This window comes from Acetoanaerobium pronyense, assembly GCF_017874355.1.
Classification (GTDB): Bacteria; Bacillota; Clostridia; order Peptostreptococcales; family Filifactoraceae; genus Acetoanaerobium; species Acetoanaerobium pronyense.
Genome location: NZ_JAGGLI010000003.1, coordinates 57,672 through 115,342, shown reverse-complemented (window position 1 = coordinate 115,342; position 57,671 = coordinate 57,672). Strand labels below are relative to the sequence as shown.

Here is a 57,671-nt window from a genome sequence, read left to right as displayed (position 1 = left end):
TATAGAAAAATATACAGATGAAGTAGAAAAATCATCACTTTATGGATATAAGTTTGCAATGACAAGTATTCATATAGATAATTTCAAAAAAGTAAATTTAGACCTTGGATATGAAAAAGCTGATGAAATGCTAAAAAAACTGTCCATATTAATAAGAAAAAACCTTGACTATAAAAAAGATTTAGCATTTAGGACAAGCAGTGCTGATTTTGTGATTTTGTCTTCCCCATCAACTGACGGACAGGCCAGGGAAAGATTTACAGAAATAAAATCTGAATTTGAGAAAGAAACAGGTCTCACATTAACAATGAAGGTAGTAGATTCAGATACTACAGTGGATGGAATTTCAAAGAGTGAGTTTATGTGGATGGATATTACAAAATAATATTAAAATTACAATCTAAATAAAACTATTTACAGTCTAAAAAGACTAAAAGATTTTTTCTTTTAGTCTTTTTTTATGAAATATGAGGAAAAATCCTATTTAGATGGTTTAAAATATCAAAGATTTTATAGAGCTGCCTCCATTTTCTATGTCTATTAAGCGTATCTCTCTATTTTCTATAATTGCTACAGAATGGACATCATCTCTTGGAATAGAAGGGCTTCCGGGATTTAAAACTATGATTTCATCCAGCATTTTTAAATACTTTATATGTGTATGACCATATATGAATATATCGCATCCGAATTCCTTTGCATCTTCTAAAATTTTGTCAATAGATTTTGTATACCCATGGGCAGCCATTATTTTAAGTCCTTCAATTTCTAAAAATAAATAAGGATCCATAATTTCATGTTTTATGAGTTCAATATCAAAATAGCTATCACAATTTCCCCTTACAAACACTATATTTTCCATAGAGTTTATAAGCTGAGCTACTGCATTAGAGTCATAATGATTATCTGAATTGTGTTTGGGATTATGATATAAAATATCTCCAGCATGAATTATTTTGTCACAGTCCTTTAGATAGCTTAATGCTTTTTCAAAGTAATGAATATTTCCATGAGTGTCGCTTATTACTCCAATTTTCATAAATCCCTCCCCCTTTATAAGAATTTTTCTGTAACCTTACTCCAAAATTCATAATCACCAAGTCTTAAAAGTTTGATTTTTATTGTGGAGGTCTGAAGATAGATATCGACTATTTGATTGTATTTATGCTCTGTACCGTCTGTGACTACAAGTATGGAGTCCTCAAATCTATATTCCGGACTCACTTTTATGATTGCATTGCTTGGAAGTATCATACTTGAAGTGAAGGATCTATATGCATTAGTGTTTATTGGAGAAAGTGGAGTAACCTGAATCAATCTTAATACAGGGTCTACTATGCTTCCCCCAGCAGAGTAATTATAGGCAGTAGAACCCGTAGATGTAGAAATAATAATACCATCTCCACTAAAGCACTCTATAAATTTACTGTTTACGCTTATATTAAGATGTATAGTTCTGCTTTTATCACCCTTTATTACAAATTCATTTATTGACTGGAGCTCTATGCAGCTTGTTCGTGTGCATATAGAAGCTTCAATAGGGCTGATTTCCTGAACTGTATATTTTCCATCGATATATGCATCGATGAAGTTATCTATTTGGTGAGGCATTATTTCTTGAAAAAATCCTAGATGGCCAGTATTTATTCCTATTATTGGAATTTCTGGAAAACTAAAGTCGTGAATAGTTTTTAAAAAAGAGCCATCTCCTCCTATAGCTATAATAAGCTCCGCATCTTGATTGTAAGTTTCTAGGACTTCAAAGTCGAATTTTTCCAATTTTTGTCTAACAGCCTCTGCTGTTCTGACAGAACGATCGTATTGGTTATATGTGATGATGATTTTTCGTTTCAATGTCATCGCTCCAATCTTTTGCTTTAGGATTATTATATCATATATGGTTTAGTTTGACTTTATTGCCTTAGACTATTATAATGTTTTGGAATTAAATAGAAAAAAGAGGTGTAAAATGTGGCTTAGAAATATGCAGAGTTATAAAAGCCTTATTTGGCAGCACAATGGGGACGAAAAGACATTAAAAAAAGTTTTATTAGAAGATATGAATATTTCTGTAAGACTTCTTTATACTTTAAAAAAAGAGAATAGAGTATTATTAAATGAAAAGACAAAAAAATTTCATGATATAGTAAATAATCAAGATATAATAAAGGTAGAGCTTCCTAAGGAGAAAAATGATTATGAGGCTTTTGAGAAAGAAATTAAGATAATATATGAAAATGATGACTTAATAGTTGTAGAAAAAGAGCCATATATGGTAGTTCATCCTACAAAAGGCCATCCTGATAAAACCTTGGCAAATGCTCTTGTTTATACCTTTCATAAAAAAGGAATACTAGGGAAAATAAGATTTGTAAACAGGCTTGATAGAGATACATCTGGAATATTGATTGTAGCAAAAAACAGCTACTGCCATAGCGTAATGACTAAAGATGATAAGATGTGGGAAATGGATAAGACCTATACTGCAGTAGTTGAAGGTGAGATTGGGGATTCTGAGGGTACTATAGATATGCCGATTCTTAAGGATGAAGACGGAATAAAAAGAATCGTCCATGAGGATGGGCAAAGAGCAATAACTCATTATAAGGTGGCTAAAAGGCTAAAAGGGGCTACACTTTTAGAGGTAAGTTTGGAAACTGGAAGGACACATCAGATAAGAGTTCATTTTTCCCATATGGGACACCCCCTCCTTGGAGATGAACTTTACGGAGGGAGTATGAAAGATATTAAAAGGCAGGCCCTTCATTGTAGCTCCTTAGGCTTTTATTCCCCTAGGGAGTCTGAAAAAATAATAGTAAGGTCAGAGCTACCTCATGATATTAAAAATCTAATAGAAACCCTTTCGGTTTAAAAAAGATTAGAGGGAAAATTTAGATTAAAGCTGAGTCTCTACATATTCAACTATGTCTCTAAGACTTACGAAATTTTCAACCTGCTCGTCAGGGATTTCTATGGAAAATTCATCTTCTATTGCCATGATAATCTCTACAGCATCTAAAGAATCTGCTTCAAGGTCCTCGGTTATTGTAGTATCAAGAGATATTTTTTCTTCATCTAGACCAAGGTGATCAGCTATTATAAATCTTACTTTTTCATAAACCATTAAGTTACCTCCTAAGTTCGCTTTGATGGAATCTTCGAAGATAGTTTAATATAGATTTTAGGATTTTGCAACAAAAAGAAAATAAAATTAAGGAGAATTGAATTTGAGATATAGAAAATCAAAAAATTATAAAGAGAAAATGCTGGGATTTTATGATAGTCTCTTTGTTGATTCTGAAAAGATAAAACCTGGAAACTGGAATAATTTATTTAAAAATAATAATCCCATAATGATTGAGGTTGGATGCGGCAAGGGAGGGTTTCTTATTGAACTTGCCAAAAGAAACAAAAATATAAATTATATTGGAATTGAAAAGGTAGAGCCATTAGTCCTTGAAGCATTAGATGAAATCAAAAGAGAGGGTTTGCAAAACATACTATTTACAAGCTTTGATGCAAATCATATAGAATCTCAATTTGAAAAAAATGAAATATCAAGGGTCTATCTCAACTTTTCAGATCCATGGCCTAAAAAAAGACATTCTAAAAGGAGACTCACAAGTATAAATTTTTTGAAAAAGTATAGAGAAATTTTAGATTCTGAGAAAGAGATTATTTTCAAAAGTGATAATTCAGGATTATTTGAGTTTACGTTAACAGAGCTTAGTGCAGCTAAAGCTCTTATTACATCTGTGGATATAAATCTTCATTCCAAGGAAAAGGACGAGAAAGATGAAAAATATATTCTTACAGAATATGAAAAAAGATTCCTTGCTCAAGGAATGCCTATATATAGGGTAACGGCTCATCTATAAAAATATTAAATACTATTAAAACATAACAATGCTTGATATTTAAAGCACTAGGCATTATTATATGTATATGAATATTTTGAAAATAATGATAAGGAGGGGTGATTGTGACTGTAACTATAAAAGACGTAGCAAAAATGGCTGGGGTATCAATATCTACAGTATCAAGAGTAATAAACAATTCTAAGCCGGTAAGCAGTGATATAAGAGACAGGGTGCTTAAGGTCATTAAAGAAACAGGTTATGTTCCAAACCCTGTAGCTAGAAGTCTTGTAATGAAAAAGAGCCAGATAATAGGGGTTATAGTTCCAGATATATCCAATCTTTTGATAGGAGAGCTCCTTAATGGAATCGAAGAGATAGGTAGAATGTATGACTACGATATACTTCTTTGTAATACATATGGAGAAATAGAAGAAGAGCTAAAGTATATTAATCTTTTAAAATCCAAATCTGTAGCTGGAATAGTATTTGTAACGGGAAAAATTGATGAGAAAACTGTAAATGCTATAGAAGAAGGAAATGTTCCTGCTGTTTATATCGGGAAAAATGCAAAGGATTTTGATATATATTCTGTAAGTATAGACCATGAAAAGGCTTCTTATGAAATGACCAAGTATCTTATAGAAAAAGGAAATAAAAAAATCGCATTTTTTAGAGCATCAATAGAAGACAATATAGAGGACTCTGAAAGATATAAAGGCTATAAAAAAGCCCTTGAAGACTCAAATATAGAATTAGACAAATCTATTGTCCTACAAGGAGATGAAACCAGCGACTCGGGATATATGTTGGCTAAAGATCTTATAGAAAAAGAAAACATACCTGAGGCTGTATTTGCATCTAGTGATGAAGTTGCTATAGGGGCAATGAATGCATTTATAGACAATTCTATTAAGGTCCCTGAAGAGGTAAAAATAGCTGGATATGACGACATTAAAATTGCATCTATGGTTAGACCTTCACTGACTACTATAAAGACGCCTATTTACGATATAGGGGCAGTTTCAGCAAGAATGATTATAAAGATGATTAATAAGGAGCAGCTTGATTCCAAGCATATAATTCTTCCCTATACTCTGATGAATCGTCAAAGTACAAATTAACATACAAAATAATAATATCTAAGGAGATGAAAAACTTGACTATAAACACAGTATATATCACGCCAAATGGGATTAAGATTGAAGATGTAGTAAAAGTTGCAAGGGAAGGATATAAGGTAGCTCTCTCAAAAGAGAGCTCCGAGGCTATAAATAAAGCAAGAGAATTAGTGGATAGATATGTAAAAGAGGAAAGAGTTGTATATGGTCTTACAACTGGATTTGGAAAGTTTTCAGATGTAGCAATAAACAAAGATGAGACGGGTCTTCTTCAAAGAAACCTTATTATCAGCCATGCTTGTGGAGTAGGCAAACCTTTGCCTGAAGAAACAGTTAGAGCCTTGATGCTACTTAGAGTAAATGCACTTTCAAGAGGATACTCAGGAATCAGACTCTCTACAGTAAATGTACTTATAGAAATGCTAAACAAAGGAGTTCATCCATACATACCTGAACAAGGCTCACTAGGAGCCAGTGGAGATCTTGCTCCTCTTTCACATATGGTTCTTACTATGCTTGGAGAAGGTGAAGCATATTATGAAGGAGAACTTTTATCTTCAAAGGAAGCAATGGAAAAAGCTGGAATTTCCACTATAGAGCTTACATCAAAGGAAGGTCTGGCTCTTATAAATGGAACTCAAGTAATGACTGCGATAGGGGCTCTTGGGGTATATGATGCTGTAAATCTTATGAAAGCTGCTGATATCTGTGCTGCTCTTACAATGGAAGCTCTTGAAGGTATAGTGGATGCATATGACCATAAGGTACACGAGGTAAGAGGACATAAAGGTCAGATAAACACGGCTAAAAATGTGCTTAATCTTTTAGAAGGGTCTCAAAGAGTTACAAGACAGGGCGAAAAGAGAGTGCAAGATGCATACGCATTAAGATGTACTCCTCAGATACACGGTGCAAGTAAGGATGCTATAGAGTATGTAAAGAGCAAAATTGAAATTGAAATAAATGCAGTTACTGATAATCCAATCATATTCCCAGAACAAGATGAAGTAATTTCAGGAGGAAACTTCCACGGACAGCCTATGGCTCTTGTAATGGACTTTATGGCTATAGCAGTATCTGAAATTGCAAATATTTCAGAACGAAGACTTGAAAGACTTGTAAACCCGGCTCTATCCAACGGGCTTCCAGCTTTCTTATCTGAAAAGGGAGGGCTGAATTCAGGATTTATGATAGTGCAGTACTCTGCTGCATCTCTTGTTTCAGAAAACAAGGTTCTTTCACATCCTGCTTCTGTAGATTCAATACCTTCTTCTGCTAATCAAGAAGATCATGTGTCTATGGGAACTATAGGAGCTAGAAAAGCATCAAAAATAATAGAGCATGCTCAAAATGTACTTGGAATGGAAATGATGGGAGCTTGCCAAGGTATAGATCTTAGAGAAAAGGCTCAACTCGGAAAAGGGACAGAGCTTGCATATAAATCACTAAGAGCAGAAGTAGCTATGCTTAAAGAAGATAGAGTAATGTATAAAGATATAAATAAATGTGTAGATATAATTAAAAAAGCTAAGATTATTAATGATATAGAGGACGCTATAGGAAATCTTACCCTTTAAAAAATATGAAATTTATTGTATAATAAATTAAGTAACCTGAGATGTGCGTTTATTGCTCTTAAATTCAACCGACATGTAGCATAAGGGAGCTTTTGTTCTATTAATGAAAAAATGCCTGAAGAGGGACTTTTGAGTTAGTAGGCTGGGCACCCACCTGATTGAATAATCGGGTCTGAATTTAACGCAGTGACGGCATCTTGGGTTTTCTTATTTTCTAACGCTTACAGAACTTTTTATACATATTTAGACACCCACTAATTCGGTTTTAATATCGGAGAGGTGGGTGTCTTTTTTGTGGCTAAAGAGCTGAAAATAGATCAATCAGCAATTAAAAATTTAACTTTCAAAATATTGGCAGAGGACTTCATAAAAAAAGGTAGAGTCAAAGGGTATGCAGATGCCACTATACAAAAGTATACAGAGATATTTCATTATTTTACAAAGTTTTATGATGAGGATAATCCAGTTTCCAAAATTGGAGAAAAAACAATCGATGAGTACATTCTATTTGAGAGGTCAAGGGGAATTAAAGATTCGACCATAAACATAAGACTTGCATCACTTAATACTCTTTTTAGATTTGGATATGCAAGAGGACAAATGTAAAAAGTATATGTATTAAGGATTAAAACTGATGATGTAGTCAAAGAAACTTACACAAAAGAAGAATTAGATATATTACTAAAAAAGCCAAATATTAAAGTTTGTACATTTGCTCAGTATCGTACTTGGGTTATTATTAATTTTTTTATGGCAACAGGGTGCAGAGCATCAACTCTTAGAAATATAAAAATTGAAGATATAGATATGAAAAATAAAGAAATAATATTCAAACACGCCAAAAATAGAAGGCAGCATATTATCCCATTAGCTGATATATTACAAGACGTTTTAAAAGAATATTTAATAATAAGAGATGGTATGCCTCATGATTGGTTATTTTGCTCCAGAACAGGTGAAAAAATAACTAAGAATTGCCTCACGAATAGTATCATAACTTATAACAGGAGACTTGGAGTAGAGAGAACAGGCATACACACATTTAGACATACATTTGCTAAGTTTTGGATTTTGAATAATGGAGATGTGTTTAGACTTCAGAAGATACTAGGTCATAAAAACTTTGAGATGACACGTATGTATGTAAATATGTTTGGACAGGATCTCAAATATAAATTTGATGAATACAATCCACTTTCATCATTTGAGCGTAAAACAAGTGTATCCATGAATAAATTTAGAAACAAATAATTAAATTTTCACAACTTAATAACTTGCAAAAAAAGACTATATTCGAATAGGCTTATTAAAGTGCGTCAAAAATCAAATGTACTTGAAAGTCAAAAATCAGTGTTTTCAAGGGGTTTATTTTGTCCCTATTTTCAAATTTAAAAGGGAGTTAGGATCGTTCTCTTAAATTTATTAATAATGGAGGTGTAATTATGACTAATTCAAAAAATACTTCATTAAAGATGGACTTTTTGAAAAGCAAAAACATTAAAATTACATCATCTCAAGATGCTTTAAAAGATGTAAAACCTATCGAGTGGAGTCAATCTGTTATAAATGGCTCTAACAAAGTTCTTGTGGAATGTAAATTTATGACAATTTAGACTAGTGTAGCGATAAGAGGTATGTTATTCTCTTATTGGAGGTGTAAAATGCCAATTAATATTGATTTACATAAAACACAACGATATTTGGATTGGATGAAAAACAAATTATTTATTGACTCGAATGCAATGAAAGCAAAGGGTAGAATTGTGAAACGTGGTGAAGTGTATAGGTGTAATCTAGGTATGGGTGTAGGTAGTGAAGAATGCAAAGAACGCCCGTGTGTAATTCTACAATATGATGCTGGGAATACAAGGTCGCCGAATACAATAGTTGCTCCTATTACACATTCTATTTCAACTTTACCTATAGTTGTACCTATCGCAAATCAAACTAATGCAGCAGGAGATTTGATTCTTGATGGTAACGTTTTGCTTGGGAATATAGTTTGTGTTAGCAAAGCTAGATTGGGGGATTATATCACCACTCTCCCAACAAATGAAATGAAAGCTGTAGATGAGGCATTAGCTATTTCTTTAGACGTGAAAAGACACTATGATAAACTAATGAACATTCACAACGACAAGTTAGATTATATTGAAAAACTCAATAATAAAGTGGAAGAACTTAAGTCTGAAATTGAAGTTAAAAATTCTGAGTTAATCAAATATGAAGAATTAGCTCGAAAGTTTGGGTTTGCAGATATTGAGTCAATCGAACGGTTTATAAGTGAAAAAATATCTTAGAAATTATTTACAAATAATAGGATTAGTGATACTATTGAGATACAAAGATGTTGCTCACGAGTGGGGTAGCGGTATAATACTTCAAAAATAGGGACTACGAGTGAGTCCCTAGTATCTTTTTTGTGTAACTATGAGTTTTATGGGTATATAATTGATACAAAGATACTATGAGATGAACGCTCATAGTGGTATAAAATCAAATGCGGGAGACTACGGGTGAGTCTCCCAATATTTCGCAACCATAAATTTAACAAAAACTTATATATTTTTACCATTTAGAACGGGCTACTTTAGTCTGTTCTTTTTGTTGCTCATTTTTAAATACCAAATTACTAATAAACCAAAACAACCTACCCATTAAAATAGGTATTTTAATCAGATTTAGAGGGTTGAACACGTTGCAATCACTAGCTTTAATCTCTCTATTTTTGATTTTTGGGAGTTATTTTTGAAAAGTATCGGGCTAAGTGGTGTTTTTGAAGAGATTTATTAAAAATTTCAACACTTTAAAGATTTGTGAATTTAACTATTGTTAAATCTCTTTTTTTTCTGATATTCTATTAGAAAAAGGGGGATTAATTTTGTGGAGATATAAAGAAAATAATGATGTAAACAGGTTATATGAGAGGGTAAAAAAAACTAAAAATACAGAAGAAAAGATAAGAATAATAAAAAAACATATTAATAAGTTAAAAGACTATGATAAATTTGAATACGATTTAAATTATAGGATTGATAACATTATTCTTGTGGAGCCATTTAGCATAATTTTATCTGTGATATTAGTTGCAGTAGGAACATTTGTATTAAGTAGCTTAGATATAAAATCTAAACCAATGTTTGAGTTTTTTGAAATTGCTCTGTATTTTCCATTAGGTGTTTTAATTATATTAGCACCTATATATTCATATTCTCTGGAAGAGAAATCAATTCTTTTGAACATTAAAAATATATTTGAAAAAGAAAGAGTTATTAAATAAAAAATAGAAAAATTAAATAATTATTAAAATTTTGAAGAGAGTTAACTGAATTACAGTTGCTCTCTTTTTTAATTTAAAATGAGGTGGTAAAAGTGGGTGAAAGTGCAATAGTAAAAGCTATATCAACAGGCATCTCAGCTACAGCAATATACTTGATTGGAGGGATTGACATACTAATACAGACCCTTCTTATAATTACATCACAGGGATAGCTAAGGGTGCTAAAAATGGAGAATTAAACTCTATGAGAGGCTATCAGGGCATTTGAAAAAATGTGGTGTGATGATTGGTGTTATTGTAGCAGTACAACTAGATAAATTACTTGGGAGTGATATGTTCAGAACGACAACTATCACTTTTTTTGTGCTTAATGAAGGAATTAGCATAGTTGAAAATTTAACTGTGGTTGGGGTTGAGTTACCTCAGCCACTAGTTAAATTTATGAAGAGTTGGAAAGAACAAGAGAATGACAGGGAGGTGTAAGTATGAGAAGAATAGATAAAATAATACTACATCATTCTTTAACCAAAGACCAAAAAGTTGTTGACTTTCATGCCATTAGAAATTATCACATTAACACCAATAAGTGGAGAGATATAGGATATCACTATGTTGTTGAGTTAGTTGGAGATAACTATGTAATTTTTAATGGTAGAGGCGAACATGAAGCAGGAGTGCATACAGCAGGACAAAATGCAAATAGTATAGGGATATGTTTGGTAGGTAATTTTGATGTTACAGTACCACCAGATGCTCAGATAGATAAGCTGGTTGAGTTAATCAAAGATATATACTCAAGATGTGGAATCCTACCTATACATGGGCACAACGAGTATTCTACAAAATCATGTCCCGGAAGATTATTCCCTATGGAAAAAGTTAAGGATCTAGCTAGTGGGAAATCTCAATCCACTCAGATTTTAAATCAGGTTGGTATAGTTAATGCCAGTCCTCATCTTAATGTTAGAGAGGGTGCTGGGGTTAATTTCCAAAAAATAGGGGAATTACCAAATGGTACTGAGGTTAAGGTTGTTGGACAAAAAGATAATTGGTTAGAAATTGAATATGGAACTGCATTTGTACATAGAGATTTTGTTAAGCTAAATGATAAAAAAGATGAGGTAATTGATATGAAGAAGTTTGAGTATGAAGTACAGGGAATTACTCATATTGGTCTTATGTCAATAAAACGGACAACACAAATGTAATATATTCTAGAATCTATTAACTTGCATGCTTTTTTTCATAATCATATGGCGAAGCCATATGGCAGTGACTATGAATTCTTGTAGTGTTGTAAAAGGCTTCTATATATTCAAAAATCAGACTATGAGCATGGTTGAGGTTCTTTATGACGAACCTGTTCAGATACTCTCTTTTTATCAGAGCATGAAATGATTCGATTACAGCATTGTCCCAAGGCATAGCTTTCTTGGAATAGCTTCTGATGAATTTACCTGCCGGCGTAGCATCCATATATGCTTTGGACACATACTGGACGCCTCTATCCCTATGAATTAGTATCGGAGCATCTGAATATCTTGAAGATTTTGCTTTATTTACAGCTGCCAATACGCTCTCGCTTGAAAGTGAATCCGAAAGATTCCATCCTACAACTTTGCGAGAAAACAGATCCATTATTGTTGTCAAATAAACGAATCCATCCAATGTCCACACATAAGTTATATCCGTTACCCAAACTGTATTTGGAGATTTAGGCGAGAACTTTCTGTCTAGGATATTTTTAAGCTTGATATCAAAATCCGGATCGATAGTAGTTCTTTTATATGGACTTACCCAGATGGCTTTTATTCCTAATTCACGCATATAGTTTCCAACCGTTTTTTCTGCGATTATATGCCCTTTGCTTCGAAGTATGGATGTGATCTTAGGAGCTCCATAGATTTGTTTTGATTCGTTGTAAATCTTTATGATTTCTTGTTTTATCCTCTGTTTTCTAATCTTTTGACTTGAATCTTGTCTTTTCATATAGTCATAGTATCCGGAGGATGATACGCCTAGTATTTTAAGCACACTATTAACTGAAATACGGCGTTCTTTAGATAATTTAGCAACTTCAATATATATTGCTTCAGTTAATCTTTGTTTAGTATGCCTATGGCCTTTTTTAGGATTTCAAGTGCATCTTCTTTATCTCTTAGTTCCTTTTTAAGCTTTGCAATTTCTTTTTCGGAATCCGACGAATAGTTACCAGAGCCTCTGTGATTCACAATATTATCATTGTTTTTTGCATTTTGGATTCAGTTGTTAAGACTCGAAGCACTTATTTTTAGATCCGCGGCAGCGGCTTTCATAGATTTACCGGATGAATGGTAATAGCTGACTGCATCTTGTTTGAATTCTGCGCTATGCTTTGTATTTTTTGTTCCCATATTATCTCTCCTTATCTGATAAAATCATTATATCAAATTCAAGGATATATCATGTTTAGCTTCTCCGTTATTTATTCTAACAGCATTTATGGGATATAAGCGGTCTGAAAATAAGATTTACATATGTGTAAGACCAGATAGCAGCCATGATAGGATAATTCAATCATGTAAAAATTTAGGATTGGATTTTGCGATTAGTTTGGATGGTGGAGGAAGTTCATCTATCAAAGTTGATGGAAGTGTCAAGGTTAGTGGAGATGGTAGACCAGTAAATAATTATTTGTATGTTAAGTGATATAAATCTCCTACATATTGAAAATGAGTATATAAAAAGTTAGGGAAGTTTTCCTTGTGTATTATCCGTTCCTCATGGTGAAGAACGCATAATACATTAAATTCCCTATAAATAGTGTGACTATTTCCTCTTTTACTTGGTACAATAGTAGTGGGAGTTTGAATTAAAACACTAAGGGGGATTTTATATGAAGAAATTATTAATTTTATTGGTTTTTACTACTATATTTTTATTTGGATGTTCAGAGTCAGCTTCCAAAGTAGAAGACGACATTATCTTGGAGGATGACAATTTGGCTTTAAGTGTTTTATTCAGAAATGTTGAAGTAGAAAATGATACAGTTATTAATCGGCTAACCTTCAAGGGAAATGTAGTTAATAGAAACTTTAAAGACATAGAGGGCTATGGATTACTCACCACTTATGGCAAAGATGGCAGAGCCTTAGAAACTATTTTCTTTGAATTACCTGAATTAGATAGAAGTAGCTTTGGAAACTTTGAAGTTTATGCGAAAAACGAAGATGTTGAAGATTATGAACTTGAAATTTTTGAAGTTTCGGAACGCAAAAAGAACCAAAGAATTCCAAGTTTGGAAAACGTAAATCAGAGTATAGAGTTTAGTGACGATATAACGGTAAGTAGTTCAGTTGGAAGTTTATATACTGTAATGGGTCGGTATACTAATAAAAATAGCACACCTGTTTCTGGGATGGCTAGAATAACCTTTTTTGATTCAGATGGCAGAATAATAGACTCTTCACCTTTTTTACTGAGCAGAATAGAACCAAATCAAACCAAAACTTTCAGCACTCATGGGATGGAAATAGAAGGATATAAAACCTACGAAATACAAATTGACTCGATAAGAGAAGAAAACTAAATATAAAACAAACTTAAGAATCGCTTCGGCGGTTCTTTTTTATTGCAAAAAATTAAGAGGAAGGGAAATATCCTTACTTGTACATTATTAGCTTAAAATAATATATCAAATAAATCAATTCTAAGACGATTTAATTTTATTTAGGATATATGAATCAACGAAGAAATAAATCGACTTAAAAACTAAATATATGACAACTCACATATTTAAAAGTGAGTAATTGCAATGGTTTGATGTTACTTATGAAAATTAAAAATTATAACTTGCAAAAAAACTATTGAGTAAACTCTGGTATAAGTGTATAGTTAATATAACAAAAACAATTAAATACCTCGCCTAGTTGATGAGCTGGTAACTCAATCAATTAGGATAACCAAAAGTGTAACAGGCACTAGTGATTACTTTATACGAGGTATCTTTATAGATACCATTATAAGAGTAAATTCTAACTCTGTCTATACACTTAGGCAGGGTTTTTTTAGTTTTTGATTAATATTATTAACATCGTTAGTGGGTAATAAAAAGCACTAATAGCGGTTAATGAAAACCAAAGAATGTGTTAAACACTGGGGTGTAAGGACTAAGGCTGGGCACCCACCTGATTGAATAATCGGGTCTGAATTTAACGCGGTGACGGCATCTTGGGTTTTCTTATTTTCTAAAACTCAATTTAAACCTGGGCCACCAATTAGTAAATCACTAATTAGGTGGTTTTTTGCTTTTATAAAACAGAGTTTTAATCTTGTAATTATAAAAAAACAATTGACAATATAAATACAAAAATGATATTATTCAAATATGAAATTGCAAAATGTAAAAAAATAAAAAAACGGAGGTGCATTTATCATGAACAAATTATTAACTGAAATCAAGATAAAAGAACAACAAGGGGCTTTTTACAATCAAAGAAAGTGTGGATATATAACTTGCATTCATTGCATAAATGAAAGATGCACATCTGACAAATGCGATATGTTTGAAAGAGAGTATGTACAAGAAGGATAATAAAAGCTTATTTAAAATAGTCTGCCGGCCTCATTTAAAAATGATGTCGGCTTTTAATTTTTAATATGATAAAGACCCTTGATTCACTATATGATATAATCTCATTAAAATATGAGTTATTTTAATAATTTCAATGTGGACTGGAGTGATCAAAGTGGAAAAGTTTAATATGAAACTTGATGAAAAAGGTACTCCAAAATACATACAACTTTATAGAAATATAAAATCTATAATAGAATCTCAAAGACTCAAGCCATCTGAAAAACTCCCTCCCCTTAGAGACATAAGCTCTTATTTGAGCATAAATATATCTACAGCTGTAAAAGCTTATGAATTACTTGAAAAGGAAAAATATATCTATAAAAAAGCTGGCAGCGGGTGTTATGTATACCCTCACTCAAAGGAAGACGATAGCCTTGAAAAATACATAAGATTTGATTTGGCAAATCCAAAATCCACTATATTTCCAATAGAAAAGTTTAAAAAGGCTGTAGAAATAGCTATGCAAAATGAAGGAAGCAGTCTATTTGATTATCAAGAGGGATTGGGATATGAGCCATTAAGAGAATGTATATGTAGTTATATTGAAAAAGAGGGGATAAATTCTGAAAAAGATAAAATACAAATAATCTCTGGTGCTCAGCAGGGAATAAATATAATAGTTAATTCAATGCTAAGCTATGGAGATGTAATATTTATAGAAGAGCCAAGTTATCCAGGTGCAATTGAAGTTTTTAAAGAGCATGGAATTAAGGTTGTGGGAATTCCTCTTCTTGATGATGGGATAGATATTGGTCTTCTTAAAATAAAAGCTGAAAAATTTAGACCTTCATTTATATATACAATGCCTAATTATCATAATCCTACAGGAATAAGCTATACTGAAAAAAAGAAAAAAGATTTGATAAAGATAGCAAAAGAATATGATTTTATGATAATAGAAGATGATTATATGAGTGATTTTGATTTTTCTAAAAAAAATCATATACCAATTAGAGCTTATGATTTAGATGATAGGGTAATATATTTAAAAAGTTTTTCAAAAATACTAATGCCAGGTCTCAGGATAGGCTTTATGGAAATGCCTCAATTTGTACGAAATATAGCTAGTAAGGTAAAGTATAATATGGATATATCTACTTCTAGCTTTACTCAATTAGCTCTTTATTATTATATGAAATATTACAACTGGGATGAACATTTAAGATTAGTTGAGCATATCTACAAAAATAGATTTGACAAAGCTCTTTATTTTATAGAAAATAATTTTAGAGGATTAGTAAACTGGAGGACACCTTGTGGAGGGATAAACTTCTTTTTTTCAATGCCTAAGGATTTTAGTTCTATAGAATTAAAAGAGTTTTTAGAGAAAAAAAATATAAAAATACTTGAAGGTACACTCTTTTATAGTACTATTAAATCTGAAAATGAATTTAGGATTAGCATAGCTCATATGGAAGAAGAAGAAATTGCACACAATCTAGAGCTATTAAAAAAGTCTCTTGAAGATTTTCTATCGGATGAAAAAAATAAAATGAAATACAAAATACCAAATTTATCGTAATATATTAAAGGAGAGAAAAATGCTAGAAAAGGAATTAACTCAAAGAATTAATGAGCTTTCAAGAAAATCAAAATCAGAAGGCTTAACAGAAATAGAAAAGAAAGAGCAGGATAAGCTTAGAAAAGAATATGTATCAAGATTTAGAAATAGTCTTAAATCGCATCTAGACTCAATAAAAATAGAGAAAAAACAATAATGGAGGGAAATTTATGGCTGAGAAAAAATATGTTATCTTCAAATTAGGAGAAGAGGAATACGGAATAGATATAATGAAAGTAAAAGAAGTCACAGAGTACAAGGAGACAGTTAAAGTTCCAAATACTCCTGATTTTGTAGAAGGGATAATTAATCTCAGAGGAGATGTTACTCCAATTATAAGCCTTAAAAGAAGATTTGGTTTAAATCACGATACGGCTTTAGAGACTACAAGGGTAATTGTTGTAAACCTTGAAGATAGACTCGTAGGGTTCATAGTAGATGATGCATCTCAGGTACTTTCCCTTGATGATAATCAGATTGATTCTGCTCCTGAAATAGTAACTGGAATAGGGAAAAAATATATTGAAGGTATAGGGAAAGTGGAAGATAGAATGATAATCATGCTTGATCTTCTGCAGGTTTTAGATGAAGATGAGAAGAAAGAACTAATGGACGTAAACAATTAAGAGGGCCCTAAGGCTCTTTTTTTGTAAATTCCACCTTTAAAGCTTATTAAATATGGAAAAATGGCCATTTAGTATTTATAATATAGAAGGAGCAGGATTGCAGGATGTCACAAGATATTTCAACTCCAAAGGACCTTGATCAAGTTATAAATAATGTGATCTTGTCTATACAAAATGGGCAAGAAGAGATTTTTAATATTTCTGAAAATGTAATTAAAGAAACTGAGTCTATAAAAAGAGAAATAGAAAGCTTCAAAGAAAGAGTTAATTTGATAATTAAAGAGGTCGAAGAGCTTGAGATTCTTGAAAGAAAAAGTAGAAATCATCTTTTTATAGTCAGTAAAAATTTTGATAACAGTAATGAAAAAATCATAAGAGAAGCTTATGAAAAAGCAAGGGATATACAGGTCAAGCTTATAGTAAAAAGAGAGGAGGAAAAATCTCTTATAAAGCAAAGAAATGACCTAGAGCTTAGGCTTAAAAAAAATATAGAGATAGTAGAGAGAGCCCAAAGTCTAATGTCTAAAATGAAATCGGTAATGGATTTTCTTTTATCTGATTTGGCTGATATAAGTAAGACTATAAGTGATTTAGAAGGTAAGGCTCAAATAGGAATGAAAATTATAAAAGCCCAAGAAGAGGAAAGAAGAAGAATAGCGAGAGATATTCATGATGGACCTGCACAAAGTATCGCATTTCTTGTAATAAAGACAGAAATAGCTGAAAGACTAATAAAGAAAAATCCAGAAGTGATTTCAGAAGAACTTGAAGAAATAAAATCTCAATTAAGAGCTGTTTTAAAAGAAATAAGAACGGTGATGTATGATTTAAGACCAACATCTTTAGATGAGCTTGGGCTGATACCTACCATCCAAAGAATTGCTGAAGATTTGACTATAGATAAAGATTTAGATATTGAGGTCACGGTACTTTCTGAAAAAAAGATTAAAAACCATCTAATAAGACTTACATGTTATAGAATAATCCAAGAGGGAATAAATAATATAATAAAGCATTCAAAGGCTTCAAAAGCTTCTATTAAGTTAGATATAACTCAAACAAAGATAAATGGGGTCATATCTGATGAAGGCGAGGGATTTGATATAAATGAATATAAATCTCGTGAAAATGTTTCTTTTGGACTATCATCAATGAAGGAAAGAGCAGAAATGGTTAACGGCAAGGTCAAAATAGATTCCATAAAAGGAAGAGGAACTAAAATAATTTTTAGTATACCTAATAAGGAGGAAGAGTATGAGTAGTAAAATTAAAGTTATGATAGTGGACGATCACGCCCTTATGAGAGAAGGTCTTACTAAATTATTAGAAATGGAAAATAAAATTGATGTATTATATGGAGCTTCAGACGGACTTGATGCTATAAAATATTTGGAAAATTCAAATGGGATTGATGTGATTTTACTGGATATAAATATGCCTAAATTAAATGGTATTGAAACCCTAAAAAAAGTAAAGCAGATAAACCCTGCAATAAAGGTTATAATGCTTACAGTTTATGATGATAGAGAATATCTTATAGAAACTTTAAACCTAGGGTCAAACGGATATGTGCTGAAAGACTCAGAAACAGATTCATTAATAAAAGCTATAGAATCTGTTTATGACGGAGGAAGCTACATACACCCTAGTCTAGCAGGAGAACTTTTCAGGGAAATAAACAGACAAAGAGGAGGAAAAGATTCTAAGGATGGAGCTGATTCCCTAACAAAGAGGGAGCATGAGGTACTTCTTTTGATTGCAGAAGGAATGAGCAATAAGGATATTTCAGAACATCTTGTAATAAGTGAAAAAACAGTCAAAAATCACGTTTCTAGCGTTCTTAGAAAACTTGATCTTCAAGATAGAACCCAGGCTGCTATATTTGCTATAAAGCATAAACTTACAACACCTTAAAAATTGTAAATCCTTTTGATATTTTATAGTCTTACTATAATTATTAAAAGGATTTTTTGATTTTAATTTTTATTAAAAGGGTATTAGGTAATTTAAATATTAGAGTTTTATGAAAATGAGAACTTTTAGATAGAGCAGAAAAATAATCTTAAACCTCTACACTAAAAATCAGCAGTTAAAAAGTATTTTTAATCTGAGATTGGGGGAATTTGCATGGGTAAAAAAGTTATAATTGTAGGAGCAGGACCAGGAGGCTTAGCATCTTCAATGATGCTTTCAAGTAAAGGTTTTGATGTTGATGTTTACGAGAAGCAAAGCTACATAGGAGGTAGGACATCCTCATTTAATCTAAAGGAAAATTTCAAATTTGATTTGGGGCCAACGTTTTTGATGATGGATTTTATTTTAGAGGAGCTCTTTGAAGAATGTGGTCTTAAAATTAAAGATTACCTTGATTTAGTGGAGGTAGACCCCATGTATAGATTGGTTCTTCCTTCTGGAAAAGAATTTTTTCCAAGCCGGAATCCTATAAAAATGAAAAAAGAGATAGAGGAAAACTTTAAAGGGGCATACAAATCTTACTTGAAATTTATGGAAAGGGAAAAAGATAAGCTGGATCATCTGCTTCCATGTCTTCAAGTTCCATACGATTCATATGCAGACCTTACAAAACCTAGATTTATAAAAGCAATCCCATACCTAGATGTCAATGTGAGCGTATATGACGTCCTAAAGAGATATTTTGATGATGAAGAGTTGGCGCTTTCATTTACATTTCAAGCAAAATACCTAGGGATGTCTCCATGGACATGTCCTGGAGGTTTTTCTATCATACCTTATATAGAGCATAAATATGGAATTCATCATACTACAGGTGGTCTTAATCAAATAACTAAAGCCTTTGCAAAGGCATCTGAGTCTATGGGAACAAAAATTCATCTTTCCAAAGAGGTAAAAGAAGTAGTTGTAAGGGATGGAAAAGCCAGAGGAGTCCTTCTTGCAGATGGAAGGTTTATGGAAAGTGATTACGTGATTATAAATGCGGATTTTGCACATGCAATGACAAACATAATAAAAGATCAAGACAATAAAAAATATACAAAAGATAAGATGGACAATAAAAAATATTCCTGTTCAACATATATGATTTATTTAGCATTAGACAAGGTTTATGACCAGTTTCCTCATCATAATATTATTTTTGCAAAAGATTACAAAAAAAATCTCACTGAAATTTCAGATTCTATGGTATTGTCAGAAGATCCTTCGGTTTATGTCCAAAATCCATCAGTTACAGACAGTACTCTTGCTCCTGAAGGAATGTCCGCTTTGTATATACTTGTTCCGGTTCCAAACAATAAATCAGAAATAATATGGGAAGATATAAAGGATAGTTTTAAAGAGAAAATCCTTGATATAATAGAGGACAAGGGTGGATTTGTAAATCTTAGGGAACACATACTTGAAGAAAAGGTAATCACCCCTCATGACTGGGAAAATGAAAAAGATGTATATAGTGGAGCTACTTTTAATTTAAGCCATTCCGTTGATCAGCTTCTTGTGTTTAGACCTCATAACAAGCATGAACAATTTGATAGATGCTATATAGTAGGAGGAGGTACTCATCCTGGAAGTGGTCTTCCAACTATATTTGAATCTGCTAGAATATCTTCAAGAATGATAATCGGAAAAGAAAAAATAAAGCCTAATAGAAAGAAAAAATAATATTATTATTTTCATTCACAAATAAAGCTCTGGATATGATTTCCAGAGCTTTTAACTATATATTTTTCAGACTATTATATTCTTTTATTTTTTTTAAAATGGATAAAAACCTTGGGCAAACCAAGAGTTTTGGGTTGCTAGTTCCACTTCGCTTTGGAAGGAATCTCTATGTTCTCTTTCCCATTTAGCTAGAGTCTCTAAAAGATTTTTAGCAATAGGGTCTGTAGCCTTTTCTAATGCTTTTTCATAAAAGACAGCAAAATCATTTTCCATTGCATAAGCCATTCTAAGTATAGGCAGGTCTGATAAATCATATTCTAAATCGACATGCTCCATATCCTTTGTTTTTGACTTAATAATATCCTCTCCCTCTGAAACTTCAAGGGAAAACTCCTCAAAGGTATTGTTTGCTTCAAGAGATTTGAGCTGACTCTCTAGGATTGCATAATGCTCATGCTCCATTTCAGCAAGTCCTTCGAAAAGCTCTTTAATTTTTCGGCTTGTAACCTTGTCTTTATAGAACTCGTAAAACTCTTGAGCTCTTTGCTCCATACCCATCGCATATCTTATTATATCCTGTGCATTATTCATGTAGATACCTCCTACAATTTTATATTTAATTCTGTATAATTCTACCCCGAATAAATCCTTTGAAACTTAAAACAGGAAAATGGTTTCAAAGGGATTATATTTGGGTAATCTTACATTGTAAATCATGACTTATAAAATAAATTTTCAGGAGGTATAAAAAATGAATCCTAAAAAAGCAGTTATGTCAGGAAATGAGGCAATAGCTAGAGGGTTTTATGAGGCAGGAGGGAAGGTCGCGGCTAGTTATCCAGGGTCTCCTACAGTAGAGCTACTAGATAATATAAGACAATATGAGGAAATTTACTCAGAGTTTTCTACAAATGAAAAGGTGGCACTTGAGGTTGCTATAGGAGCTTCAATGGGAGGAGTAAGAGCGATTACTTCTATGAAGCATGTTGGAGTAAACATTGCTATGGACCCTCTGATGACATTTACCCAAAGTCATATTAATGGAGGATTTCTTTTAGTGACAGGAGACGACCCTGGAATGGCAAGCTCCCAAAATGAACAAGACAACAGAATTATCGGGAAGTTTGCAAATATGGGAATCCTAGACCCTTCTGATTCTCAGGAATCTAAAGATTTTACAAAATTAGCTCTTAAGCTAAGCGAAAAGTACAATCTTCCAATGATGCTTAGAATTACAAGTAGACTCTGTCACAGTAGAAGCATCGTGGAATTTGAGGAAAGGGAAGAGGTTGAATCACAAAAATTTAAAGAAGATACAGCCAAATTTTGCATGCTTCCACCTCATACCTTTCAGCTTCAATACACTATGAAGGAAAGAATAGAAAAACTTTCAAAATGGGCAGATGAGTCAAACATCAACAAATTAGAGCATAAGAATTCAGATTGCTTAATAATTACATCTGGACTTGCTTATCAAAATTTGATGGAGCTAGGTCTTGAACTGAGTGTACTTAAACTAGGGATGGTATATCCACTTCCTATTGAAAAAATTAGAGAGCTTTCTTCAAATTACAATAGAATCATAGTAATTGAAGAAATGATGCCTTTTATAGAAAATGAACTTAAAATTGCTGGAATAGAGTGTGAAGGTAAAAAGTATTTTAAATTCACAGGTGAGTTAAACATTGAAGTTATTGAAAAGGGACTTAAAGATGCAGGGCTTATAACTGAAAGAAAAATAGTCGATCCAAAGCCAGAGGATACTACTCAAAGAGGACCACTTTTCTGCTCTGGATGTCCTCATAGACCTGTGTTTGATATATTAAAAAAATCCAAGGTTACTGTGATTGGTGATATAGGTTGCTACTCAATGGGACTTTTATATCCTTTTGAAGTTTTAAAGACAAATATAAGCATGGGTGCATCCCTTGGTATGATTAAAGGTATGAGAATGGCTATGGATAGAATAGGTGATGATAGACCTCTTGCTGGAGTAATAGGAGATGGTACCTTCTTTCATAGTGGGCTTGCAGGTTTTGCTAACTTAAGATATCAGCTAAAAGGTGATGAAAACATTACTATGCTCATACTTGACAATGGTACAACCGCTATGACAGGAGGTCAGCCGACAGCAAGCTCAAAACATATGGATGGAGCAGGTCAGGATATTAGCATAGACGAAATGCTTAAAGCAATGGGCTATGATGATGTTCAAAGAATTGACCAGTTTGATTATAAAAATGCTAAAGAAGTAATAAATAATGCTATCAACAAACAAGGACTCTCTATTGTTATAACATCTAGACCGTGTGCCCTAAAATTTAAAATAAAAGAGCCTCATTTTTATGTGGACCCTAAGGTCTGTATATCGTGCAGGACTTGTATAAAGACAAATTGTCCACCCCTTAGAATGAAAAAATATGAAGGCATAGAAAAGCTCAAATCGTCAATCGACCCAACTCAGTGTGTAGGGTGTTCGATATGTGCCCAAGTATGTCCTGTAAATGCTATAAAAAGAAACGAACTAAACAAAACTATGAAAAATATACCATAGGGGGGAATTAATAATGAATAGCAAAAATATAATTTTAGCAGGAGTAGGAGGTCAGGGACTTGTCCTTACTACAAAAATAATGAGTGAAGCCGCATTTGAGGCTGGATTTGATGTTAAAACAAATGATGTTATAGGCCTTTCTCAAAGAGGAGGAAAAATATGGGGAAGTGTAAAAATTGGAGAAAAAATAAACTCTCCTAATATTGCCCCAGGACAAGGCGATATTCTTATAGCTTTTGAGGCTCTTGAGGGTAGAAGATGGAGAGAGATGATGAAGCCTAATAACTCTGTTGCGGTAATCAATGAGTATGAAATGGCTCCTACATTAGTACAGCAGGAGAAGGAAGAATATCCAGAAGACATATTTGAAAAAATTGCTGAAAATAGTGAGCTTATAAAGATAAATGCTACTAAAATAGCAAAAAATCTTGGAAATGCTGCCGTAGCAAACATATTAATGCTGGGTATAGCTGCCAGATATTTAGATATTCCAAAGGAAGTATGGTATAAAGCTCTTGAAGACAACGTACCAACTAAATTCATAGATATGAATAAAGAAGCGTTTAATATGGGACTTGAAGGAAATTATTAATAGTTTAATAATTTCAAAAAAGGGTAAAATATAATTATAAAATAGCAAACTATCCTTTTTATAATGGAACAAACACTCAGCCCTGAGAATATAGCGGACTTTTGTCCGCTATATTCATTTAAAAACGTATAACTATAAAGGATAAATCATTCTCTATCTATAGCGTACTTCGATAATACATGGACTTTTATTTTAGCATTAGGAGGGATTAAAGTGAGAAAAGCTCTTTCTAATGGGTTAATTGCACTTGGAATTGCAATAATAATATTTCCAGTTATAGGAAATCTATACAATGACTATAAACAAAAGCAAATGATGGGGCAGTTTGAAGAAATGCTTGTTGAAGCCTTTAATGATACAAATAGTGATTTGGAAAGACTTCAGCAATTAGAACTTGATGATGAACTTGAGGATATTTATGCTCAGATGGCAGAATCTAGAGTAGCAGATGAAGATGAGCTTCTAGAACTTAACTCAAACAATAACAAGCCTATAGATATAGGATCTGTGATTGGAATTATTAATATACCGAAAATAGAAGTGAATCTTCCTATAATATCGGGAACCAGTGAAAATGAACTTTCTAGAGGCATTGGGCATATGAATGGCACTCCTTTACCAGGACAAATTGGGAATTCTGCATTGGCAGGGCATAGGAGTCACACATTTTCAAGATTTTTCAACAGGCTGGAAGAAATTGATTTAAAAGATGAAATATATATTAAAACTAAAGAAGGGATAAAAACCTACGAGGTGTATGAAATCAAGATTGTAAAGCCAACAGACCTTTCGGTTTTGAAGCCTTTGGAAGGGGAGTCTACAATAACTTTAATTACGTGTCATCCCCTTTATTCAAACAAGCAAAGACTGATAGTACATGGAAAGCTTATATCTTAATAATCTTTCTTTTTTTCATTATACCAAGATACTGTGCTCCAAATACTCCACTAAGTATCATTAATGAACCTAAAATCTGATGTTGAGTAAAACTTTCTTTTAAGAATACGACACCTGCAATTATTGAAACCACAGTAGCAAGATTTGAAAAAACAGCTGCCTTTGAAGCCTCAAGATGAGTGAGACTGTAATTTACAAGAAAGAAAGCTACTATAGAGGAAAGAAGGCTCAAATATAAAAGTGCTATAATGAACTCGGGTTTTGTTATAGGAGCAAAGTAAGAGTTAATATTTCCGGAAATAGTTTTTGAAATAATATTTATAAGGTTAAAGGAAAGTGCTCCTAAAAACATCATGGAATAGGTTCGCTCTGATGATGAAAATTCAGATGAAATTTTCCTTGATATTATATTAAAAAATGATGCTGATATTACTGCTCCCATAAGCATTACTATTCCCAATACTTCTGAGGAGGGATCTGAATTTTTTGCATATGCAGTAAATCCGACTCCAGCTACAGAAAGAATAATAAAAAAAAGTTCACCTTTTGTAGTCTTTTCCCCAAGAAATAAGACACCAAATCCTGCGACGAATATTGGAATTAGCGCAACCATTATCCCAGCTTGAGAGGATGATGTCATTTTAATACCATAGCTTTCAAATATAAAGTATGTAATTGGTTGACTAAGGCTCAAAAGAAAAAGATTTTTAAGGTTTTTTCCTTTAAAGTCAACCCTTACTATTTTAAATGCTACAAGTATACTCATAGCTAAAAAAGCAAATAAAAATCTAAATGAAATAAGCTCTATAGGAGAGCTTACATCAAGAGCAAGCTTTGAAAACATAAAACTCATTCCAAAAATTGTAGCCATACCCATACCAGCAAGTATGGGTAAAGTATTTCTTTTTTCCAATAAACGCACCGCCTTAGATGTATTTTGACTAAAGATTTTTAATTTTGTCAGGAAAGATTCCCATATCTTTAAAATGACATACCATATCGTATATTATTTTTGCTGTAATTCCCCAAATTATATAGCCTTCGTAATCATAAAGAAGGACGTCATATCTTCCCATCTTAAATTCATAATTTCTTCCCCTTGGTATATGATCATATGGAAAATCTTCATCTGGTATTACCTGAACTTTGGTTCCATATCTTTTGGGCTTTGTCTCAAAAAAATATTTTAAAGGTACCATAAAAACATGATCAACTTCGGCTTTATTTATATTCATTTGAGAAGTGTCTTTAAGAATACCTAAAAATGGATGGATTATAAGATTAAAAGGGGCTACAAAAGTATCCATTTCCGTTATTATTTCTATATTTTCTTCTTTAACTCCAAGTTCTTCACATGTTTCCCTTATTGCAGTATCCATAAAGGTAAGATCTTCCTCATCTTTTTTTCCTCCAGGAAAAGATATTTCGCCAGGCTGTGCATTTAGAGTTTTAGATCTTAGCTCAAAGAGAATATAAAGCTCTTTATCTATTTCTACAAGGGGAATAAGCACTGAAGAGACAAAGCTTTTTCCATGACCCTGTATATCTTTTTTAAAATGTTTTAATTTATTTTTTATTTCATCAATCATTTTTTACCTCTCTTAAAACTCATTATATTATTACTTTAAATATAGACTTAGTTTATCGATAAGATATTCATTTTCCTGTCTTTTAAGAGTGCATACCCTGAAATAATACTCTGACAAGCCTTGAAAGCTCTCGCAGTTTCTTATAATTATCTTATCTTTTATGAGACTTTTATATAAGTCATTAGCTTTTATTTTTTTAGTTTTTATTTCGCAGAGAATAAAATTTCCAAAGGAAGGATAAACCTTTAAATCATTAAAAATGCTTAAGGAATTAATTAAAAAAGTTCTTTCTTCGCAGATATTTTTATAGGTATCTCTTTGATAAAGCTCATCTGTAAACATAATGCTTCCCATTATATCTGCGAATATGTTAATTCCCCAAAGACTTGTATATTTTTCCAATGAACACCTTATTTTTTTATCAGAAATTATTCCATAGCCAAGTCTGAGACCAGGAGTTGAGAAAAACTTACTTGTACCTCTTATTACAAATAGATTTGGAATCTCATCGCATAGCTCAGAAGAGGAATATAAACATTTATCAGTAAACTCAATATAGGTTTCATCAACCATAATATACCCATTAATAGAAGAGGCTATTTTTCTTATTGATTCTCTATCAAGAATTGTTCCTGTTGGGTTATTAGGATTGCATATTACTATAAGGGTTGATTCTGTTGCCTTGGCTTTTTCAATAATTTCCTCAGAGCTTGTCAGGAAATTTTCTTCAGGCTTTAAAGTTAGCTCAAATATATTCGAATCTATTTTTTCGAGTTCCTTTTTATACTCAGAGTAAGCAGGAGATAGAACTAAAGCGTTTTTAGGAGCAACCTCCTTGATAAAGCCCGATATAAGGCTTGTAGCTCCATTTCCGAGAATTATATTCTCGATATTTGACCTTGAGTAATGGGATATGGATTCTTTTAAAATCTTATAATGTGGGTCAGGATAAATAGAAACAATTTGTGGATTTTCAGAAATAGCTTTAAGTGCTTTTTGAGAAGCTCCAAAAGGATTTATATTAGAGCTGAAATCCATCATTTCCTCTTTTTTAAATCCATATTTTTTTTCTAAGTCAAAAAGATTTGCTCCATGATTTATAGTGGACATAAAAAAACCTCCCTTTTTGTTTTATTTCTTTTGTTTTTACAAAAGAATCCAGGGAAAATCTATCATAATTGATACATTATCATATTTCTGGGATATATATATTATACTTTAAAATTTGCTTGTATAAAACAAATCTTAAATTAATATTAGGACTGGAGGGAATTTATTTGAAAATATATACAAAGACTGGAGATAAAGGAGAGACATCTCTTTATGATGGAGCAAGAGTAAGGAAAGATTCTGTAAAGGTAGAGGCTTATGGTACTGTAGATGAGCTAAATTCGCATCTTGGATTTGCGAAAAATTTTATTGAGGATGAAGATGTGAGGCAAAAAATATTTAAAGTTCAAAAAAAACTTTTTTTTGTAGCTGGAGAATTAGCAACGGAAGATACCTCCAAATTTAAAAATAAAATTCAAGAGGAGCATGTACTAGCCCTTGAAGGCTGGATTGACGAATATCTGGAAAAAATCGATAAGGTAGATGCCTTTATAGTTCCAGGGACATCAAAAGGCTCTGCAGCTCTTCATGTTGCCCGTACAGTGTGCAGAAGAGCAGAAAGAAGAATACTTGCTTTAGCTAGGGAAGAGGAAGTAAATCCTCATCTTATAAAATTCGTAAACAGACTATCTGATACTATATATGCACTTGCTAGATACTCAGAAAAAGAGATTATATTGATGGACTTTGAGGAAATGGCAAAAGAAAAACTGTAGATTGAAGGATGAAGTACTGAAGAGTTATATCTTTTAATTATAAAAAAGACTATTAGATAGATAAGTACTTTCCTTATAAGAATCTTTTAGAATTTTATGGGGATTTATTATCAATCTAAATAGTCTTTTTTCTTAGATTCAATATAAATCGAACCTTTCGTTATTATTCAAGAAAAATATTCGACATATAGATGAATTATGTTACAATGTTATTTGGGATTTTCAGGTAGAAATAGGAATTAGAATCTGAAAGATGAAAGGAGTTTTTTATGGATATATCTAAAGTCATGTTTTCAAAGGAGCAAATACATAATAAAGTGTTAGAGCTTGCTGGAAAAATTCAAAAGGATTATGAAGGAGAACATGTTTTTGTAATTGGAATCTTAAAGGGTGCCTGCGTTTTTGTATCTGATCTTATTCGTGAGATTGATCTTCCAATAACTCTTGACTTCATGTCAGTATCAAGCTATGGAATGTCTACAGAAAGTTCTGGGGTAGTGAAGATAATAAAAGACTTAGACATGGATATTACTGGAATGAATGTGATAATAGTTGAAGATATAATAGATACTGGACTAACACTAAACTACCTTAGAGAGTATCTAGGAGCTAGGCATGTTAAGTCATTAAAAATATGTACTCTTCTTGACAAGCCTCATAGAAGAAAATGTGATGTTGTGGCTGATTATGTAGGCTTTGAAATAGAGGACAAATTTATAGTTGGGTATGGAATTGACTGTAAGGAGCAATATAGAAATCTCCCATACATAGCTGCCATTGATTAGTTTTTCAAAATAAAATATAGCTTACTAAACCTAAAAAGGTCACCATATTGAAAAGGTGACCTTTTTTCTTTTGTATTATAAGGGAATTAACTATATAATAGTATTAAAAAATAATAGGAGGCTCTTTTGCAAAGACTAAGATACTTATCTATAGTGCTTATAGTGGTATATATAATTGTTTTTACATCCACTGAAATGTTTTCAGTTTTAAGGCCAGTTTATTTTTATGAGTACAATAAATATGATATATATTCTATAGAATATGTTCAGATGTATCCAGTTGATATGGTAACAAATGATGTCATATTTTATCTATCAGGACTTACAGACAATATGAACAGAAGAGGGTTTTTTGGAGAAAGAGAAATAGTTCATATGGAAGATGTAAAAGTACTCTTTCGTGCTGGAAGTGCAGTAAGGTTTTATCTTATAATAGTACTCGCTTTTTTAATTAAAAAATCTGAAAATCAAAAGGATTTTTCCAAAAGATATAGAATTACATATTTAAGTGTAGTTGGTGGGATACTCGCTTTAACAGGACTTATAGCTATGAATTTTAATAGAGCCTTTGTGATATTTCACAAACTATTTTTTAGTAATGATTACTGGATTCTTTATCCAAGTGAGAGCATTATAATAAACCTAATGCCTGAAGGGTTTTTTATGGACATGGCTATATATATACTTGTTTCATTTTTCATCCTAAGTTTACTGGTGTCATACATAATACAAAAGACACTTCCGCAGGAGAAAAATATATAGAATAGAGAGGGGGATGAAACTTGGGCAACGAAGACCTTAAAAAGACGCTTGATGCTATAGTTGAAATATCAAAGCTTGTAACCTCTTCTAAAAATTTTTTCGATATAAAAGATGAGGTTGTGGAAAAGATGCTTCAAGTTATACCTCCCACAAAAGCTTGCGTTAATATATTTGAAAGAGATGAGTACAATTTTGCATACCTTGTATGTGATGCAACACTAGAAAAAATACCTAAAATGTTCTCTGAAAATAAAACACCTAAGGGGACCAAAATACCTCTTCGTGAATACCCTACATATATTAGAGAGTCTGTAAAAACAAAAACTCCTATATACATAAAAAAACTTGATGAGGATATAAGAGCGCAGTCAGAGCTTGATATGGCAAAGGTAGAGGGATATGTAGCAAGAGCAGTCTTTCCACTTATATCAAGCAATAAAACGGTGGGATTTTTGACATGTTTTATGTCAGAAGGGGAAAAACTATCGGAATCTGATATTGATTTTGTAAATTCAGTTGCATCTCTACTTGGGCTTTCCATTGAAATTACGAGATATAATGGAGACATAGATAGAATTGTAAAAAAGCTAAGAGAGGCGATTAGCTCCATTGGAACAGCTACAGATGAACTTTATAAAAATAAAGGGATAGATTCTTTCTTAACTATGATAAGTGAACAAATTGCAAAGCTGACAAATAGTGAAGCCTGCTTTATAATACTTCAAGATAATGATGCTAGAATCAATACTATGGCTAGGTTTGGAGATGTGGATGATTTTTCTAGCATAATGAAATTCATTATGGATGAGGCAGAGGCAGGTTGCAGTAAAAACCGGTATATTGGAGCCTCTCTTCCACAGAATATGGTAGCTAATGGAATAAATACTCTCATGTATGATACTTTGAAAAAAGGAGAAGAGGTTCTTGGCTACTTGATAGCTGTAAATAGCAAAAAATATTATGATGATGACCTTAAGATACTAGGTATATTTTCTACAGAAATTGTCCTATCACTTATAATGTACTTAAGTAGTAAAAAAGTATTTGAAAGCAGGCTAATGGAAAGAGACCTTGAGATTGTAGGCAAACAACAGGAACTTATAATGAGTGATAAGCATATGAGTCTAAATGACGGAAATATCTCTATAGATTATTATTACAGTCCTTCAAGACAAATCGGAGGAGATTTTTGCAAACTTTTAGAAATTGATGACCATAGGGCTATGGTCTTTATAGCAGATGTAATGGGCCATGGGATTCTTTCAAATTATTTCGTTGCGATGATGAAAGGTGTACTCAAGACTCTTATTTCAGAGGATTTACGTCCTGGAGAAGTAATAAATAAAATGAATAAAATTCTCTTTAATGACTTAGATGCTCTTAACCTCTTTATTACTGCAAGAATAATGTATCTAGATTTTGAAAAAAACATAGCTATATCTTCAAATGCTGGTCACCTGTATCCAATGGTATTCAAAAAAGATGGAGATTCCCTTGCGTGCGAAATGTTTCAAACTGACGAGGGGATGCCAATTGGAGTCATGGAAGACTCAGAATATGAAGAGTATGAGTATGATATAAAAGATATGGAAATGATAGCTTTTTATACAGACGGTATAATAGAAGCTGGAGATATGGATGAAAAGGATTTTGGAACAGAAAACCTAGAAAGGTTTCTTACAGAAAACTTTGAAAAAACTGGGGAAGAAATTTGCAAAGAGCTTCCAGTTGAGTTGAAAAAATTCACAGGAAAAGATTATATGGAAGATGATGTAATGCTTGTGCTCGTCAAGAAAGTCCAAAAAAAGGAGAATATCTAATTGTGGAAATAATCATTATAAACGGAAGTCCTAGAAAATCTGGAAACACTTCATTTTTATGTGAAAGAGCAATTTCTATACTTGAAAATCAAGGAATTAAAACCAAATATATAAATATCAGGAAAATGAATTTTGACCCATGCATAGCCTGCGGATATTGTGATAGAACTGGAAAATGCTTTATGAAGGATGATATGACCCAGATTTATGATATTATTGATAAATCTGATGGAACTATTGCAATCAGTCCAGTGTTCTTTGATGGTGTCCCTGGTAAGCTAAAGGGATTTGTAGATAGGACCCAGGCATTTTATGCAAGTAAATACATTTTAAAATCTCCTACTATAGATCGATACAAAAAAAGATATGGTCTTTTAGTATCTTTAGCAGGAAGCAAGCCTTACGAAACACAGTTTATAGGAAATAAGGTAACTATGGAATTTTTTTTCAAATGCATTAACACTAAGCTGATAGAGCATATGCAAGAAACTGACATAGATAATATACCAATCGATGAAAGAGAAGATTTTCTTAAAAACTTTGACAAAAACATCAAAGAAATCATCAATTTAATTAAGTCCTCCCTGTGTTAAACTGTAAATTTTAGGAAATGTATTTTTATGCACTAAATTGAATTTGCTTTATATTGCCAATATACAGTATAATTTACTCTGGAAGAATAAATAAAATGGATGAAATTTAGGAGGCTTTTTTCATGAAATTACCTATAGCACTATCAAATAGACATATGCACCTAAGCAAGGAGCATATCGAGACTCTTTTTGGAGAAGGGTACGAATTGACTCATTTTAAAGACCTTTCTCAACCAGGACAGTTTGCTTGTCAAGAAAAGGTTGATATAATTGGACCAAAGGGTTCTTTAAAAGGTGTAAGAGTATTAGGCCCTGCTAGAAAATCTACTCAAATAGAAGTTTCATATGCCGATGCGAGGGTTTTAGGACTAGATGCTCCAGTTAGAGAATCAGGAGATATAAAAGGAAGTCCAGGAGCAAAGCTAATCGGCCCTAAAGGTGAAGTTGACCTTGAAGAAGGTATAATAATAGCTTCAAGACATATACACATGAGCCTAAAGGATGCAGAAGCTTTTGGGGTAAAGGATATGGAAATAGTAAATGTAGAAACTCATGGAGATAGAGGCGTTGTTTTTAAAAACGTACTAGTTAGAGCACATGAAAATTTTGCTCTTGAAATGCATGTGGATCTTGAAGAAGGAAATGCAGCTGGAGTTGCAAACGGAGAAATGGTAGAGCTTGTAAAGCTAGGTTAATCTTCTTGACCTAAAGGAGGAAATAAATTGAAGGAACTATCTAAATATATAGATCATACACTTCTTAAAGCAGATGCTAAAGATGATGAAGTCCTAAAGCTTTGTAAAGAAGCTAAGGAATATGGATTTTTCTCAGTATGCATAAACCCATCATTTATAGAGCTTGCGAAAAAAGAGCTTGAAAAATCTGATGTAAAGGTTTGTACAGTTATAGGGTTTCCTCTTGGAGCAACTACAACTGAAACAAAAGAGTTTGAAACTAAGGATGCTATAAACAAGGGTGCCCATGAGATAGATATGGTAATAAACATATCTAGACTTAAAGCAAAGGATTATGAATATACCCTTAAAGATATAAAGGCTGTAGTTAATGCAGCAAAAGACAAAGCTCTTGTAAAAGTTATAATTGAAACATGTCTTTTAACAGATGAAGAAAAAGTAAAAGCATGTGAAATTGCTAAAGAAGCTGGAGCTGACTTTGTAAAAACATCTACAGGATTTTCAACAGGAGGAGCTACGAAGGAAGATATAGCACTTATGAGAAAGACTGTTGGAGAAGGTATGGGAGTAAAGGCATCTGGTGGAGTAAGAACCTATGATGATGCAGTAAAGATGATAGAAAATGGAGCCAGCAGAATAGGAGCAAGCTCATCAATTGCGATTGCGACTGGCAAAAGTTCTCAAGGCACTGGTTATTAATTAGTTAAAAATGGGCTTAGGCCCATTTTGAACACATTGTTTTTTTATTAACAGTGTGTATACATTGTACCAACACCTATTTTTTTTAACTAAAAGACTAATTGAGGAGGGTCATTCAATGGCTAAAATCATGAAAACTATGGATGGAAACACAGCCGCTGCTTATGTATCTTATGCATTTACAGAAGTTGCTGCGATTTACCCAATTACTCCTTCTTCACCAATGGCTGAACTTACAGACGAGTGGTCAGCAAATGGGCAGAAGAACATATTTGGACAAGAAGTTAAGGTTACAGAATTACAATCTGAGGCAGGTGCAGCAGGAGCAGTTCACGGATCTTTATCAGCCGGAGCGCTTACTACTACATACACTGCTTCCCAAGGTCTTCTACTTATGATACCTAATATGTACAAGATTGCAGGAGAGCTTCTTCCTTGTGTATTCCACGTATCTGCACGTGCTGTAGCGAGTCATGCTCTTTCAATATTTGGAGATCACTCTGATGTTATGGCAGCAAGACAAACAGGATTTGCACTTTTAGCTTCAGGATCTGTTCAGGAAGTTATAGACCTTGGTGGTATTGCTCATCTAAGTGCTATAAAATCAAGAATACCTTTCCTTCATTTCTTTGATGGATTTAGAACATCTCATGAGGTTCAAAAGGTAGAGCTTATAGATTATGCAGATTTTGATAGACTTGTAGATAAAGATGCAGTTGCAAGATTTAGAAAAGGTTCATTAAACCCAGAAAATCCGTACACTAAAGGAACTGCTCAAAACCCTGATATATTCTTCCAAGCTAGAGAGGCTTCGAATACTTTCTATCTAAACGTACCGGATATTGTAAATGATTATATGAAAGAAATATCATCTCTAACAGGAAGAGAGTACAAGCCATTTAACTACTATGGAGCACCAGATGCAGAAAACATTGTTATAGCTATGGGTTCAGTAACTGAAGCACTAGAAGAAACTATAGATTATCTTATGGAAAAAGGAGAAAAAGTTGGTCTTATAAAAGTACATCTATATAGACCTTTCTCTGAAAAATACTTCTTTGATGTTCTTCCATCAACAGTTAAGAAAATAGCTGTTCTTGATAGAACTAAAGAGCCAGGAGCACCTGCAGAGCCACTACACCTTGATATAAGAAACCTATTCTTTGACAAGGAAAATGCTCCAATAATAGTTGGAGGAAGATATGGACTTGGATCTAAAGATACTACGCCTACTCATCTTTTAACAGTATTTAAAAATCTTAAAGCTGATAAACCAAAAAATAACTTTACAATAGCTATAGAAGATGATGTAACTAACCTTTCACTACCAGTAGAAGAAACACTAAGAATAGCACCAGAAGGAACAGTAAGATGTAAGTTCTGGGGTCTTGGTTCTGATGGTACTGTTGGAGCAAACAAATCTGCTATAAAGATTATAGGAGACCATACAGATATGTATGCTCAAGGATACTTCTCTTATGACTCTAAGAAATCAGGTGGAGTTACTATATCTCACCTTAGATTTGGTAAAAAGCCAATAAGATCAACTTACCTTATTGACGAGGCAGATTTTGTAGCATGTCACAACCAAGCATATGTAAATCAGTATGAAATTCTTAAGGGTCTTAAAAAAGGCGGAACTTTTGTCCTTAACTGTAAGTGGACTGATGCCGAATTAGAGCAAGAGCTTCCAGCTGCTATGAAAAAATATATAGCTGAAAATGAAATTAAGTTCTACACTATCAATGCAACTGATATAGCTGATGAGATAGGACTAGGAAATAGAATAAACATGATTATGCAGTCTGCATTCTTCAAACTAGCAGATGTAATATCTATGGAAGATGCAGAGAAATATCTTAAAGATTCTATAGATAAAGAGTACGGTAAAAAAGGTCAAAAAGTTCTAGATATGAACTATGCGGCTGTTGAAAAAGGTGCAGGAGCACTTCATAAAGTAGAAGTTCCAGCATCATGGGCAGGTCTTGAAGCTAGCTCTGTTATCGTTAGAAACGAAGATGAGCCAGATTTCATCAAGAATATATTAAGACCAGTAAATGCTCAAGAAGGAGATAATCTTCCAGTATCTGCATTTGTAGGAGCAGAAAATGGTATGATGCCTCACGGAAGTGCTGCTTTTGAAAAAAGAGGAATCGCAGTAAATGTTCCTCAGTGGGTTAAAGAAAACTGTATTCAGTGTAACCAGTGTTCTTATGTATGTCCTCACGCAGCTATAAGACCATTCTTAGCAGACGAACAAGAACAAAAGAATGCTCCAGAGGGCTTTGATACACTTACTGCTATGGGTAAAGGCTTTGAAGGACTTGGATACAGAATTCAGGTTACTCCACTTGACTGTACAGGATGTGGAAACTGTGCTGATATTTGTCCTGGTAAAAAAGGAGAAAAAGCACTTATAATGCAGCCAATCGAAACTCAAAAAGCTGAAATAGCTAAGTTTGATTACGCTCATGGAAATGTAACATACAAAGATCACTTAATGACAAAAGAGAATATAAAGGGAAGTCAGTTTGCTCAGCCACTGCTTGAGTTCTCAGGAGCTTGTGCTGGTTGTGGAGAGACTCCTTATGCTAAACTTATTACTCAACTATTTGGAGATAGAATGATAATAGCAAATGCTACTGGATGTTCTTCAATCTGGGGAGGTTCTGCACCGTCTACTCCATACACTAAAAACGCACAAGGAAAAGGACCAGCTTGGGCTAACTCTCTATTTGAGGACAATGCAGAGTATGGATACGGTATGGCAATAGCTGTAAAAGTAATGAGAGAAAGACTTAAAACAGTTATGGAGCAACTTCTAGAAATGGATATAGACGCTCAGGCTAAAGAGGCATTTGAAAGCTGGATAGCTTCTATGGAAGATTCAGAAGCAAGCAAAGAAGCAAGCCTAAAAGTAAAAGAAGCAATAGTAACTCTAAGTGGAGATGCTAAAGTTTTAGCAGATGAGATAAACGAAAAATCTGATTACCTAATTAAAAAATCAGTATGGATATTTGGTGGAGATGGATGGGCTTATGACATCGGATACGGTGGACTTGACCATGTTCTTGCATCAGGTGAAAACGTAAACGTTCTTGTTATGGACACAGAGGTTTACTCAAATACTGGAGGACAGTCTTCTAAAGCTACTCCAACTGCAGCTGTTGCTAAATTTGCTGCATCTGGTAAAAAAGTTAAGAAGAAAGACCTTGGTATGATAGCTACAACTTACGGATACGTATATGTTGCACAAGTTGGAATGGGAGCAGACAAGAACCAGGTTATGAAAGCACTTCTTGAGGCTGAGAAATATGATGGACCATCTCTTGTTATAGCATATGCACCATGTGTTGCTCACGGACTTAAAGAAGGAATGGGAAGAACACAGGCAAATACTCAGCAAGCTGTGGATGCTGGATACTGGCATTTATATAGATTCAACCCAGAGCTTAAGGCACAAGGTAAGAATCCATTTATCCTTGATTCAAAAGAGCCTAAAGCAAGCTTTAGAGAATTCCTAGACAATCAAGTTAGATATACTTCATTAAAAACTGCATTCCCAGAAATAGCAGAAGAGCTATTTGATAAAGCAGAAGAAGAAGCTAAAGAAAGATATGAAGTATATAAGAGAATGGCAGAAGCTCAATTTTAATTAAAAACTTTAAGAAAGAAATAATAAAAAATCAGTTTCAATAAAGACATTAAAATACATCACAAAAGGCCCCTGATATAATCAGGGGCCAATTTTATGTTTAGAAATAATTTTTTAATATCTAGTAGTTGTATTTAGATACTTTCGATATTCTTAAAATCCTTTAGTATAGCAAGAAGGTATTCATATGTCCTCTCTACTGATGATATGCTGATATGTTCATTTGGTGTATGAACATCATACATATTAGGACCTATAGAAATCATATCAAGGTTAGGCATCTTTTCTTTAAATAGACCACATTCTACCCCAGCGTGTATAGCAGTTATATGGGCAGCTTTCCCTGTTAGTTTCTTATAGACATTTTGAAAATGAGTTCTTAGTTTAGAGTCTGGGTTGTACTGCCATTCTGGATAGTCAGAATCAATAGTAAGCTCTGCCCAAAGAAGGTTTGCAAGATTCTTTTGCTTTTGTAGTATAACCTTTTTCAATGAGTTAACTGAGCTTCTTACAGCACTTTCAAATAGGATATGATCAGAATTTGTAGTTACTATTCCTAAATTAGATGAACTCTCCACTAGATTTTCTATGGAAGCGCTCATAGTATATACTCCATTTGGAATAAGCATAAGAGCAGCTATAAGTCGAGACTTAGAATCCTCGTTAAGTACTTTATCAGAGATTATTGAGGTCTCATTTAAAGTAATTTTTACATCGTCATCCTTTTCTCTTAACTCATTTTTAATATTTCCTTCGAATTTATCTACAAAAAACTCCAGATTTTCCTTATCTTTAGGAGAAATTCCGATGACTAGATCACATTCTCTTGGAATTGCATTCATTTTGGATCCACCATTTATAGAAAAAATCTCAAAATTCATTATACCTTGAAGGTCGTTTAAAATTCTCCCCATTATTATATTAGAGTTTCCTCTTCCCTTTATTATATCCATTCCTGAGTGGCCACCCTTTAGCCCCTTTACAGAAATATGATATGTTAGATAGTTGCCGTGAAGAGCTGTATAATCTACTGGTAAAAGCATTTTTGTCCTAGCTCCACCAGCACAGCTTACAAGTAGCTCTCCTTCTTCTTCTGAGTCTAAATTTATGAGATATTCGCCATTTAGAGAACTGGCATCTAACTTATATGCTCCGACAAGGCCTGTCTCCTCCTCTACTGTAAACACTGCTTCGATTGGAGGATGCTCAATGCTATCAGAAGATAAGATAGCCATTGTCATTGCAAGTGCTATACCGTTGTCTGCGCCAAGGGTAGTATTATCTGCGAATATCATATCTCCTTTAATAACCAAAGATAGGGGGTCATTTTCAAAATCATGGACCTTATCGTTGTTTTTTTCATTAACCATGTCCATATGTCCTTGAAGGATTACAGTAGGAAGATTCTCATATCCCTTTGTCCCATTTTTTTTAATTATTACATTATTGTAATTGTCTCTTATGTAGCTTAAATTATTAGATTTAGCGAAGTCTACAAGATAATCACTTATCCTTTGCTCATTACCAGAGCCTCTTGGTATTTTACTTATTTCCTCAAAATATGCAAAAACATCATGTGGTTTAAAATTAAGAATTTTATCCAAAATATCACCCCATTATTTAAATTAGGCCAATCTTATAAAATATTATATATCATATGTTAAAATAATACAAAGGCATGAAATAAAGGAAATATGAATAAATAGTAGAATTTAAACACTATAAGGAAATGCTTAGGATTTACTAGGATAAAATAAACTTGTACATTGATGTAGTTAAAATATACAGGGGGAAAAAATGGATACAAAGGGATTAGAAAATAGATTGAATGATATTCAAAAAAAGGCCTTTGAAAAGGTATTTGGGCCTCTTATAGTAATGGCTTCAGCCGGCACAGGAAAGACGGATGTCATAGCTTTAAGGGCATACAATGCATTTTTAAAGGGGATTCCTCTTGAAAAAATGCTCCTCCTTACGTTTACAAATAGAGCGGCTAAATCCATGAGCAATAGAATCAAGGAAGTAATGGGGGAAGAAGGTCTAAAAATAAAAGTATCAACCTTTCATGGACTTTGTGGTTTTATATTGAGAGAGGAGTCTCGAAACCTATCGATAGGACGGGATTTTATAATTATAGATGAAGAGGATTCAAAAAATCTTATGAAGGAGGCTCTAGCTAAGGCAGGCCTAGAAAGAAAGCTTTATTATAATGAAGAGCAGTTTGTGATGGAATATATGAGGTTAGCTAGAGAGTACTCTTTTACAGAGGGGAAACCTTTAAACCATAGAAAAATCTTTTTACAACTTGTAAAGGATAGAAATGTTTCAAGAAGTGTATTTTCATTTGAAAAAATTCTCTTCAATTCCATTTCCATTTATGAAAAACTTCTTCTTGATTATAATCTTATGGACTTCACATCACTCGTTGTGGGGACTGCAAAGGCTTTTGAGGATGATAAGATTAGAAATAGATGGAGAGAAAGATATGAATGGATGGAGCTTGATGAAGTACAAGATACAAACAAAATAGAATATAAAATAATAAAAAATCTCTATGAAGCTCATGGAAATATTGGTATTTTTGGAGACATACACCAGACGATATATGAATGGAGAGGTTCTATCCCAAATGAAATTTTGTCAGATTTCAAAAGAAATAATAAAGACTATTTAGAACTTAGTTTTAAAGAAAACTACAGATCTAAAAAAGCAATACTTCATGGAGCAGAATCATTTTTAGGGCACCATAGAGAATGGGAAGAGGTCAAACTTGAGGAAAAAATCAAAGTAAAAGGCTTTAAAACTAAAGAAGAAGAAAAAGTATATATATGTGATGAAATATTGAGGATGAAAGATAAAGGCACTAATTTAAGCCTAATATCCATACTATGTAGAACCAATAGAGACGGTAAGGATATTGGTAGCTTCTTAGAAAACAAAGGTATACCTGTTTTTATGATTGACAAAACGAGGTTTTTTAGCAGAAGCGAGATAAAAAATGCTCTTGCTTATCTAAAGCTTATGGTTAATCCAAAAGATATACTAAGTTTAAAACGAATCAATAAAGAGCTTGCAGAGGAATTTTTAGCTGAGAAGGACAATGGTTATCTTGATATATGCTCCTTCCTTGATGTGGACAATTACAAGTCCAAAGATCCCTATTATCTTTTAAGAGAGGCGTTTAAAAAAAATGATATTGTATCTTTTGATGTTGAGACAACAGGCCTAGATGTCAAATCTGACAAGGTGATTCAAATCGCAGCAGTAAGAGGGGGAAAAGATGGAGTAATACAAAAGTTCGAAAGACTTTTAAAAATTGACGAATCAGTTGGGGACTCTTATAAAGTCCATAAAATATCAGATGCCATGCTGTTTACGGAAGGTGTAGATCCTAAAACAGGGATAGAGGATTTCTTTGAATTTATAGGTGAATCAGTTCTAATAGGACACAACGTAAACTATGATATAAGTATCCTTAAAGAAAATATAAAATACTATGACATTTCTTTAGATATAGATAAAAACTCAGTTTATGATACTCTAAGACTTGTAAGAAACGTATTTAAAGATTTAGATAGCTATAAACTGGAAAATCTTCATATTTATTTAGGTCTTAATCATAAACCTACTCATAATGCTATTGATGATGTGATAACCACCCTTGAATTACTTGCAAGACTATACATTAAAATAGAGGAAAACAAAGAAAGAAGAAAAGAAGTTTTTAGGAAGTATGAAGATAGATTTTATCCTATTGCAAGGATAGTAGGTGATTTAAAGGATGACTTAAAAAATAACAGGCCGAAAGAAATTCTTCATCACGGACTTATGAAGAGTAATCTTCTGGATAGATATGAAAAAAGCGTGGTAGAAATGGAAAAATTAAGAGAGCTATATAGGATTTTTAGAGAATATGACAATTTAGAATTAAGTGCTTTAGACTCTCTTATATATTTGCTTGAAGTTGCTTCACTTGGAAATGATTCAGATAGGCTTTTAAAAATGAAAGAGCAGATACCAGTTATAACTGTTCATCAAGCTAAGGGCCTTGAATTTGAAACTGTGTTTATATATAATGCAACTGATAATAGTTTCCCTTCAGGGCTTAGCTCGGATGAAAAAAGGCTTAAAGAAGAGAAAAGACTTTTTTATGTAGCAATTACTAGACCCAAAAAAACTCTTTATATAACCTATTCTATAGATCCTGAAAAGGATGGACAAAATAAAAAACCAAGCAGATTTATACATCAAATAGATAGAAAATATTTAGATTTCCAATAATTTATACTTGTTGAAATGGGGGAAAGTATGAAAAGAAAAGTAATAGCATCTCCATGTGAAGCTATGATTGGAGGAGATGCATTTGTTCAAGTTATGGATGTTAAAATAACTGGAACAGAGGACAGCGTTAACCTAGAAATGTATGTCATGAACCTTTATGAAAAAGAACTTACAGAACTTGATTATGAAATTTTTTTCTTTGATACCGCATCGATAAAATTAAATGAAGAACCATATGATGTAAAACTCACCAATATAAATATAAAATCAGGAGATATAGCCCATTTAGAAACCATGGAAATTCCACCTCAATTTGCGTTGGCAAGAAAGGCAATGATAAGGCTTTTAAAAGCAGTCTTTAAAGATGGAAGCTCACTTAGCCTCTTTGATGAAGAAGTAGAAAAAATCACATTTACTGACTTGCCAAAAAGTGATTTGATGAGTATGAAAGAAATATGCGGTGAAGATGCATACTCACTTGCTTTGGAAGGGAAAACTTTTTATAGATGCATATGTGGATTTTTTAATTTAAAGGATTCTTCAATCTGTAGCAATTGTGGAAGAGAAAAAGCTGAAGTGCTGGAAAAATATTCTTCAATTGAAAAAATTAAGGAACTTATTATAAAAAGAAGTAAAGACTTAGATGAGATTAAAGAAGATTCTTATTTAGAAGTTGAGGATTTGGCAATTAAGAAAAATATAAATGAAAAGCTTTTTAATAATTATAAATTTTTTTTCATGATATCTTTTATTCTGCTTTCACTTTCTGCAAGTATTTGGTTTTTATGGAGATTTTAAATATGAGAAAACCTCTTCCGATCGGAAGAGGTTTTCTTAACTAAATTATATATTTAATATAATTATATTTTGTTTTTAGCAACCTTAAAAGCTTGCTTTGAATTGAAGGAAGAAATAGTTTCTTCACTAGCAAGTGGTTTTATAAAAAATGCCATAACAAGAGCGATTCCTAAAAGTACAGATGATATTGTATATGATAGTGTGAAAGATCCTGTCACATCAACAACAGTACCTGCAATTATTGGGCCTATAACTCCACTTACTCCCCATGCAGTAAACAGTACTCCATAGTTTGCTCCAAAGTTCTTAACTCCATAATAATCAGCAATTACAGATGGAAATAGACAAAGTAGAGAGCCGTAGCTTAGACCGGCTATAGCAGTTCCAATCGAGATTCCTAAAGTGCTTGTATAAGTAGAGAAAACCAGCATATTAATTGCTTGAATTGCAAAGAAAATCATCATAGTCTTCAGTCTTCCGATTTTATCAGAAAGTGAACCGCCGATTAATCTACCTGAAGCATTAAATATAGCTAGTAGTCCAACTAGGAAAAAACCATTTTCAACTGAAGCTTGAGTTTTCGCTATAGTTGCTATATTTCCTATAATCATAAGACCAGCAGAAGATGCAAAAGCAAACATTATCCAGAACATATAAAATTGTTTTGTATGCATCATTTCTCTCCAGTTAAAGTCTCTTGACTCCATAGCAGGAGATATTTTTTTCTCTTTTGTAGATTTTTGAACTGGTTCTTCAGGTATGTATCCTTGTGGAGGGTTTTTAATTAATTGTGCAAGGGGCACGGCAACTGCTAATATAAATGTTCCTAGAATTAAAAAGGTTTTTGATATTCCAAATACTTGGAGAAGCTTTGTAGTAGATGGTGCTATATATAATGAAGCGAGTCCCATACCGCTTACAACTATTCCTGTAACCATACCTTTTTTTGATGGATGAAACCATTTAAGAGCTGGAGGAGTAACAGTTGCATACGCAAATCCGATTCCAGAACCCACTAAAATACCAAATGATGCAGTAATCATAGATGTACTTTGAACAAGCCCGGAGATTATAAGTCCAGCTCCAGTTAATATTACCCCAAGGGTTACAACTTTTCTAGGTCCTATTTTATCTTGAAGCCTTCCAGCAATAAGTAAAGTGGTTCCCCATACCATTATAGCTACAGAGTAAGGGAGTGAAGCCTCACTACTGCTCCAGCCATAATCTGCGATAAGTGCCTTGCTGATTACACTCCAAGAGTAAAGCACGCCTATTGTAAGATTAATGAAAAGACCAGCTAAAAGCACCTTGTAGCCTTCTCTTTTTAACGAACTAATTTCCATAACATCCTCCTTGGATTAACTTATATTATAATTACCCTTAAGATTATAAACATTAGAGCAACTCCAAGGTCAATACAAAATAAGAAGATTGAAAATTAAGACTTTATATTCTATAATGGAAGTCAGTATAATTTTTTATAAAAATTATTTATAGCTTGCATAATAAAATCAAAAAGGACGGGTCTAAAGCTATGAAGGATAAATTTCTTATTGGAGAAATATCTAAGTTTTTTAATATAAGCTCAGATACTCTAAGATACTATGAAAAAATAGACTTATTCAAACCAGATCATGATGAATACAACCATTATAGGTATTATGATATAAAAAGCTTTTTAAAGCTTAGCCGGATACTTTTTTTCAAGAGTCTTGATATTTCTTTGGAAGATATAAAAGAGTATATGAAACACAAGAATATAGGAAACTTACTTAGTCTTTTGAGCAAGAAAGAAGAGGAGATAGATAAAAAAATAAAAAGGCTTGTAAATCTTCAAAAAAAAATTCAAAACAAAAGAGAGCTTCTGGAAAGTATAGATAAGGAAGTAGGAAAAATCACTGTAAAAAAAATACCAGAAAGAGTAGGGCTTTTTTTGGATATGAGCAGTGAGGAAAAAAGAGAAGAGATAGTTGAAGCCTTCAAGATGAACGAAAAGTATTTAAAATTTAGCTCATGCCTTATTGAGGGTCAGGTATATACCTCGATTTCCAAGGAAAACATGGAAAAGAAAATATTTAATCAGTTTCGTTACTTTATTGAGATTCTCTCCTTTGATGAAAATGTAGTTCATAGATTCAAAGTTGTAAAAGAAAATGATTATGCATGTATAACCTTTGTGGGGCCATATAGAGAAATGCAGACAAATTATGAAAAGCTTATAAAATGGATAGATGTAAACGGATATAAGATAATTGGAGATTCTATTGAAAAAAATATAGTGGATTATGACTATTCAGACTCTGAAAATGAGTATATTTCAGAAATACAGATTCCAATTTGGAAACTTCCTTAATCAAAAAGGGCATTCTTTTAATAAGAAGGCCCTTTTAATATGGATGGGTTTATACGTTGAATCTAAATAATACTACGTCTCCATCTTTCATTATATATTCCTTACCTTCAAGTCTAACAAGACCTTTTTCCTTTGCTGAGGTCATATTTCCGCCGTGAGCCATAAGATCTTCAAACGCTATTACCTCAGCTCTTATAAATCCTCTTTCGATATCGGAGTGGATTTTTCCTCCAGCGACAGGAGCCTTAGTACCGTTTTTTATAGTCCAAGCTCTTGACTCCATAGGGCCAGCAGTAAGGAAGCTCATAAGTCCAAGGAGTTTGTAGCTTGCCTGAATCAGTTTATCAAGACCTGATTTTTCAAGTCCTATATCTCTTAAAAACTCAAGCTTTTCATCATCCTCAAGCTGAGAAATCTCTTCCTCTATTTGAGCGCTTATTACAACAACTTCTGCATCCTCTGTAGAAGCGAACTCTCTTACAGTAGCTACATATTCATTTCCTTCTCCATCGCTCGCAACTTCTCCCTCTGAAACGTTTGCTACATATATTATAGGCTTTGAGCTAAGAAGATTAAATGATCTTACTACGGCTTTTTCTTCATCAGACATATCAAGTGTTCTTGCAGATTTTCCAGATTCAAGAACCTCAAGTACTTTTTTTATTACCTCAACCTCAAAGCTTATAGATTTATCAGTCTTAGCAGCCTTTGCTGATTTTTGAAGTCTTCTTTCAAGCATTTCGATATCTGAAAATATAAGCTCTAGATTTATAGTTTCTATATCTCTTAAAGGATTTATATTTCCATCAACATGTACTACGTTAGTGTCCTCAAAACATCTCACTACATGAACTATTGCTTCGACTTCTCTTATATGGGATAAAAACTTGTTTCCAAGGCCCTCTCCTTTACTAGCACCTTTTACAAGCCCGGCAATATCATAAAACTCTATAGCCGTTGGAACTATTTTTTTTGATGTATATATTTCTGCAAGCTTAGTTAATCTTTCATCTGGCACAGATACTACACCTACATTCGGGTCTATTGTGCAAAATGGATAATTGGCAGATTCTGCTCCTGCCTGTGTGATTGCATTAAAAAGGGTACTCTTTCCTACATTAGGAAGACCTACAATTCCTAGTTTCATATTATCTTTCCTTTCTATGTTCAAATATTTTAATTTTAATTCATATATAAGCACATTATTAAATTATATTACATTTCAGATAGGAATTTCAATTAAACATGTAAAATTTCTTTTGCAGGTTTTTTCTTTATGGTAAATAAAATATAAAAAATAGGATATAATAGACTAAGACAGGAATAATAAGGAGGGTTTTTACTTGATAGGATACGAAAAAATAAACTTAGGCCATGGGATTAACCTTATGCTTATAAGCAAAGCAAATTACAAAACAAACATTGCAACTATATATATAAAAAGACCTCTCAAAAGAGATGAGGTTACAATGAACTCACTGCTGCCTTCTGTTTTGAAATCAGGAACTAAGGATTATCCTTCTCAAAGAGAGATTACAGTAAAGATGCAGGAATTATACGGCTCAAATCTTGGAGCGTCAGTAGATAAAACTGGAGAAAGGCAAATTATGTCATTTAGACTATACACTACAGCTGATGAATTTTTGCCTGAGCCTATATTTGAAGAGGCATTTGATATATTAAAAAAGATCGTGCTTGATCCCAAAATAATAAATGATGGATTTGACCCTAAATTTGTAGATATAGAAAAAGAAAACTTAAGGGAAGATATAAATGCAAAAATAAACAATAAAGGACATTATGCGGTTGAAAAATGCATAGAGCATATGTGCGAGGGTGAACCTTTTAGCATATCTGAGGATGGATATATAGAGGATCTTGATAATATAAACGAAAAAAATCTTTATAAGCATTATCTTAATGTAATAGAATCCTCTGAAATAGATATTGTAATTGCAGGGAGCTTCGATAGAGAAAAAGTAATTGAAATTATTCAAAATACATTTTCTATAAAAAGAGAAGCTATTATTGAGACAAAAAATGAAGAAATATATAAAAAACCTGAGCCTAAATTTGTGGAAGAAAACCTAGATATTACACAAGGGAAACTAGTTATGGGCTTTAGAACCAATATGGATTTTAAAGATGAAAAATATTATTCTCTTTTAATGTACTCAGCCATACTTGGAGGAGGAGCCCATTCCAAAATGTTTTTAAATATTAGGGAAAAAGAGAGCCTTTGTTATTCCATATACTCTACACTTGAGAAAATGAAGGGGCTAATGTTTATATCTGCCGGGATAGAGATAAGCGATTATGACAAGGCTCTTGAGCTTATATATAAAGAACTTGATGATATGAAAAATGGAAATATCTCCATACAAGAAATGGAAAATAGCAGAAGCTATCTTGTAAGCAACCTTAGAGCTTTAAACGATAGTCTTTCATCACTTACAGACTTTTATTACAATATGAGCATTCAAAACACAAACAGAAGTCTTGATGAAGTCATTGAACTAATTAAAAAAGTAAAGACAGAAGATGTAATAGAGGTTGCTCAAGATATATACCTTGATACAGTATATTTTTTAAGAGGACCTAAGAATTCATAAAATAGGAGAGAAGATAATATATGAATATAATCAAAAACGAGCTATTAAAAGAAGAAGTATATCATGAGAAATTAAGTAACAATATGAATGTTTTTTTTATGAAAAAAAAGGGATTTACAAAAAAATATGCAGTTCTTGCAACTAATTATGGTTCGAATGATTTAAAGTTTATTAGTCCTCATACAGGTGAAGAAATCAAAGTAAATGAGGGAATTGCCCATTTTCTAGAGCACAAAATGTTTGAACAAAGTGATGGCTCCAACGCATTTGATAGATTTGCAGAGATTGGAGCGAATGCCAATGCTTTTACAAACTTTAACATGACTGCATATCTCTTTTCTTGTACCGAAAGATTTTATGAAGGCCTTGATCATCTTATATCCTATGTTCAAAGCCCTTATTTTACTGATGAGAATGTAGAAAAAGAAAAAGGCATTATAGCCCAGGAAATTAAAATGTATGATGACAATCCAGACTGGAAGCTGTTTTTTAACACCTTAAAAGCAATGTATAAGGTTCATCCAAATAGTATAGATATAGCTGGGACAGTAGAGAGTATATATAAAATCACAAAGGAAGAGCTCTATAGCTGCTATAATACATTTTACAGTCCATCAAATATGGCTCTATTTGTTATTGGGGATTTAGAGTTTGATGAGGTTTTAAAATCTGTTAAAGAAACGGTAAAGGATGAACATATGTTTGAAGGAGAAGTAAAGAGAATATTTGAACTAGAAACAGATGAGCTAAGAACTAAAGAGATAACAGAAGAGCTCGAAGTATCTATACCAATGTTTTCTATAGGCTTTAAAGATAAGCTAAACACTCTTGGTGAAAATACTGATATAATGAAAAAATCCATAACCACAGAAATAATTCATGATTTGCTTTTTAAAAAGGGCACTGCACTTTATGAAGAGCTTTACATGGAAGGTCTTATATTTGGAGGGTTTTCTTCTGACTATACTGAGCATACTGACTATGGATATAGTATTATATCTGGGGAATCAAAGGATGTAAATAAGGTTAGAGCAAGGATAATGCAAGCAATTGAAGAATCTAAAATAAATGGACTCAATGAAGAGGACTTTGAAAGAATAAAGAAAAAGAAAATAGGAGGCTTTATAAAGCTATTTGATTCTATAGAATTCATAGCAAACAACTATCTTTCCTATTATTTTAAAGGAATGGATTTATTAGGATATTATGAAGCTCTTCTTGATATAAAAATAGATGATGTAAATGAAAGATTAAAAGAGCACTTCACTGAGGATATGAGTGTGCTTTCTGTAATAAATCCAAAATTAAAGTCTTAGTTTGACACTTTCAAGCTGTGTAAATTATAATTGTCTAATAGGATAGGCTTAAGCCTATCCTATTTTCCATAAATAAAGAAATTCTTTTGAAATATGAATAAAAGAGATTTAATAATTAGGAGGAATATATGAATCCAGTAGCATTTAATGTATTTGGAATAGATGTAAGATGGTATGGAATAATTATGTCCATTGCGATAGTATCTGGAGTTTTGCTTGCAATGAGAAATGGAAAAAAGGCAGGGTATAAGGAGGATGATATTCTCGATATATGTCTTTTTGCGATACCACTTGCTGTTGTTGGAGCTAGGCTTTATTATGTAGCGTTTAATTTTGAACTTTATCAAGATAATATAATGCAGATATTTAACACAAGACTTGGCGGTATGGCAATACACGGTGGACTAATAGGAGGAGTACTTGGAGGAGTACTTGTAACAATAAAAAAGAAGATAAACACAGTAAAGATGGTAGATATAGCAACTCCTTCAGTAATACTTGGTCAGGCAATAGGAAGATGGGGGAATTTTGTTAATCAAGAGGCTCATGGAGGACCAACAGATCTTCCTTGGGGAATAACAATAGATGGAGTTAAAGTCCATCCTACTTTTTTGTATGAATCAATATGGAATCTAATAATATTTTTTGTACTTATGAAAGTATTTAAAAATAAAAAATATGATGGTCAGATGGCAGCTATATACCTTATAGGTTACTCTATAGGCAGATTTTTTATAGAGGGTTTAAGAACTGACAGCCTTATGCTGGGACCTTTGAGAATGGCACAGGTAATAAGCTTAGGGATGATAGGGGCAGGAATAGCGATACATCTATATTTTAAAGATAAGGGCGTAAAAGAGCCGTATAAGGCTTAAAGCTAAAAAGGAGCGATTTTATTGAAATTTAAACATGTTACAGTTTTACTTGAAGAATCTGTAGATATATTAAATATAAAAAAAGATGGCATTTATGTAGATGGGACTATGGGAGGAGCAGGACACTCATTAGAGATAGCAAAAAAAATTGAGACAGGAAAGCTAATTTGTTTTGACCAGGATAATGATGCCATAGAGGCGGCAAAAGGAAAGTTTCAAGGTATGGAAGATAAGGTTATTATAGTTCACAGTAACTTTGAAAACTTAAAAAGTGAGCTAGAAAAGCTTGGAATAACGAAAATAGATGGTTTTTTAGTTGACCTTGGAGTCTCTTCTCATCAACTTGATATACCTCACAGAGGCTTTTCATATATGAATGATGCTCCTCTTGATATGAGAATGGATGATAAAAACCCTATTTCTGCTTTTAATATAATTAATGAATATAGCGAAGAAGATTTAAAGCGAATCATAAGAGATTATGGAGAGGAAAACTGGGCGGCAAGAATAGCCTCTTTGATTATAGAAAAAAGAAGAGAAGGTCCAATTAAAACCACTTTTGAACTTGTGGATGTAATTAAGGCTGCTATTCCTAAAAAAATGAGAGATGAAAATCAGCACCCCGCAAAAAGAACCTTTCAAGCTATAAGAATAGAAGTAAATAGAGAGCTTGATGTGATAGAAAAAACAATATCTGATGCTTTTTCCATTATGAACAAAGGCGGAGTAGTTGCAGCCATTACATTTCATTCTCTTGAGGATAGAATAGTAAAGAATATATTTAAAAAACTAAGTATAGATTGTATATGTCCTGTAGAGTTTCCAGTTTGCAGGTGTGACAACAAAGCTCAAGTAAAGATAATTACAAGAAAACCAATACTTCCTTCTAAAGAGGAAATAGAGATGAACCCAAGATCAAGAAGTGCAAAGCTTAGAGCGGCTAAGAAAATTTAGGTGGATAAAATGAAAAAAGAGCAAAACAAGGAATATAGAGTAAAAAGTCTGGATGTATACAAGCAAAATCAAGAAAAAAAAGAAAGAAAGGCAAACAATTCCCAAAATTCAAGGACTAATCAGACTGCAAAACCTAATACTGAACAAGAACATATGGGAAGTATAAGGCAATCAGTAAAACCAAAAAGAAGTAAAAATAATAGAAAAAAAACCGATATAAGAAAAGACGAAAAAAATAGGGAAACCCCTTCTATAAAAAAAAGTAAAACTAAAAAAAATAAAAAGAAGTCAAAAGCATCGAGAAAGCTTTTAATTTTAAACACAGCCTTGATATCATCAGCTGCTGGAATTTTATTTTTATTAATTATGTTAATGAATAGATATTCTGTTATTTCAGAGCTGAAATATGATATAAATGCTCAGGAAAGAGCTTTAAATGAGCTTAGAAATAAAAAAAGAGAAATACAGGTACAGATAGAGCATTCCAACAGAACTGATTTTATAGAGAGAACTGCAAGGGAACAGCTCTTTATGGAATACCCAACTGAAGAAGAAACTATTTATATAAGAGTAGATTAGAGAGAGTGGTAAATTTGTCTGAAAAATATTCTCAAAAGCATAAAGAACTCATAAAAAACAGAATAAGAATTTCTGTAGCTCTATTTTTGACCTTAATAGTAGGACTTATAGTAAGGCTTGGATATATACAGGTGGTGATGGGACCGGTATATTCAGAAGAAGCTATGAGTCAGCAATACAAAGATACGATAATACCTCCTATGAGAGGGACTATTTACGACAGAACTGGAAAAGAGCTAGCAGTAAGCGTTCCTAAACATGATCTATGGATAGAGATGACATCTATTAAGGATTCCCAAAAAGACGAAATAGCAACTAAAATATCTCAGGTACTAGATATAGATAAAGACGAGTTACTTGCAAAAATGAACGATGGAAGACCTAGGTTTCTAATTGAGAGGTATTTAGATTCTGAGCAAGTAAAGATGCTTAGGGAAGAACAGACAAAAGGGATATGGTTTGAAGAATCAAGCAAGAGATACTATCCTTATGGTTCCTTTGCCTCGTATGTGATTGGACATGTATCAAATCATAATGTAGGTCTTGCAGGTGTTGAAGCTTCCTTTGATCCATATTTAAGGGGAGTGCCAGGTAGAAAAATATCTATAACAGATGCAAGGGGAAGAGAAATAGATAGTATAGACATAAGACATAATGATCCTATAAACGGGAGAAATATAATACTTACAATTGATGAGGTAATACAGCATCATATGGAAAGAGCAGTATCGAAAGCTCTTGTAGACAATGATGCTAAAAGGGTAATTGCAATAGCTATGGATCCTAAAACTGGTGATATACTTGGTATGGCGTCTAAACCAGATTATGATCCAAATGATTCTAGAACACCTTTATATCCTTTGTTTGAAGAAACTATATCAGCGGCTGAGACAGATGAAGATAGACTCAAGGAAATATATCAGATGTGGAGAAATCCGGCTGTAAATGATATATATGAGCCAGGTTCTCCATTCAAAATCGTAACGGCGGCAGCAGCCTTTGAGGAAGGACTCACCCGTCCTGATGAATGGTTTAACGACAAGGGTTTTACAGAGGTTGCAAATAGAAGAATTAGAAACTGGAGGCCACAGCCTTTTGGGAATATAACCTTTACTCATGCAATGGAGCAGTCAGTAAACTCCACATTTATTGAGGTGGCGCAAAGACTTGGTCAACAAAAATTTTTAGAATATATAACTGCGTTTGGATTTGGTAAAAAGACAGGAATAGAGCTTCCAGGGGAAGGACTGGGAATGATGTATAATATTTCAAATATGGGCCCCGTGGAGCTTGCAACTACTTCTTTTGGTCAGAGTATTTCAGTGACTCCAATACAGATGTTATCAGCTATATCGGCAATAGGAAATGAAGGTAAGCTTATGAAGCCTAGAATAGTTAAAGAGATAACCGATGAGGAGAACCAGATAATAAGAGCTGTAGAACCAGAGATGATTAAAAGAGCTGTATCAAAGCAGAGTGCAGATGAAGTGCTGCTTTCTATGGAATCAGTGGTTGCAAATGGTTCTGGAGGGATTGCAAAAATAGATGGATATAGAATTGCTGGAAAGACAGGGACAGCTCAGAAGGTTGTTGATGGAAAGTATGTCCAGGGATATTATATAGCATCCTTTGCAGCTATAGCTCCAGTTGAAGATCCTAAAATAGCTGTACTTGTGCTTGTAGATGAGCCAAGGGCAGGCTCTCATTTTGGGAGTACAGTATCAGGACCTATAGTTAAAGAGATTGTCTATGACTCTTTAAGATATCTAGGAGTAAAACCTAATGCACAGGTCATTGATAATCCAAATATAAAAAGAGTAGCAGTTCCAGAAATTAGAAATATGTCCTTTACAGATGGGGTATATAATTTGAATCAAGCTGGTTTATCTTATTTTGTAGAAAATCCTACCGAGCTTGATACATCAGGAATCGTACTTGATACCTTCCCAAAACCAGGAGAGATGGTTCCTCTTAATTCTTCTGTTATGCTTTATATCTCTTCTTCAGAAGATGAGACTATGAGTATGCCAAATCTTATTGGAATGACATTTAGAGAGGTTGAAGAACTACTTTCTAATATGGGACTTGAATTCATACACGTAGGAACGGGAAAGGCAAAAAGCCAGCTTCCTAACCCAGGAACTATAGTTAGAAAAGGGAATAGCGTAAGCGTAGAATTTGAATAAATGCTTCTTTAAGCATATAGCTTTAATATACAATTTTTGATAAAATTAAGAGTCAATTAATTACAAAAGGCGATGTCATTGACATTGCCTTTGATATTGGGAAAGGATTAATTAGTCATGAAAAAACTATCGAAAATAAAAATAATGAAATATACAAATGGTATAAACGAATATGAAGAATACAACCCTTTGATAGATTTAGTAGTAACTGATAGTAGAGAAGTAAAAAAAGACTGTCTTTATGTAGCTTTAAAGGGTGAAAATTTTGATGGACATGATTTTATAGAGGATGCCATCAAAATGGGAGCTTCTCTCATTCTTTCCGAAAAAAAATATGATTCAAAGGAAATAATTAAGGTTGAAAATACATACTTAGCTCTTGGCGAGCTTTCAAAGGGATATCTAAATGAGTTTAATATTAAAAAAATTGGAATAACGGGAAGCAGCGGAAAAACTACAACAAAGGATATGGTGTATCATGCTTTATCAGCTCGGTATGAAACCCATAGAACAATTGGAAACTTCAATAATCATATAGGGCTCCCTTTAACCGCTCTATCTATTGAGGAAAAGGACGATATAGCAGTATTTGAAATGGGAATGTCAGAGCTATGGGAAATAGACTATTTATGCAAATTGACAAATCCTCATATAGGTATAATTACAAATATAGGGACGGCTCATATAGAAAATCTAAAGACTCAGGAAAATATATTTAAGGCTAAAATGGAAATTAGCAATTACATGACAAAAAAAGATTTGCTTATAGTAAATGGAGATGATGATTATCTTTCAAAGCTAAAAAAGGAAGAGTGCAGTTTTAGGTTGATAAAATATGGTTTTTCAGAAAACAATGATTTAATTGCCTATGATTACAAAAGTGATTCAAAAAACTCTATTTTTAAAGTAAAGGGAATGGATAGAGATCTTAATATAACGCTCCCTGCAATTGGAAAACACAATGTGCTGAATTCTTTGTCGGCAATAGCAACATGCATTGAACTTGGTATGAGGGATGAGGAAATTCAAAAAGGACTAGCAGGTTTTAAGCCTTCCAAACATAGAATAGATATAAGGGAAATAAATGGAATAAAGATAATAAATGATTCCTATAATGCTAACCCAGAATCCATAAGTGCTGTTCTTGATTCTTTTAAAGACTATGGAGAAGGCAGAAAAGTAGCTATTTTAGGAGATATGCTGGAGCTTGGAGACATATCTGAAATAAAGCATAGAGAAATAGGGGAAAAAGCTATTAAAGAGAGTGATATATGCATATTTATAGGAAATGAAATGAAGTATGCAAAAGAGGCTGCTCTTTCATCTTTAGACACAGGAAAGATTATTTATCATTTCATTGACAAAAATCTAGCAATAAATGAGATAAAAGGTATAATAAAATACGGCGATATAATTTTAATTAAAGGATCTAGAGGAATGAACCTTGATAAAGTGGCAGAATATCTGATAGACAGTAAAAAGTAATTTTGGAGGTTATAATTTTGAACTATATATTTTTTACAGAAACGACAATATCTTTTTTAATTTCCCTGATTTGCGCAGCAATCATTGGACCTATGGTCCTTCCAATGCTATCAAAGCTAAAGTTTGGACAGACTGTTAGGGAGGATGGTCCTCAGTCTCACCTTATAAAAAATGGTACGCCTACTATGGGGGGGATTATATTTATACTATCAACAATAATTGCAATAGCATTCACAGGAAAATACAGCTCTGAGCTTGCATTTGCACTTAGTTTTATGCTTTTATTTGGTTTTGTGGGTTTTTTAGATGATTATATAAAAGTAGTACTAAAAAGGTCTTTAGGCCTTAGAGCTTACCAAAAAATCATACTTCAATTTGGGTTTGCTCTTATTCTTTCAATATACCACCTAAATACAAGCCCTATGGGAACAGAGCTTATAGTACCTTTTTTTAATGATATAACTCTTGATTTGAAAATATTTTATGTTCCATTTTTAGTATTTGTTATAGTGGCTATAACTAATAGTGTAAACCTTACGGATGGGCTCGATGGACTTGCTAGTAGCGTAACTTTTATAGTTGCATTATTTTTTATGCTAGTATCAGGCTATATGGGTTATGGGCATCTGTCTATATTTATGGCAGCTGTAGCTGGAGGTTGTCTAGGTTTTTTAAGGGTTAATAGATATCCAGCAAGAGTATTTATGGGAGATACTGGCTCTATGGCTCTGGGAGGAGCTATAGCAGCAGCTGCAGTGATTTTGAATATATCTTTAATTGTTCCAATAGTAGGATTTATATACTTTGCGGAAAGTCTTTCTGTTATAATACAGGTAATTTCATTTAAATTTTTCAAAAAAAGAGTTTTTAAAATGAGTCCTATACATCATCACTTCGAACTATCTGGTTGGAAGGAAACAAAAGTGGTAAAAGTTTTTTACTTAACAACTTTTATTCTGTGTATAATAGGATTAACTGCAATTTAAAAAGAAGGGGCGAGAGTTATGGGAAAATATTCTGATATTGTAGTTGTAGGTCTTGGTAAATCTGGATTTTCTGTAGTGGATTTTTTTTCAAAACAAGATGTAAAAATTCAGGTGTTTGACTCAAATTCAAATCATGATGAAATTAAAATAAATAAAATAAAGGAAATGAAAAATATAGAGCTCAATCTTGGAGAAAATCCAACGGGAGATGAAGATGCAGATATAGTAATCATGTCTCCTGGTATATCTTTGGATCTTGATTTTGTAGCTAAGTTTAGATCAAGAGGTATTGAAATAACTGGAGATATAGAGCTTGCCTATAGATTGGGCAGGGGAACATATATAGGAATAACTGGAACTAATGGAAAAACTACAACTACTACATTAGTTGGAGAGATATGCAAAAATTTTCAGGAAAACACTTATATAGTTGGAAACATAGGAACTCCAGTGCTTGATAAAGCAGTTATGGCTGATGATAATACTTTAATGGTTACAGAGCTTTCGAGTTTTCAGCTTGAGTCGATATATGATTTTAGACCTCATATATCTGTACTACTTAATATTACCGAAGATCATTTGAACAGACATAAAACTATGGAAAACTATATTGCTGCGAAGTTTAGAATATTTGAAAATCAAAAAGAAAGTGATTACTTAGTTTTAAATTATGATGATAAAAGACTTAGACTAAACCAAGAAAATATAGCTCCTAAAATTATTTTTTTTAGCAGAAAAGAAAAAGTAGATTGTGGAGTATATGTGGATGAAGACTATGTTGTTTCAAATATAAACGGAAATAAAATAAAGATTGTAAATTTAAACTTAATTAAGCTTTTAGGAAATCATAATATAGAAAATATCCTTGCGGCAACAGCAATTTCTATTCTCGCAGGGGTAGATGAAAAAACCATAAAAGATACTATTATAGACTTTAATGGTGTGGAGCATAGGTTAGAACTTGTAATGGATACTGGAGAGGTAAGATATATCAATGATTCTAAGGGAACTAATCCAGATTCATCAATAAAAGCTCTTGAGGCTGTCCCATCTCCTATTATTTTAATTGCAGGGGGTATGGATAAAAAAAGCGATTTTACAGAATTTATTGATTCCTTTAATGGAAAAGTATATCATTTAATACTTTTAGGCGAAACAAAAGATATTATAGAAAATACTGCAAAATTAAAAGGGTTTGACTCTATAACTAAGGTTAATAGCATGGAGGAAGCGGTAAAATTTGCAAAAACCATAGCTAGACCTAAAGATACAGTGCTTCTTTCCCCTGCGTGTGCAAGCTGGGATATGTACTCAAGCTATGAAGAAAGAGGATGGGACTTTAAAAACTGGGTAAATACCTTATAGGTTCAGGTGATGCAAATTGGAATCAAAAAAATACAAGGGTCAAGGAAGCTTTGATTTTGGTCTTTTCTTCCTGACTATACTTTTAGTTTTAATTGGAATAATAATGGTATATAGTGCAAGCTTTGTGCAGGCAAAATTTAAATATGGAGATACATCCTACTTCTTGAAAAAAGAGATTATTTTTTCAACTTTAGGACTAATAGTAATGCTTATAGTTTCAAAGATAGATTATAAGATGTATAAGAAATTCGATTTATTTTTCATTATAGTCGCATATCTTCTTTTAATAGTAACATTATGGACACCCCTTGGAATAACTCTTAACCATGCTACTAGATGGATGGATTTAGGACCTCTTGGGACACTTATGCCTTCTGAGGTTGCAAAATTCTCTTGCATACTTATAGCTGCTAGAATTATAAGTAATAGAAGAAAGCATATAACAAAGTTCAGCACATTTATTCAACCTTTTATTTATTCCTTTATAGCAGTTGTTTTTATAATTCTTCAGCCAGACTTATCTACAAGCTTTACAATACTATTTGTTACCTTTGCCATGCTTTTTGTTGCGGGAGTTCCTTGGATTTCCGTATTTTCAACAATTATAGCAGGAGCAGCTGGAATATTCGTCCTGATTTTGGCTAAACCTTACAGAATGAAGAGGTTTATGACTTTTAGAGATCCATTTCAGGATAGGCTTGGAGACGGCTATCAGGTCATACAGTCTCTTTATGCATTAGCATCTGGAGGAATTACGGGACTAGGTCTTGGAAGAAGCAGACAAAAGTTTTTCTATCTTCCAGAGCCTCAAAATGATTTTATATTTGCAATTATAGGAGAGGAACTTGGATATATAGGTGGAATAATTCTCCTTATCTTGTTTTCGCTTTTAATAAGCAAGTGTTTTAAAATAGCAATGAATGCCCCGGATCTTTACGGGACGATGATAGTAGCTGGAATTACCTTTCAAATAGGGATACAAGTGCTAGTGAATGTTGGGGTTGCAACTTCGGCAATTCCAAACACAGGGATTCCGCTACCTTTTATTAGCTACGGGGGAACTTCCCTTGTAATATTTATGGCAGCAATAGGTATTATACTAAATATTTCAAGGCATACTAAGGTCTAGAAACAAAAT

The 57,671-nt window shown here is 32.8% G+C and carries 57 protein-coding genes and 1 other RNA gene (1 of these 58 only partly in view); 46 read left to right on the top strand and 12 right to left on the bottom strand.

What is annotated here, in order from left to right:
• Window positions 1-385 carry the final stretch of a GGDEF domain-containing protein gene (locus tag J2Z35_RS02565; RefSeq protein WP_209659038.1) on the top strand. It extends 800 nt beyond the left edge of the window, so the window shows 385 of its 1,185 coding nt (coding positions 801-1,185); its start codon lies beyond the left edge, outside the window; its stop codon occupies window positions 383-385.
• A gap of 108 nt (window positions 386-493) precedes the next feature.
• Here J2Z35_RS02565 and yfcE read toward each other — a convergent pair whose 3' ends face one another.
• Window positions 494-1,039 carry a phosphodiesterase gene (gene yfcE / locus J2Z35_RS02560; protein ID WP_209659037.1) on the bottom strand — a complete coding sequence of 182 codons (546 nt, stop codon included), beginning with the start codon at window positions 1,037-1,039 and terminating at the stop codon, window positions 494-496.
• A 14-nt stretch (window positions 1,040-1,053) separates the two neighbouring features.
• Window positions 1,054-1,854 (bottom strand): NAD(+)/NADH kinase, encoded by an 801-nt coding sequence (locus J2Z35_RS02555; RefSeq protein ID WP_209659035.1) that lies wholly within the window; start codon window positions 1,852-1,854, stop codon window positions 1,054-1,056.
• Window positions 1,855-1,969: 115 nt separating this feature from the next.
• Between J2Z35_RS02555 and J2Z35_RS02550 the strand changes: the two genes are divergently transcribed.
• Window positions 1,970-2,872, top strand: coding sequence for an RluA family pseudouridine synthase (locus J2Z35_RS02550; protein WP_209659033.1), 903 nt, complete (start codon window positions 1,970-1,972; stop codon window positions 2,870-2,872).
• Between the two features lie 24 nt (window positions 2,873-2,896).
• On the opposite strand, the gene acpP is transcribed toward J2Z35_RS02550, so the two are convergent.
• Window positions 2,897-3,124, bottom strand: coding sequence for an acyl carrier protein (gene acpP, locus J2Z35_RS02545; protein ID WP_209659031.1), 228 nt, complete (start codon window positions 3,122-3,124; stop codon window positions 2,897-2,899).
• A gap of 103 nt (window positions 3,125-3,227) precedes the next feature.
• Here acpP and trmB point away from each other — a divergent pair, with 103 nt between their 5' ends.
• The 11 genes from trmB (at window position 3,228) to J2Z35_RS02490 (ending at window position 11,043) form a co-directional block, all read left to right on the top strand.
• The gene (trmB, locus tag J2Z35_RS02540) at window positions 3,228-3,878 is read left to right on the top strand and encodes a tRNA (guanosine(46)-N7)-methyltransferase TrmB (protein ID WP_209659029.1); all 651 of its coding nucleotides are present in this window, start codon (window positions 3,228-3,230) and stop codon (window positions 3,876-3,878) included.
• Window positions 3,879-3,982: 104 nt separating this feature from the next.
• Window positions 3,983-4,981 (top strand): LacI family DNA-binding transcriptional regulator, encoded by a 999-nt coding sequence (locus J2Z35_RS02535; protein ID WP_330623338.1) that lies wholly within the window; start codon window positions 3,983-3,985, stop codon window positions 4,979-4,981.
• A 26-nt stretch (window positions 4,982-5,007) separates the two neighbouring features.
• Window positions 5,008-6,555 (top strand): histidine ammonia-lyase, encoded by a 1,548-nt coding sequence (gene hutH, locus J2Z35_RS02530; RefSeq protein ID WP_209659025.1) that lies wholly within the window; start codon window positions 5,008-5,010, stop codon window positions 6,553-6,555.
• A gap of 30 nt (window positions 6,556-6,585) precedes the next feature.
• Window positions 6,586-6,763: non-coding RNA, 6S RNA (gene ssrS, locus J2Z35_RS02525), on the top strand.
• An 86-nt stretch (window positions 6,764-6,849) separates the two neighbouring features.
• Entirely contained in the window at window positions 6,850-7,161 is a 312-nt protein-coding gene (locus tag J2Z35_RS02520) for a phage integrase N-terminal SAM-like domain-containing protein (protein ID WP_209659023.1), read from the top strand.
• An 18-nt stretch (window positions 7,162-7,179) separates the two neighbouring features.
• Window positions 7,180-7,806, top strand: a complete 627-nt coding sequence (locus tag J2Z35_RS02515; RefSeq protein ID WP_209659070.1) for a tyrosine-type recombinase/integrase — start codon at window positions 7,180-7,182, stop codon at window positions 7,804-7,806.
• Window positions 7,807-7,997: 191 nt separating this feature from the next.
• Window positions 7,998-8,168, top strand: coding sequence for a hypothetical protein (locus J2Z35_RS02510; RefSeq protein ID WP_209659021.1), 171 nt, complete (start codon window positions 7,998-8,000; stop codon window positions 8,166-8,168).
• Window positions 8,169-8,216: 48 nt separating this feature from the next.
• Window positions 8,217-8,855: a type II toxin-antitoxin system PemK/MazF family toxin gene (locus J2Z35_RS02505; RefSeq protein WP_245330714.1), complete on the top strand. Its 639-nt coding sequence runs from the start codon at window positions 8,217-8,219 to the stop codon at window positions 8,853-8,855.
• A gap of 581 nt (window positions 8,856-9,436) precedes the next feature.
• Window positions 9,437-9,835, top strand: a complete 399-nt coding sequence (locus tag J2Z35_RS02500; RefSeq protein WP_209659019.1) for a hypothetical protein — start codon at window positions 9,437-9,439, stop codon at window positions 9,833-9,835.
• A gap of 264 nt (window positions 9,836-10,099) precedes the next feature.
• Window positions 10,100-10,318: a phage holin family protein gene (locus tag J2Z35_RS02495; protein WP_209659017.1), complete on the top strand. Its 219-nt coding sequence runs from the start codon at window positions 10,100-10,102 to the stop codon at window positions 10,316-10,318.
• Between the two features lie 2 nt (window positions 10,319-10,320).
• Window positions 10,321-11,043 (top strand): N-acetylmuramoyl-L-alanine amidase, encoded by a 723-nt coding sequence (locus tag J2Z35_RS02490; RefSeq protein WP_209659015.1) that lies wholly within the window; start codon window positions 10,321-10,323, stop codon window positions 11,041-11,043.
• A 16-nt stretch (window positions 11,044-11,059) separates the two neighbouring features.
• On the opposite strand, the gene J2Z35_RS02485 is transcribed toward J2Z35_RS02490, so the two are convergent.
• Window positions 11,060-11,917 carry an IS3 family transposase gene (locus J2Z35_RS02485; protein ID WP_330623341.1) on the bottom strand — a complete coding sequence of 286 codons (858 nt, stop codon included), beginning with the start codon at window positions 11,915-11,917 and terminating at the stop codon, window positions 11,060-11,062.
• A gap of 14 nt (window positions 11,918-11,931) precedes the next feature.
• Window positions 11,932-12,066: a hypothetical protein gene (locus J2Z35_RS14755; RefSeq protein WP_281063609.1), complete on the bottom strand. Its 135-nt coding sequence runs from the start codon at window positions 12,064-12,066 to the stop codon at window positions 11,932-11,934.
• Between the two features lie 250 nt (window positions 12,067-12,316).
• Between J2Z35_RS14755 and J2Z35_RS02480 the strand changes: the two genes are divergently transcribed.
• The 9 genes from J2Z35_RS02480 (at window position 12,317) to J2Z35_RS02440 (ending at window position 20,276) form a co-directional block, all read left to right on the top strand.
• On the top strand, window positions 12,317-12,523 hold the full coding sequence (locus J2Z35_RS02480) for a phosphodiester glycosidase family protein (protein ID WP_209659013.1): 207 nt from the start codon (window positions 12,317-12,319) through the stop codon (window positions 12,521-12,523).
• 208 nt (window positions 12,524-12,731) lie between these two features.
• Window positions 12,732-13,403, top strand: a complete 672-nt coding sequence (locus tag J2Z35_RS02475; RefSeq protein ID WP_209659011.1) for a hypothetical protein — start codon at window positions 12,732-12,734, stop codon at window positions 13,401-13,403.
• 846 nt (window positions 13,404-14,249) lie between these two features.
• Complete coding sequence (locus tag J2Z35_RS02470) at window positions 14,250-14,408, top strand: hypothetical protein (RefSeq protein WP_209659009.1); 159 nt, start codon at window positions 14,250-14,252, stop codon at window positions 14,406-14,408.
• A gap of 154 nt (window positions 14,409-14,562) precedes the next feature.
• Window positions 14,563-15,972, top strand: a complete 1,410-nt coding sequence (gene pdxR / locus J2Z35_RS02465) for a MocR-like pyridoxine biosynthesis transcription factor PdxR (protein ID WP_209659007.1) — start codon at window positions 14,563-14,565, stop codon at window positions 15,970-15,972.
• 19 nt (window positions 15,973-15,991) lie between these two features.
• Window positions 15,992-16,168, top strand: coding sequence for a DUF896 domain-containing protein (locus tag J2Z35_RS02460; RefSeq protein WP_209659005.1), 177 nt, complete (start codon window positions 15,992-15,994; stop codon window positions 16,166-16,168).
• Between the two features lie 13 nt (window positions 16,169-16,181).
• Entirely contained in the window at window positions 16,182-16,637 is a 456-nt protein-coding gene (locus J2Z35_RS02455; protein ID WP_209659002.1) for a chemotaxis protein CheW, read from the top strand.
• Window positions 16,638-16,741: 104 nt separating this feature from the next.
• Entirely contained in the window at window positions 16,742-17,899 is a 1,158-nt protein-coding gene (locus tag J2Z35_RS02450; protein WP_209659000.1) for a sensor histidine kinase, read from the top strand.
• A complete protein-coding gene (locus J2Z35_RS02445) occupies window positions 17,892-18,551 on the top strand; it encodes a response regulator (protein ID WP_245330713.1) in 660 nt (219 codons plus the stop codon). Before J2Z35_RS02450 ends, J2Z35_RS02445 begins: the two co-directional genes overlap by 8 nt.
• A 213-nt stretch (window positions 18,552-18,764) precedes the next feature.
• Window positions 18,765-20,276, top strand: a complete 1,512-nt coding sequence (locus J2Z35_RS02440; RefSeq protein ID WP_209658998.1) for a phytoene desaturase family protein — start codon at window positions 18,765-18,767, stop codon at window positions 20,274-20,276.
• A 93-nt stretch (window positions 20,277-20,369) separates the two neighbouring features.
• Here the strand turns inward: J2Z35_RS02440 and J2Z35_RS02435 are convergent, their stop codons facing one another.
• A complete protein-coding gene (locus J2Z35_RS02435; protein WP_209658996.1) occupies window positions 20,370-20,867 on the bottom strand; it encodes a ferritin family protein in 498 nt (165 codons plus the stop codon).
• A gap of 160 nt (window positions 20,868-21,027) precedes the next feature.
• Here J2Z35_RS02435 and J2Z35_RS02430 point away from each other — a divergent pair, with 160 nt between their 5' ends.
• The 3 genes from J2Z35_RS02430 (at window position 21,028) to J2Z35_RS02420 (ending at window position 24,319) form a co-directional block, all read left to right on the top strand.
• Window positions 21,028-22,830 carry a thiamine pyrophosphate-dependent enzyme gene (locus J2Z35_RS02430; protein WP_209658994.1) on the top strand — a complete coding sequence of 601 codons (1,803 nt, stop codon included), beginning with the start codon at window positions 21,028-21,030 and terminating at the stop codon, window positions 22,828-22,830.
• Between the two features lie 13 nt (window positions 22,831-22,843).
• Complete coding sequence (locus J2Z35_RS02425) at window positions 22,844-23,422, top strand: indolepyruvate oxidoreductase subunit beta (protein WP_209658992.1); 579 nt, start codon at window positions 22,844-22,846, stop codon at window positions 23,420-23,422.
• Between the two features lie 213 nt (window positions 23,423-23,635).
• Window positions 23,636-24,319 (top strand): class D sortase, encoded by a 684-nt coding sequence (locus J2Z35_RS02420; protein ID WP_209658990.1) that lies wholly within the window; start codon window positions 23,636-23,638, stop codon window positions 24,317-24,319.
• Here J2Z35_RS02420 and J2Z35_RS02415 read toward each other — a convergent pair.
• From J2Z35_RS02415 to J2Z35_RS02405, 3 genes are read right to left on the bottom strand one after another with little or no spacing between them, the layout of a single operon-like run.
• Window positions 24,309-25,232 carry a DMT family transporter gene (locus J2Z35_RS02415; protein ID WP_245330712.1) on the bottom strand — a complete coding sequence of 308 codons (924 nt, stop codon included), beginning with the start codon at window positions 25,230-25,232 and terminating at the stop codon, window positions 24,309-24,311. The genes J2Z35_RS02420 and J2Z35_RS02415 overlap by 11 nt on opposite strands.
• Window positions 25,233-25,260: 28 nt before the next feature.
• Window positions 25,261-25,908 carry an NUDIX hydrolase gene (locus tag J2Z35_RS02410; protein ID WP_209658988.1) on the bottom strand — a complete coding sequence of 216 codons (648 nt, stop codon included), beginning with the start codon at window positions 25,906-25,908 and terminating at the stop codon, window positions 25,261-25,263.
• Between the two features lie 30 nt (window positions 25,909-25,938).
• The gene (locus J2Z35_RS02405; RefSeq protein ID WP_209658987.1) at window positions 25,939-27,018 is read right to left on the bottom strand and encodes a pyridoxal phosphate-dependent aminotransferase; all 1,080 of its coding nucleotides are present in this window, start codon (window positions 27,016-27,018) and stop codon (window positions 25,939-25,941) included.
• A 167-nt stretch (window positions 27,019-27,185) separates the two neighbouring features.
• Here J2Z35_RS02405 and J2Z35_RS02400 point away from each other — a divergent pair, with 167 nt between their 5' ends.
• The 8 genes from J2Z35_RS02400 (at window position 27,186) to nifJ (ending at window position 36,743) form a co-directional block, all read left to right on the top strand.
• Window positions 27,186-27,734: a cob(I)yrinic acid a,c-diamide adenosyltransferase gene (locus J2Z35_RS02400; protein ID WP_209658985.1), complete on the top strand. Its 549-nt coding sequence runs from the start codon at window positions 27,186-27,188 to the stop codon at window positions 27,732-27,734.
• Between the two features lie 269 nt (window positions 27,735-28,003).
• Window positions 28,004-28,519, top strand: a complete 516-nt coding sequence (gene hpt / locus J2Z35_RS02395; protein WP_209658983.1) for a hypoxanthine phosphoribosyltransferase — start codon at window positions 28,004-28,006, stop codon at window positions 28,517-28,519.
• Window positions 28,520-28,645: 126 nt separating this feature from the next.
• Window positions 28,646-29,281, top strand: coding sequence for a TIGR01906 family membrane protein (locus J2Z35_RS02390; RefSeq protein ID WP_209658981.1), 636 nt, complete (start codon window positions 28,646-28,648; stop codon window positions 29,279-29,281).
• A 20-nt stretch (window positions 29,282-29,301) separates the two neighbouring features.
• On the top strand, window positions 29,302-31,101 hold the full coding sequence (locus tag J2Z35_RS02385; RefSeq protein ID WP_209658979.1) for a GAF domain-containing SpoIIE family protein phosphatase: 1,800 nt from the start codon (window positions 29,302-29,304) through the stop codon (window positions 31,099-31,101).
• 2 nt (window positions 31,102-31,103) lie between these two features.
• A complete protein-coding gene (locus J2Z35_RS02380) occupies window positions 31,104-31,694 on the top strand; it encodes a flavodoxin family protein (RefSeq protein WP_209658977.1) in 591 nt (196 codons plus the stop codon).
• A 122-nt stretch (window positions 31,695-31,816) separates the two neighbouring features.
• Window positions 31,817-32,389: a phosphate propanoyltransferase gene (gene pduL / locus J2Z35_RS02375; RefSeq protein WP_209658975.1), complete on the top strand. Its 573-nt coding sequence runs from the start codon at window positions 31,817-31,819 to the stop codon at window positions 32,387-32,389.
• Between the two features lie 27 nt (window positions 32,390-32,416).
• On the top strand, window positions 32,417-33,088 hold the full coding sequence (gene deoC / locus J2Z35_RS02370) for a deoxyribose-phosphate aldolase (protein WP_209658974.1): 672 nt from the start codon (window positions 32,417-32,419) through the stop codon (window positions 33,086-33,088).
• 118 nt (window positions 33,089-33,206) lie between these two features.
• Window positions 33,207-36,743: a pyruvate:ferredoxin (flavodoxin) oxidoreductase gene (nifJ, locus tag J2Z35_RS02365; protein WP_209658972.1), complete on the top strand. Its 3,537-nt coding sequence runs from the start codon at window positions 33,207-33,209 to the stop codon at window positions 36,741-36,743.
• 134 nt (window positions 36,744-36,877) lie between these two features.
• Here nifJ and J2Z35_RS02360 read toward each other — a convergent pair whose 3' ends face one another.
• Window positions 36,878-38,347: an aminoacyl-histidine dipeptidase gene (locus J2Z35_RS02360; protein ID WP_209658971.1), complete on the bottom strand. Its 1,470-nt coding sequence runs from the start codon at window positions 38,345-38,347 to the stop codon at window positions 36,878-36,880.
• 193 nt (window positions 38,348-38,540) lie between these two features.
• On the opposite strand from J2Z35_RS02360, the gene J2Z35_RS02355 reads away from it, so the two are divergent.
• Both J2Z35_RS02355 and J2Z35_RS02350 read left to right on the top strand, forming a co-directional pair.
• Window positions 38,541-41,024, top strand: a complete 2,484-nt coding sequence (locus J2Z35_RS02355) for a 3'-5' exonuclease (protein ID WP_209658969.1) — start codon at window positions 38,541-38,543, stop codon at window positions 41,022-41,024.
• Window positions 41,025-41,051: 27 nt separating this feature from the next.
• Window positions 41,052-41,822, top strand: coding sequence for a hypothetical protein (locus J2Z35_RS02350; RefSeq protein WP_209658967.1), 771 nt, complete (start codon window positions 41,052-41,054; stop codon window positions 41,820-41,822).
• Window positions 41,823-41,884: 62 nt separating this feature from the next.
• On the opposite strand, the gene J2Z35_RS02345 is transcribed toward J2Z35_RS02350, so the two are convergent.
• Window positions 41,885-43,165, bottom strand: a complete 1,281-nt coding sequence (locus J2Z35_RS02345) for an L-lactate MFS transporter (RefSeq protein WP_209658965.1) — start codon at window positions 43,163-43,165, stop codon at window positions 41,885-41,887.
• A gap of 191 nt (window positions 43,166-43,356) precedes the next feature.
• Here J2Z35_RS02345 and J2Z35_RS02340 point away from each other — a divergent pair, with 191 nt between their 5' ends.
• The gene (locus J2Z35_RS02340; RefSeq protein WP_209658963.1) at window positions 43,357-44,175 is read left to right on the top strand and encodes a MerR family DNA-binding transcriptional regulator; all 819 of its coding nucleotides are present in this window, start codon (window positions 43,357-43,359) and stop codon (window positions 44,173-44,175) included.
• A gap of 49 nt (window positions 44,176-44,224) precedes the next feature.
• On the opposite strand, the gene ychF is transcribed toward J2Z35_RS02340, so the two are convergent.
• Window positions 44,225-45,322: a redox-regulated ATPase YchF gene (gene ychF, locus J2Z35_RS02335; RefSeq protein WP_209658961.1), complete on the bottom strand. Its 1,098-nt coding sequence runs from the start codon at window positions 45,320-45,322 to the stop codon at window positions 44,225-44,227.
• Between the two features lie 196 nt (window positions 45,323-45,518).
• On the opposite strand from ychF, the gene yfmF reads away from it, so the two are divergent.
• The 10 genes from yfmF to ftsW all read left to right on the top strand — a co-directional run bounded on the left by yfmF (window position 45,519) and on the right by ftsW (window position 57,662).
• Window positions 45,519-46,787: an EF-P 5-aminopentanol modification-associated protein YfmF gene (gene yfmF, locus J2Z35_RS02330; protein ID WP_245330711.1), complete on the top strand. Its 1,269-nt coding sequence runs from the start codon at window positions 45,519-45,521 to the stop codon at window positions 46,785-46,787.
• Between the two features lie 20 nt (window positions 46,788-46,807).
• Window positions 46,808-48,103 (top strand): EF-P 5-aminopentanol modification-associated protein YfmH, encoded by a 1,296-nt coding sequence (gene yfmH / locus J2Z35_RS02325; protein WP_209658959.1) that lies wholly within the window; start codon window positions 46,808-46,810, stop codon window positions 48,101-48,103.
• A gap of 128 nt (window positions 48,104-48,231) precedes the next feature.
• Window positions 48,232-48,978, top strand: coding sequence for a prolipoprotein diacylglyceryl transferase (lgt, locus tag J2Z35_RS02320; protein WP_209658957.1), 747 nt, complete (start codon window positions 48,232-48,234; stop codon window positions 48,976-48,978).
• 21 nt (window positions 48,979-48,999) lie between these two features.
• Window positions 49,000-49,932, top strand: a complete 933-nt coding sequence (gene rsmH / locus J2Z35_RS02315) for a 16S rRNA (cytosine(1402)-N(4))-methyltransferase RsmH (protein ID WP_209658955.1) — start codon at window positions 49,000-49,002, stop codon at window positions 49,930-49,932.
• Between the two features lie 9 nt (window positions 49,933-49,941).
• Window positions 49,942-50,511: an FtsB family cell division protein gene (locus J2Z35_RS02310; RefSeq protein WP_209658953.1), complete on the top strand. Its 570-nt coding sequence runs from the start codon at window positions 49,942-49,944 to the stop codon at window positions 50,509-50,511.
• 5 nt (window positions 50,512-50,516) lie between these two features.
• Window positions 50,517-52,697 (top strand): penicillin-binding transpeptidase domain-containing protein, encoded by a 2,181-nt coding sequence (locus tag J2Z35_RS02305; RefSeq protein ID WP_330623335.1) that lies wholly within the window; start codon window positions 50,517-50,519, stop codon window positions 52,695-52,697.
• A gap of 117 nt (window positions 52,698-52,814) precedes the next feature.
• On the top strand, window positions 52,815-54,182 hold the full coding sequence (locus tag J2Z35_RS02300; protein ID WP_209658951.1) for a UDP-N-acetylmuramoyl-tripeptide--D-alanyl-D-alanine ligase: 1,368 nt from the start codon (window positions 52,815-52,817) through the stop codon (window positions 54,180-54,182).
• 14 nt (window positions 54,183-54,196) lie between these two features.
• Window positions 54,197-55,168 (top strand): phospho-N-acetylmuramoyl-pentapeptide-transferase, encoded by a 972-nt coding sequence (gene mraY / locus J2Z35_RS02295; protein WP_408627153.1) that lies wholly within the window; start codon window positions 54,197-54,199, stop codon window positions 55,166-55,168.
• Between the two features lie 18 nt (window positions 55,169-55,186).
• On the top strand, window positions 55,187-56,533 hold the full coding sequence (gene murD / locus J2Z35_RS02290; protein WP_209658947.1) for a UDP-N-acetylmuramoyl-L-alanine--D-glutamate ligase: 1,347 nt from the start codon (window positions 55,187-55,189) through the stop codon (window positions 56,531-56,533).
• Window positions 56,534-56,549: 16 nt separating this feature from the next.
• A complete protein-coding gene (ftsW, locus tag J2Z35_RS02285) occupies window positions 56,550-57,662 on the top strand; it encodes a putative lipid II flippase FtsW (protein WP_209658945.1) in 1,113 nt (370 codons plus the stop codon).
• Window positions 57,663-57,671 lie beyond the last annotated feature (9 nt).

Excerpts from the sequence above, each read along its gene's own strand:
- yfcE (WP_209659037.1), bottom strand. The coding sequence starts at position 1,039 with ATGAAAATTGGAGTAATAAGCGACACTCATGGAAATATTCATTACTTT.
- J2Z35_RS02550 (WP_209659033.1), top strand. The coding sequence starts at position 1,970 with ATGTGGCTTAGAAATATGCAGAGTTATAAAAGCCTTATTTGGCAGCAC.
- acpP (WP_209659031.1), bottom strand. The coding sequence starts at position 3,124 with ATGGTTTATGAAAAAGTAAGATTTATAATAGCTGATCACCTTGGTCTA.
- hutH (WP_209659025.1), top strand. The coding sequence starts at position 5,008 with ATGAAAAACTTGACTATAAACACAGTATATATCACGCCAAATGGGATT.
- J2Z35_RS02510 (WP_209659021.1), top strand. The coding sequence starts at position 7,998 with ATGACTAATTCAAAAAATACTTCATTAAAGATGGACTTTTTGAAAAGC.
- J2Z35_RS02505 (WP_245330714.1), top strand. The coding sequence starts at position 8,217 with ATGCCAATTAATATTGATTTACATAAAACACAACGATATTTGGATTGG.
- J2Z35_RS02490 (WP_209659015.1), top strand. The coding sequence starts at position 10,321 with ATGAGAAGAATAGATAAAATAATACTACATCATTCTTTAACCAAAGAC.
- J2Z35_RS02480 (WP_209659013.1), top strand. The coding sequence starts at position 12,317 with ATGGGATATAAGCGGTCTGAAAATAAGATTTACATATGTGTAAGACCA.
- J2Z35_RS02470 (WP_209659009.1), top strand. The coding sequence starts at position 14,250 with ATGAACAAATTATTAACTGAAATCAAGATAAAAGAACAACAAGGGGCT.
- J2Z35_RS02460 (WP_209659005.1), top strand. The coding sequence starts at position 15,992 with ATGCTAGAAAAGGAATTAACTCAAAGAATTAATGAGCTTTCAAGAAAA.
- J2Z35_RS02455 (WP_209659002.1), top strand. The coding sequence starts at position 16,182 with ATGGCTGAGAAAAAATATGTTATCTTCAAATTAGGAGAAGAGGAATAC.
- J2Z35_RS02450 (WP_209659000.1), top strand. The coding sequence starts at position 16,742 with ATGTCACAAGATATTTCAACTCCAAAGGACCTTGATCAAGTTATAAAT.
- J2Z35_RS02445 (WP_245330713.1), top strand. The coding sequence starts at position 17,892 with ATGAGTAGTAAAATTAAAGTTATGATAGTGGACGATCACGCCCTTATG.
- J2Z35_RS02440 (WP_209658998.1), top strand. The coding sequence starts at position 18,765 with ATGGGTAAAAAAGTTATAATTGTAGGAGCAGGACCAGGAGGCTTAGCA.
- J2Z35_RS02435 (WP_209658996.1), bottom strand. The coding sequence starts at position 20,867 with ATGAATAATGCACAGGATATAATAAGATATGCGATGGGTATGGAGCAA.
- J2Z35_RS02430 (WP_209658994.1), top strand. The coding sequence starts at position 21,028 with ATGAATCCTAAAAAAGCAGTTATGTCAGGAAATGAGGCAATAGCTAGA.
- J2Z35_RS02425 (WP_209658992.1), top strand. The coding sequence starts at position 22,844 with ATGAATAGCAAAAATATAATTTTAGCAGGAGTAGGAGGTCAGGGACTT.
- J2Z35_RS02410 (WP_209658988.1), bottom strand. The coding sequence starts at position 25,908 with ATGATTGATGAAATAAAAAATAAATTAAAACATTTTAAAAAAGATATA.
- J2Z35_RS02405 (WP_209658987.1), bottom strand. The coding sequence starts at position 27,018 with ATGTCCACTATAAATCATGGAGCAAATCTTTTTGACTTAGAAAAAAAA.
- hpt (WP_209658983.1), top strand. The coding sequence starts at position 28,004 with ATGGATATATCTAAAGTCATGTTTTCAAAGGAGCAAATACATAATAAA.
- pduL (WP_209658975.1), top strand. The coding sequence starts at position 31,817 with ATGAAATTACCTATAGCACTATCAAATAGACATATGCACCTAAGCAAG.
- nifJ (WP_209658972.1), top strand. The coding sequence starts at position 33,207 with ATGGCTAAAATCATGAAAACTATGGATGGAAACACAGCCGCTGCTTAT.
- J2Z35_RS02355 (WP_209658969.1), top strand. The coding sequence starts at position 38,541 with ATGGATACAAAGGGATTAGAAAATAGATTGAATGATATTCAAAAAAAG.
- J2Z35_RS02350 (WP_209658967.1), top strand. The coding sequence starts at position 41,052 with ATGAAAAGAAAAGTAATAGCATCTCCATGTGAAGCTATGATTGGAGGA.
- J2Z35_RS02345 (WP_209658965.1), bottom strand. The coding sequence starts at position 43,165 with ATGGAAATTAGTTCGTTAAAAAGAGAAGGCTACAAGGTGCTTTTAGCT.
- J2Z35_RS02340 (WP_209658963.1), top strand. The coding sequence starts at position 43,357 with ATGAAGGATAAATTTCTTATTGGAGAAATATCTAAGTTTTTTAATATA.
- ychF (WP_209658961.1), bottom strand. The coding sequence starts at position 45,322 with ATGAAACTAGGAATTGTAGGTCTTCCTAATGTAGGAAAGAGTACCCTT.
- yfmH (WP_209658959.1), top strand. The coding sequence starts at position 46,808 with ATGAATATAATCAAAAACGAGCTATTAAAAGAAGAAGTATATCATGAG.
- lgt (WP_209658957.1), top strand. The coding sequence starts at position 48,232 with ATGAATCCAGTAGCATTTAATGTATTTGGAATAGATGTAAGATGGTAT.
- J2Z35_RS02310 (WP_209658953.1), top strand. The coding sequence starts at position 49,942 with ATGAAAAAAGAGCAAAACAAGGAATATAGAGTAAAAAGTCTGGATGTA.
- J2Z35_RS02300 (WP_209658951.1), top strand. The coding sequence starts at position 52,815 with ATGAAAAAACTATCGAAAATAAAAATAATGAAATATACAAATGGTATA.
- murD (WP_209658947.1), top strand. The coding sequence starts at position 55,187 with ATGGGAAAATATTCTGATATTGTAGTTGTAGGTCTTGGTAAATCTGGA.